58 protein-coding genes and 1 riboswitch (1 of these 59 cut by a window edge) are annotated in these 55,261 nt (G+C 63.1%); of the genes, 19 read left to right on the top strand and 39 right to left on the bottom strand.

What is annotated here, in order from left to right:
- The 10 genes from BM413_RS13155 to coxB form a co-directional block, all read right to left on the bottom strand.
- Positions 1 to 642 carry the 5' portion of a homoserine kinase gene (locus tag BM413_RS13155; protein WP_091913795.1) on the bottom strand. It extends 321 nt beyond the left edge of the window, so only the first 642 of its 963 coding nucleotides appear in the window; its start codon is at positions 640 to 642; the stop codon falls past the left edge of the window.
- Positions 642 to 1,652 (bottom strand): 4-hydroxy-3-methylbut-2-enyl diphosphate reductase, encoded by a 1,011-nt coding sequence (gene ispH, locus BM413_RS13150; protein ID WP_091913794.1) that lies wholly within the window; start codon positions 1,650 to 1,652, stop codon positions 642 to 644. Before ispH ends, BM413_RS13155 begins: the two co-directional genes overlap by 1 nt.
- A 69-nt stretch (positions 1,653 to 1,721) precedes the next feature.
- Positions 1,722 to 2,474, bottom strand: coding sequence for an SURF1 family protein (locus BM413_RS13145; protein WP_091913793.1), 753 nt, complete (start codon positions 2,472 to 2,474; stop codon positions 1,722 to 1,724).
- A complete protein-coding gene (locus BM413_RS13140) occupies positions 2,471 to 2,857 on the bottom strand; it encodes a DUF983 domain-containing protein (protein ID WP_091914056.1) in 387 nt (128 codons plus the stop codon). Before BM413_RS13140 ends, BM413_RS13145 begins: the two co-directional genes overlap by 4 nt.
- Positions 2,858 to 2,995: 138 nt before the next feature.
- Positions 2,996 to 3,886: a cytochrome c oxidase subunit 3 gene (locus BM413_RS13135; RefSeq protein ID WP_091913792.1), complete on the bottom strand. Its 891-nt coding sequence runs from the start codon at positions 3,884 to 3,886 to the stop codon at positions 2,996 to 2,998.
- 1 nt (position 3,887) lies between these two features.
- Positions 3,888 to 4,517, bottom strand: coding sequence for a cytochrome c oxidase assembly protein (locus tag BM413_RS13130; RefSeq protein ID WP_091913791.1), 630 nt, complete (start codon positions 4,515 to 4,517; stop codon positions 3,888 to 3,890).
- Between the two features lie 7 nt (positions 4,518 to 4,524).
- Entirely contained in the window at positions 4,525 to 4,683 is a 159-nt protein-coding gene (locus BM413_RS33110) for a hypothetical protein (protein ID WP_091913790.1), read from the bottom strand.
- The gene (locus tag BM413_RS13120; RefSeq protein WP_091913789.1) at positions 4,680 to 5,627 is read right to left on the bottom strand and encodes a heme o synthase; all 948 of its coding nucleotides are present in this window, start codon (positions 5,625 to 5,627) and stop codon (positions 4,680 to 4,682) included. Before BM413_RS13120 ends, BM413_RS33110 begins: the two co-directional genes overlap by 4 nt.
- Before the next feature lie 74 nt (positions 5,628 to 5,701).
- Positions 5,702 to 7,351: a cytochrome c oxidase subunit I gene (gene ctaD / locus BM413_RS13115; RefSeq protein ID WP_091913788.1), complete on the bottom strand. Its 1,650-nt coding sequence runs from the start codon at positions 7,349 to 7,351 to the stop codon at positions 5,702 to 5,704.
- 38 nt (positions 7,352 to 7,389) lie between these two features.
- Positions 7,390 to 8,256 carry a cytochrome c oxidase subunit II gene (coxB, locus tag BM413_RS13110; protein WP_091913787.1) on the bottom strand — a complete coding sequence of 289 codons (867 nt, stop codon included), beginning with the start codon at positions 8,254 to 8,256 and terminating at the stop codon, positions 7,390 to 7,392.
- Between the two features lie 385 nt (positions 8,257 to 8,641).
- Here coxB and BM413_RS13105 point away from each other — a divergent pair, with 385 nt between their 5' ends.
- The 3 genes from BM413_RS13105 to BM413_RS13095 all read left to right on the top strand — a co-directional run bounded on the left by BM413_RS13105 (position 8,642) and on the right by BM413_RS13095 (position 11,449).
- Entirely contained in the window at positions 8,642 to 9,250 is a 609-nt protein-coding gene (locus BM413_RS13105) for an invasion associated locus B family protein (RefSeq protein ID WP_091913786.1), read from the top strand.
- An 84-nt stretch (positions 9,251 to 9,334) separates the two neighbouring features.
- Positions 9,335 to 10,747: a metalloprotease TldD gene (tldD, locus tag BM413_RS13100; protein WP_091913785.1), complete on the top strand. Its 1,413-nt coding sequence runs from the start codon at positions 9,335 to 9,337 to the stop codon at positions 10,745 to 10,747.
- A gap of 3 nt (positions 10,748 to 10,750) precedes the next feature.
- Positions 10,751 to 11,449 (top strand): NAD-dependent deacylase, encoded by a 699-nt coding sequence (locus BM413_RS13095; protein WP_091913784.1) that lies wholly within the window; start codon positions 10,751 to 10,753, stop codon positions 11,447 to 11,449.
- A gap of 61 nt (positions 11,450 to 11,510) precedes the next feature.
- On the opposite strand, the gene BM413_RS13090 is transcribed toward BM413_RS13095, so the two are convergent.
- The 9 genes from BM413_RS13090 to BM413_RS13050 form a co-directional block, all read right to left on the bottom strand.
- Entirely contained in the window at positions 11,511 to 12,752 is a 1,242-nt protein-coding gene (locus BM413_RS13090; protein ID WP_091913783.1) for a class I SAM-dependent RNA methyltransferase, read from the bottom strand.
- Positions 12,749 to 13,510 carry a TlyA family RNA methyltransferase gene (locus tag BM413_RS13085; RefSeq protein WP_091913782.1) on the bottom strand — a complete coding sequence of 254 codons (762 nt, stop codon included), beginning with the start codon at positions 13,508 to 13,510 and terminating at the stop codon, positions 12,749 to 12,751. The genes BM413_RS13090 and BM413_RS13085 overlap by 4 nt, the downstream gene beginning before the upstream one ends.
- 38 nt (positions 13,511 to 13,548) lie before the next feature.
- Positions 13,549 to 13,845 (bottom strand): hypothetical protein, encoded by a 297-nt coding sequence (locus BM413_RS13080; RefSeq protein ID WP_091913781.1) that lies wholly within the window; start codon positions 13,843 to 13,845, stop codon positions 13,549 to 13,551.
- Positions 13,846 to 13,944: 99 nt separating this feature from the next.
- The gene (locus BM413_RS13075) at positions 13,945 to 14,400 is read right to left on the bottom strand and encodes a GNAT family N-acetyltransferase (RefSeq protein ID WP_244537857.1); all 456 of its coding nucleotides are present in this window, start codon (positions 14,398 to 14,400) and stop codon (positions 13,945 to 13,947) included.
- Positions 14,401 to 14,474: 74 nt separating this feature from the next.
- A complete protein-coding gene (gene dxs / locus BM413_RS13070) occupies positions 14,475 to 16,388 on the bottom strand; it encodes a 1-deoxy-D-xylulose-5-phosphate synthase (protein ID WP_091913779.1) in 1,914 nt (637 codons plus the stop codon).
- Between the two features lie 106 nt (positions 16,389 to 16,494).
- Positions 16,495 to 17,415, bottom strand: coding sequence for a pirin family protein (locus BM413_RS13065; RefSeq protein ID WP_091913778.1), 921 nt, complete (start codon positions 17,413 to 17,415; stop codon positions 16,495 to 16,497).
- Positions 17,416 to 17,544: 129 nt separating this feature from the next.
- On the bottom strand, positions 17,545 to 17,817 hold the full coding sequence (locus tag BM413_RS13060) for a DUF2277 domain-containing protein (RefSeq protein ID WP_091913777.1): 273 nt from the start codon (positions 17,815 to 17,817) through the stop codon (positions 17,545 to 17,547).
- A 71-nt stretch (positions 17,818 to 17,888) separates the two neighbouring features.
- Positions 17,889 to 18,140, bottom strand: coding sequence for an exodeoxyribonuclease VII small subunit (locus BM413_RS13055; protein WP_091913776.1), 252 nt, complete (start codon positions 18,138 to 18,140; stop codon positions 17,889 to 17,891).
- Positions 18,141 to 18,143: 3 nt separating this feature from the next.
- Positions 18,144 to 19,070, bottom strand: a complete 927-nt coding sequence (locus tag BM413_RS13050) for a histone deacetylase family protein (RefSeq protein ID WP_091913775.1) — start codon at positions 19,068 to 19,070, stop codon at positions 18,144 to 18,146.
- Positions 19,071 to 19,192: 122 nt separating this feature from the next.
- Positions 19,193 to 19,377: riboswitch (cobalamin riboswitch) on the top strand.
- A 47-nt stretch (positions 19,378 to 19,424) separates the two neighbouring features.
- On the opposite strand from BM413_RS13050, the gene bluB reads away from it, so the two are divergent.
- The gene (gene bluB / locus BM413_RS13045; protein ID WP_091913774.1) at positions 19,425 to 20,147 is read left to right on the top strand and encodes a 5,6-dimethylbenzimidazole synthase; all 723 of its coding nucleotides are present in this window, start codon (positions 19,425 to 19,427) and stop codon (positions 20,145 to 20,147) included.
- A 9-nt stretch (positions 20,148 to 20,156) separates the two neighbouring features.
- On the opposite strand, the gene BM413_RS13040 is transcribed toward bluB, so the two are convergent.
- Positions 20,157 to 20,756 (bottom strand): TetR/AcrR family transcriptional regulator, encoded by a 600-nt coding sequence (locus BM413_RS13040; protein ID WP_091913773.1) that lies wholly within the window; start codon positions 20,754 to 20,756, stop codon positions 20,157 to 20,159.
- 116 nt (positions 20,757 to 20,872) lie between these two features.
- Here BM413_RS13040 and BM413_RS13035 point away from each other — a divergent pair, with 116 nt between their 5' ends.
- Positions 20,873 to 22,087: an MFS transporter gene (locus BM413_RS13035; RefSeq protein WP_091913772.1), complete on the top strand. Its 1,215-nt coding sequence runs from the start codon at positions 20,873 to 20,875 to the stop codon at positions 22,085 to 22,087.
- Between the two features lie 67 nt (positions 22,088 to 22,154).
- On the opposite strand, the gene ribB is transcribed toward BM413_RS13035, so the two are convergent.
- Positions 22,155 to 23,252, bottom strand: a complete 1,098-nt coding sequence (gene ribB / locus BM413_RS13030) for a 3,4-dihydroxy-2-butanone-4-phosphate synthase (protein WP_091913771.1) — start codon at positions 23,250 to 23,252, stop codon at positions 22,155 to 22,157.
- A 106-nt stretch (positions 23,253 to 23,358) separates the two neighbouring features.
- On the bottom strand, positions 23,359 to 24,462 hold the full coding sequence (gene aroC, locus BM413_RS13025) for a chorismate synthase (protein ID WP_091913770.1): 1,104 nt from the start codon (positions 24,460 to 24,462) through the stop codon (positions 23,359 to 23,361).
- A 186-nt stretch (positions 24,463 to 24,648) separates the two neighbouring features.
- On the opposite strand from aroC, the gene BM413_RS13020 reads away from it, so the two are divergent.
- Positions 24,649 to 24,897: a DUF1344 domain-containing protein gene (locus tag BM413_RS13020; RefSeq protein WP_091913769.1), complete on the top strand. Its 249-nt coding sequence runs from the start codon at positions 24,649 to 24,651 to the stop codon at positions 24,895 to 24,897.
- Positions 24,898 to 24,978: 81 nt separating this feature from the next.
- On the opposite strand, the gene BM413_RS13015 is transcribed toward BM413_RS13020, so the two are convergent.
- The 4 genes from BM413_RS13015 to BM413_RS13000 form a co-directional block, all read right to left on the bottom strand.
- Positions 24,979 to 25,566 carry a histidine phosphatase family protein gene (locus BM413_RS13015; RefSeq protein WP_091913768.1) on the bottom strand — a complete coding sequence of 196 codons (588 nt, stop codon included), beginning with the start codon at positions 25,564 to 25,566 and terminating at the stop codon, positions 24,979 to 24,981.
- Positions 25,567 to 25,599: 33 nt separating this feature from the next.
- On the bottom strand, positions 25,600 to 26,418 hold the full coding sequence (gene fabI, locus BM413_RS13010) for an enoyl-ACP reductase FabI (protein ID WP_091913767.1): 819 nt from the start codon (positions 26,416 to 26,418) through the stop codon (positions 25,600 to 25,602).
- Positions 26,419 to 26,528: 110 nt separating this feature from the next.
- Entirely contained in the window at positions 26,529 to 27,455 is a 927-nt protein-coding gene (locus BM413_RS13005) for a DnaJ C-terminal domain-containing protein (protein WP_091913766.1), read from the bottom strand.
- 238 nt (positions 27,456 to 27,693) lie between these two features.
- Entirely contained in the window at positions 27,694 to 28,131 is a 438-nt protein-coding gene (locus BM413_RS13000) for an RT0821/Lpp0805 family surface protein (protein WP_348272903.1), read from the bottom strand.
- A gap of 76 nt (positions 28,132 to 28,207) precedes the next feature.
- Between BM413_RS13000 and pdxH the strand changes: the two genes are divergently transcribed.
- Positions 28,208 to 28,825 (top strand): pyridoxamine 5'-phosphate oxidase, encoded by a 618-nt coding sequence (pdxH, locus tag BM413_RS12995; protein ID WP_091913765.1) that lies wholly within the window; start codon positions 28,208 to 28,210, stop codon positions 28,823 to 28,825.
- Between the two features lie 4 nt (positions 28,826 to 28,829).
- On the opposite strand, the gene BM413_RS12990 is transcribed toward pdxH, so the two are convergent.
- Positions 28,830 to 29,771, bottom strand: coding sequence for an adenylate/guanylate cyclase domain-containing protein (locus BM413_RS12990; protein ID WP_091913764.1), 942 nt, complete (start codon positions 29,769 to 29,771; stop codon positions 28,830 to 28,832).
- Positions 29,772 to 29,978: 207 nt separating this feature from the next.
- On the opposite strand from BM413_RS12990, the gene BM413_RS12985 reads away from it, so the two are divergent.
- Complete coding sequence (locus tag BM413_RS12985; RefSeq protein ID WP_091913763.1) at positions 29,979 to 30,431, top strand: BA14K family protein; 453 nt, start codon at positions 29,979 to 29,981, stop codon at positions 30,429 to 30,431.
- Between the two features lie 56 nt (positions 30,432 to 30,487).
- On the opposite strand, the gene BM413_RS12980 is transcribed toward BM413_RS12985, so the two are convergent.
- Both BM413_RS12980 and BM413_RS12975 read right to left on the bottom strand, forming a co-directional pair.
- Entirely contained in the window at positions 30,488 to 31,237 is a 750-nt protein-coding gene (locus BM413_RS12980) for a crotonase/enoyl-CoA hydratase family protein (RefSeq protein ID WP_091914052.1), read from the bottom strand.
- A 26-nt stretch (positions 31,238 to 31,263) separates the two neighbouring features.
- Entirely contained in the window at positions 31,264 to 33,042 is a 1,779-nt protein-coding gene (locus BM413_RS12975; RefSeq protein WP_091913762.1) for an acyl-CoA dehydrogenase family protein, read from the bottom strand.
- A 233-nt stretch (positions 33,043 to 33,275) separates the two neighbouring features.
- Between BM413_RS12975 and BM413_RS12970 the strand changes: the two genes are divergently transcribed.
- A complete protein-coding gene (locus tag BM413_RS12970) occupies positions 33,276 to 34,400 on the top strand; it encodes a glycoside hydrolase family 25 protein (protein ID WP_091913761.1) in 1,125 nt (374 codons plus the stop codon).
- Between the two features lie 87 nt (positions 34,401 to 34,487).
- Here the strand turns inward: BM413_RS12970 and arsC are convergent, their stop codons facing one another.
- Together arsC and purD are read right to left on the bottom strand one after the other, a co-directional pair.
- Complete coding sequence (gene arsC / locus BM413_RS12965; protein WP_091913760.1) at positions 34,488 to 34,895, bottom strand: arsenate reductase (glutaredoxin); 408 nt, start codon at positions 34,893 to 34,895, stop codon at positions 34,488 to 34,490.
- Positions 34,892 to 36,166 (bottom strand): phosphoribosylamine--glycine ligase, encoded by a 1,275-nt coding sequence (purD, locus tag BM413_RS12960; RefSeq protein ID WP_091914050.1) that lies wholly within the window; start codon positions 36,164 to 36,166, stop codon positions 34,892 to 34,894. Before purD ends, arsC begins: the two co-directional genes overlap by 4 nt.
- A gap of 137 nt (positions 36,167 to 36,303) precedes the next feature.
- Here purD and ubiA point away from each other — a divergent pair, with 137 nt between their 5' ends.
- Positions 36,304 to 37,287, top strand: coding sequence for a 4-hydroxybenzoate octaprenyltransferase (gene ubiA, locus BM413_RS12955; protein ID WP_091913759.1), 984 nt, complete (start codon positions 36,304 to 36,306; stop codon positions 37,285 to 37,287).
- Positions 37,288 to 37,396: 109 nt separating this feature from the next.
- Here the strand turns inward: ubiA and BM413_RS12950 are convergent, their stop codons facing one another.
- The 3 genes from BM413_RS12950 to BM413_RS12940 form a co-directional block, all read right to left on the bottom strand.
- Complete coding sequence (locus tag BM413_RS12950) at positions 37,397 to 37,963, bottom strand: DUF6101 family protein (protein ID WP_091913758.1); 567 nt, start codon at positions 37,961 to 37,963, stop codon at positions 37,397 to 37,399.
- Between the two features lie 392 nt (positions 37,964 to 38,355).
- Complete coding sequence (locus tag BM413_RS12945; RefSeq protein ID WP_091914048.1) at positions 38,356 to 39,786, bottom strand: FAD-binding oxidoreductase; 1,431 nt, start codon at positions 39,784 to 39,786, stop codon at positions 38,356 to 38,358.
- A 9-nt stretch (positions 39,787 to 39,795) separates the two neighbouring features.
- Positions 39,796 to 40,740, bottom strand: a complete 945-nt coding sequence (locus BM413_RS12940) for an L-threonylcarbamoyladenylate synthase (RefSeq protein WP_091913757.1) — start codon at positions 40,738 to 40,740, stop codon at positions 39,796 to 39,798.
- A 187-nt stretch (positions 40,741 to 40,927) separates the two neighbouring features.
- Here BM413_RS12940 and BM413_RS12935 point away from each other — a divergent pair, with 187 nt between their 5' ends.
- The gene (locus BM413_RS12935) at positions 40,928 to 41,347 is read left to right on the top strand and encodes a hypothetical protein (RefSeq protein ID WP_091913756.1); all 420 of its coding nucleotides are present in this window, start codon (positions 40,928 to 40,930) and stop codon (positions 41,345 to 41,347) included.
- A 26-nt stretch (positions 41,348 to 41,373) separates the two neighbouring features.
- Here the strand turns inward: BM413_RS12935 and glyS are convergent, their stop codons facing one another.
- The 4 genes from glyS to BM413_RS12915 form a co-directional block, all read right to left on the bottom strand.
- Positions 41,374 to 43,716, bottom strand: coding sequence for a glycine--tRNA ligase subunit beta (gene glyS / locus BM413_RS12930; RefSeq protein WP_091913755.1), 2,343 nt, complete (start codon positions 43,714 to 43,716; stop codon positions 41,374 to 41,376).
- A 1-nt stretch (position 43,717) separates the two neighbouring features.
- On the bottom strand, positions 43,718 to 44,677 hold the full coding sequence (locus BM413_RS12925; protein WP_091913754.1) for a glycine--tRNA ligase subunit alpha: 960 nt from the start codon (positions 44,675 to 44,677) through the stop codon (positions 43,718 to 43,720).
- An 82-nt stretch (positions 44,678 to 44,759) separates the two neighbouring features.
- Positions 44,760 to 46,784 (bottom strand): tetratricopeptide repeat protein, encoded by a 2,025-nt coding sequence (locus tag BM413_RS12920; protein ID WP_091913753.1) that lies wholly within the window; start codon positions 46,782 to 46,784, stop codon positions 44,760 to 44,762.
- Positions 46,785 to 46,919: 135 nt separating this feature from the next.
- A complete protein-coding gene (locus BM413_RS12915; RefSeq protein WP_091913752.1) occupies positions 46,920 to 47,936 on the bottom strand; it encodes a polyprenyl synthetase family protein in 1,017 nt (338 codons plus the stop codon).
- A gap of 226 nt (positions 47,937 to 48,162) precedes the next feature.
- Here BM413_RS12915 and BM413_RS12910 point away from each other — a divergent pair, with 226 nt between their 5' ends.
- The 7 genes from BM413_RS12910 to moaB all read left to right on the top strand — a co-directional run bounded on the left by BM413_RS12910 (position 48,163) and on the right by moaB (position 53,714).
- Complete coding sequence (locus BM413_RS12910; protein WP_091913751.1) at positions 48,163 to 49,815, top strand: alpha/beta hydrolase; 1,653 nt, start codon at positions 48,163 to 48,165, stop codon at positions 49,813 to 49,815.
- Between the two features lie 246 nt (positions 49,816 to 50,061).
- Entirely contained in the window at positions 50,062 to 50,286 is a 225-nt protein-coding gene (locus BM413_RS12905) for a putative signal transducing protein (RefSeq protein ID WP_091913750.1), read from the top strand.
- Positions 50,287 to 50,294: 8 nt separating this feature from the next.
- Complete coding sequence (locus tag BM413_RS12900; RefSeq protein ID WP_091913749.1) at positions 50,295 to 51,074, top strand: tRNA1(Val) (adenine(37)-N6)-methyltransferase; 780 nt, start codon at positions 50,295 to 50,297, stop codon at positions 51,072 to 51,074.
- A 73-nt stretch (positions 51,075 to 51,147) separates the two neighbouring features.
- Entirely contained in the window at positions 51,148 to 52,017 is an 870-nt protein-coding gene (locus BM413_RS12895) for a S49 family peptidase (RefSeq protein ID WP_091913748.1), read from the top strand.
- A 72-nt stretch (positions 52,018 to 52,089) separates the two neighbouring features.
- Positions 52,090 to 52,275 (top strand): hypothetical protein, encoded by a 186-nt coding sequence (locus BM413_RS12890; RefSeq protein WP_091913747.1) that lies wholly within the window; start codon positions 52,090 to 52,092, stop codon positions 52,273 to 52,275.
- Between the two features lie 20 nt (positions 52,276 to 52,295).
- Positions 52,296 to 53,162, top strand: a complete 867-nt coding sequence (locus tag BM413_RS12885) for a 4-(cytidine 5'-diphospho)-2-C-methyl-D-erythritol kinase (protein WP_091913746.1) — start codon at positions 52,296 to 52,298, stop codon at positions 53,160 to 53,162.
- Positions 53,163 to 53,165: 3 nt separating this feature from the next.
- On the top strand, positions 53,166 to 53,714 hold the full coding sequence (gene moaB, locus BM413_RS12880) for a molybdenum cofactor biosynthesis protein B (RefSeq protein ID WP_091913745.1): 549 nt from the start codon (positions 53,166 to 53,168) through the stop codon (positions 53,712 to 53,714).
- 21 nt (positions 53,715 to 53,735) lie between these two features.
- On the opposite strand, the gene BM413_RS12875 is transcribed toward moaB, so the two are convergent.
- Positions 53,736 to 54,242 (bottom strand): glycosyltransferase, encoded by a 507-nt coding sequence (locus BM413_RS12875; protein ID WP_091913744.1) that lies wholly within the window; start codon positions 54,240 to 54,242, stop codon positions 53,736 to 53,738.
- Positions 54,243 to 54,775: 533 nt separating this feature from the next.
- Here BM413_RS12875 and BM413_RS33400 point away from each other — a divergent pair.
- A partial coding sequence (locus tag BM413_RS33400) for a hypothetical protein (protein ID WP_210188933.1) occupies positions 54,776 to 55,261 on the top strand: 486 nt, incomplete at its 3' end.

Raw genomic sequence — 55,261 nt, 5'->3', positions numbered from 1 at the left:
GAAATAGAAGTCGATCAGCCCCGAGAGCCGTTCGCCGAGAAAGAAGACATTGTCGGGGAACAGGTCGGCATGAATGACGCCTGCGGGCAGGTCCTTCGGCCAGTTGCACTCGAACGTGGCGAAGTCCGCGTCAACTTCAGCCGCCAGCCCTTTTTCAACTTCATCAGCGCGGTCGTGCGATCCTTCCCACAGCTTGCGCCAGCCGGCGATATCCAGCGCGTTGGGCCGGCTGAGCGGGAAATCCGCGCCGGCGACATGCAGGCTTGCCAGTGCGGTGCCCACTTCGCGGCAATGCGCCACCGTCGGGCGGCGCATCCACATGCCTTCGAGAAAGGTGATCACTGCTGCCGTGCGGCCGGCCAGCGTGCCGGTGACGCTGCCGTCGCGGCGATGCACCGGCAACGGGCAGGAAATGCCCTTCTTGGCCAGATGCTCCATCAGCCCGAGGAAGAACGGCAGGTCGTCCTTGTCCACGCGCTTCTCATAAAGCGTCAGGATGTAGGAGCCACTTGTCGTGTGCAGCAGGAAATTCGAGTTCTCGGAGCCCTCCGCAATGCCCTTGTAGGACAGAAGGTCGCCGATCGAATATTCCTTCAGAAACGCGCCGAGCTCGTTTTCGGAAACGTCCGTATAGACTGCCATCATACGGTTCCGTTGACGAAGGCCATATCCGACGGGGTCAGCTTCATGTCGCGCAGCACGCTCATTACCGGGAAATTCTCCGTTTCCGTCGCCGTTATCGCCAGGTCCACCTGCACGTCGAAACGGGCGCGGAAGGCGTCGATGATCTCGTCGACGATGATCTCCGGCGCGGACGCTCCCGCCGAAAGGCCCAAAGTCGAAATGCCGGCGATGTCATCCCATGGAATTTCGGAGGCGCGCTGCACGAGAAGCGACATTTTCGCGCCGGCCCGTTCCGCAACCTCGACAAGGCGCTTGGAGTTCGAGGAATTCGGCGCGCCGACCACGAGGAAGAGATCGGCGCCGGAGGCAGTTTCCTTCACCGCCTCCTGGCGGTTGGTGGTGGCATAGCAGATCGATTCGGCCGAAGGCGCCATCATCGCCGGGAACCGCTCCTGAAGCGCGCGGATAAGGCCGGCAGTGTCTTCGACGGACAGCGTCGTCTGGGTGACGAAGCCGAGCGCATCGGCATCAGTGGGGACAAAAGCCGCGACATCGGCCTCGGTCTCGATCAGCGTCACCGAACCCTCGGGCAGTTGCCCCATCGTGCCGATCACTTCCGGATGACCGCCATGGCCGATCAGCAGCACGTGGCGGCCAAGGCGCTGGTGGCGCATGGCCTGCTTGTGGACTTTCGACACCAGCGGGCATGTCGCGTCGAGATAGAAGAGGTTGCGCGCCTGCGCGTCTTCCGGCACGGATTTCGGCACGCCATGGGCCGAAAACACCACCGGGCATTCGCGATGCTCGGCGGGAATTTCGTTCAACTCCTCGATGAAGACCGCGCCGAGATTCTGCAGGCCTTCGACGACGTAGCGATTGTGCACGATCTCGTGGCGCACATAGACCGGCGCGCCGTATTTCTTCAGCGCCAGCACCACGATCTGGATGGCACGGTCGACCCCGGCGCAGAATCCGCGCGGCTGGCAGAGCCGGATGGTGAGTGGCGGCTTGGATGAGATTTCAGGCATGGCGTCCGGTCTTTTTGATAGTGCCGAAATGATGTCTGCACCCACCTTATGTCAAGGCCGGCTGTGCTATTAGCCGCGCCGCGAGCGAAACAACCACATGCCGAGCACGCCGGCGAGTGCTGCCGCCAGCCCGTACCAGGTGACGGCATATTGCAGATGGCTGTTGGGCAGGTCGATCATCGTCACGCCCCCGACCGGCAGACCGCCGGGGTTGGGCGTCTTGTCGGCATCGATGAAGAAGGGCACGAGTGCCGCGCCAGTAGGCAGGCCAGCGCTCGCAGCCATGACGTCGCGGTCTTTCCAGTAGAAGACGTTCTTGGCCGTATCATTGTCCGGGACCATCGAGGATGGTTTTCCCGGCAGCGGATTGCGGGCAAGTCCGGTGACTGTCACCTCGCCGGTGATCTGACCAGCAGGCCGCTTCGTCGCATCCTTCAGGTCGTAGGGCACGAAGCCGCGATTGACGAAGACGGCGCGGCCGTCGGCAAGCTTCAGCGGCGTATAGACGTAAAAGCCGGAATCGCCCTCATAGGTGGCGAAGAAATGCCGCTCGCTTTCGTGCATGAACTGGCCGCTGACCGTCACCGGCCAGTAATCGACGTCGCCGCCCTCGGCGAACTTCTTCTCGATATCGGCAAGCGGCAGCGGTGCCGAATGGATGCGCTGGTCAATCGTCGCCAGCAGCGCCTCCTTCCAGTGCAGCCGCTGAACCTGCCATGTGCCGAGCCCGATCAGCACGGCGAAAGCCGCCAAGCCAAGGACCAATGCAAGCACTCGTGCCGGCCTGCTCACACGGAAGCCGGATACAGCAGAACCACTCATTCCGGCTGATCCATGCGCCCCTCGGCGGCCTTGTTGCGGTATTGCAGCGTGATCAGCACGCCCTTGATCAGCCGCAGCGCCGTCAGGCTGAGTATCACCGTCAGCGGTATCCACAGCAGGAAATGCAGCCACAGCGGTGGATTGTAGGTAACTTCCATCCACAGCGCGGAGCCGACGACGATGAAGCCGATTATCAGGATGACGAAGACCGCCGGGCCATCGCCGGCATCGGCAAAGGAATAATCGAGCCGGCAGGTGCCGCAACGCGGCGCGACCGTCAGAAAGCTCGAGAATAGCCTTCCCTCGCCGCAGCGCGGGCAGCGTCCCTTGAGACCCGCCGCGATCGGCTCAACCGGCGGCCAGAGCGCCTGATCTTCATGCATGGGCTGGGTCATGGTTCTGTCTCTATCGAGGAAAGCGGGCCGGCGAAGTCCGAACCGATCTTTGCCCCGTCATTGCGCCAGAAAAGCGGAAGGCGGCCGTGCTGCCACGACCGCCTTCCAATAACACGATATGTTGCCTCAGTGGCCGTGAGCGATCGTCGCGCCTACGGACGCCCAGACATAGATCGAGGCGAACAGGAACAGCCAGACGACGTCGACGAAGTGCCAGTACCAGGCGGCAGCCTCGAAGCCGAAATGCTGCTTCGGCGTGAAGTCGCCCTTCATCGCACGGATCAGGCAGACGAGCAGGAAGATCGTGCCGATGATGACGTGGAAGCCGTGGAAGCCGGTCGCCATGAAGAAGGTCGCGCCGTAGATCGAGTCGTGGAAGGTGAACGGAGCGTGGATGTACTCGTAAGCCTGCACGAAGGAGAACAGCACGCCGAGGCCGACCGTAAGCGCCAGGCCGTTGATCAGGCCCTTGCGGTCGCCATGGATCAGCGCGTGGTGCGCCCAGGTGACCGTCGTGCCCGACAGCAGCAGGATGATAGTGTTGTAGAGCGGCAGGTGGAACGGGTCGAGGACCTCGATGCCCTTGGGCGGCCAGACGCCGCCGGTGAACTCCGCGCGAGCAACCTGATGGACCTCATTGGGGAACAGGCTGGCATCGAAGAACGCCCAGAACCATGCCACGAAGAACATCACCTCCGAGGCGATGAACATGATCATGCCGTAGCGCAGGTGCAGCGACACGACGCGGGTGTGGTGGCCCTCATGCGCTTCCTTGATGGTGTCGCCCCACCAGCCGTACATGGTGTAGAGGACGATCGCGAGGCCGATGGCGAAAATGTACCAGTGGCTGGCAGCCAGGTTGAAACCGAAGAACGGGAAGTTCCCCTGCTTCAGAAACTGCATCCAGGCGACACCGCCGATCGCCATGACGAGCGCGCCGAGCGAACCCAGGAACGGCCACGGGCTCGGGTCGATGATGTGATAGTCGTGATTCGGTTTTGCGTGCGCGTCAGCCATGTCAGCCCCCGAGGTTTCCGTCGGTATTGTCGTTAGTCTTGATTGGTCCAGCTTGCGGCGCTGCCGCAACCGGCTTTACCCCCTCTATGGGGAAAAAGGTATAGGAAAGCGTGATCGTCTTCACGTCCTTCAGTTCCGGCACGTTGACGATGTCGGGATCGACATAGAAAACAACCGGCATATCGAGCGTCTCGCCTGGCTTCAGCGTCGTATCGGTGAAGCAGAAGCACTCGACCTTGTTGAAATAGGCGCCCGCCAGCTCCGGCGTGACGTTGAAGGTCGCACGGCCATAGGTCGGCTTGTCGAACATGTTCGCGGCCGTGTAATGGGCCTGCGCCGTCTCGCCGATCTTGATCGTCATGTCACGCGCCACCGGCTGGAACTTCCACGGCAGGCCGCCGGTCGTGTTGGCGTCGAAGCGGATCGTCACCTTCTGATCAAGAATGCGGTCGGAATATTGGTCGACGCGCTGCGTCGTGCCGCCATAGCCGGTCACCTTGCAGAACATGGCGTAGAGCGGCACCGCCGCATAGGCCATGCCGATCATGCCGGCGAAAAAGGCCGCGCAGACGGCTGCGACCACCTTGTTGGATTTCTGCGTCTTCGGATCGACGAGTGTTTCGCGATTCATTCGGTCCTCACAGCGCGCGGTCGAGGATTGCGGGGCCGAACTTGATGATCGTCGAGACGTAGAAAATGATCACAAGTACGGCGAGCCCGAGGCCGATGGCGATCGAGCGGCTGCGGCGCGCCTTCTTCTGCTTGTCGGTCAGCGTTACCAGTTCATTCTCGATCATGCCCACACTCCCGAAGCCAGCGTGCGTTCGACGACGCTGTCAGCCAGGTAGGCAGCGAAGATGACGAAGAGATAGAGCAGCGAATAGGCAAACAGCGCCTTGGCCGGCTTCATGACGCGATCGCTGTCGGGCATGACCAGAACCTTCCAGGCATACCAGATGAAGCCGATGCCGAGCGCGGTGGCGACGACGCCATAACCGGCTGTCGTGAAACCGAAGGCCCAGGGCAGCATGCCGACAGGCGCCAGAAGCAGCGAATAGGCGAATATCTGCTTGCGGGTCGAAGCCTCGCCGGCAACGTTCGGCATCATCGGGATGCCGGCGCGGCCGTAATCCTGCGACTTAAACAGCGCCAGCGCCCAGAAATGCGGCGGCGTCCACAGGAAGATGATCAGGAACAGGATGACGCTTTCGAGGCTAACCGAACCGGTCGCAGCAGCCCAGCCGATCATCGGCGGGAACGCGCCGGCTGCACCGCCGATGACGATGTTCTGCGGCGTCGAGCGTTTCAGCCACATCGTATAGATGACGGCGTAGAAGAAGATGGTGAAGGCAAGCAGTGCAGCCGACAGCCAGTTGACCAGCACGCCGAGCGTCATCACCGAAAGCGCCGACAGGATCAGGCCGAAGACCAGAGCCTCGCCCGGCAGCACGCGGCCCGACGGCACGGGCCGGCTGGCGGTGCGGGTCATGACCGCGTCGATATCGGCGTCGTACCACATGTTCAAAGCGCCGGAAGCGCCCGCACCGATGGCAATCGCCAGGATGGCGACGACGGCGATGAAAGGATTGATCGACACCGGAGCGGCGACGAGGCCGACGAATGCCGTGAACACGACAAGCGACATCACGCGCGGCTTGAGCAGCTCGATGAAGTCGCGGGCGGTCGCTTCCGACATGCGAAAGCCTCCGTCATCCAGCGTGTTCTTGTCAACCAGGGCCATGCCTACGCAGTCCACTCTTTCGGTTTGGCAGAGACCGCCGGCAAGCGGCGGTCTCGTATCTTGTCAGCCGCGCGTTACTTGATGCGCGGAAGCTGTTCCCACTGGTGGAACGGCGGCGGCGAAGGCAGCTGCCATTCCAGCGTCGTCGCACCCTCACCCCACGGATTGGCGCCGGCAACGCGCTTCTTGGCGAATGCCTCGAAGACGCCGAACAAGAACACCAGCACGCCGAAGGCCGAGATGTAGGAACCGATCGAGGAGACGTGGTTCCAGCCGGCGAAGGCGTCCGGATAGTCGATGTAGCGGCGCGGCATGCCGGCGAGGCCGAGGAAATGCTGCGGGAAGAACACCAGGTTCACGCCGACGAAGGTGATCCAGAAGTGGCTGTTGGCGATGAACGGCGAGTACATGTAGCCGGTCATCTTCGGGAACCAGTAGTACCAGGCGGCGAAGATCGCAAACACGGCACCCAGCGACAGCACGTAGTGGAAGTGAGCCACGACGTAATAGGTGTCGTGCATCGAACGGTCGAGGCCGGCATTGGCGAGCTGAACGCCGGTGACGCCACCGACGGTGAACAGGAAGATGAAGCCGATCGCCCAGATCATAGGCGTCTTCATCGAGATCGAGCCACCCCACATCGTTGCGATCCAGGAGAAGATCTTCACGCCTGTCGGAACCGCGATGACCATCGTTGCGAACACGAAGTAACGCTGCGTGTCGAGCGACAGGCCGGTCGTGTACATGTGGTGCGCCCAGACGATGAAGCCGACGGCGCCGATCGCGACCATGGCGTAGGCCATGCCGAGATAACCGAATACCGGCTTCTTCGAGAAGGTCGAGACGATGTGGCTGACGATGCCGAAGCCCGGCAGGATCAGGATGTAGACTTCCGGGTGACCGAAGAACCAAAACAGATGCTGGAACAGGATCGGGTCGCCGCCGCCTTCCGGCGCGAAGAAGGTCGTGCCGAAGTTGCGGTCGGTCAGAAGCATGGTGATGCCGCCTGCCAGAACCGGCAGCGAAAGCAGCAGCAGGAAAGCGGTAATCAGCACCGACCAGGCAAACAGCGGCATCTTGTGCAGCGTCATGCCCGGAGCGCGCATGTTGAAGATGGTGGTGATGAAGTTGATCGCACCGAGGATCGACGACGCACCCGCGATATGCAGCGACAGGATCGCCAGATCCATTGCCGGGCCGGGCTGGCCGGAGGTCGAGAGCGGCGGATAGATCGTCCAGCCGCCGCCGACGCCGTGGGCACCGGGAGCGCTCGGCATGAAGGCCGAGAGAATGAGCAGGATGAACGCCGGCGGAAGCAGCCAGAACGAGATGTTGTTCATGCGCGGGAACGCCATGTCCGGCGCGCCGATCATGATCGGCACCATCCAGTTGGCGAAGCCGCCGATCAGCGCCGGCATGACCATGAAGAAGATCATGACCAGGCCGTGAGCGGTGGTGAAGGCATTGTACATGCTCTTGCCAGCATCGATCGCGGCGTCACCCTCGACGCCGTAGACCATGGATGCAAGACCATGGAAAACCTGAATGCCCGGTTCGGCCAGCTCCCAGCGCATCATCACCGACAGGAAGCCGCCGACGATGCCCGCCATGATCGCGAAGATCAGGTAGAGCGTTCCGATATCCTTGTGGTTGGTCGAGAAAACCCAACGAACAAAACCCGAAGGTCTGTGATCATGATGATCGTGAGCTGCAGCGCCTGCCATATTCCGCTCCGTTCCCTAATGTCTGTCCAGCCGCGGCATCAATTGCCGGCGGCTGCCACCTTGCTGGTGCTGTCGATTTCGGCCATCAACGCCTTGTTGGCGCCATTCAGGTCGGTTTTGGCCGCAGCCAGCCACGTCGTATACTGCGCATCCGAGACGACCCGGATGGCGATCGGCATATAGGCGTGATCCTTGCCGCAAAGCTCGGAGCACTGGCCGTAATAGAGGCCTTCCTTTTCCGCCTTGAACCAGATCTCGTTGATACGGCCCGGCACCGCGTCCGTCTTGACGCCGAAGGCCGGCATCGCGAAGGCGTGGATCACGTCGCTGGCGGTAACCAGAACGCGCACTGTCGTGCTGATCGGAACGACAACCTCGTTGTCAACGGCCAGCAGGCGCGGATAAGCACCGCGATCTTCCTTGCCGGCGGCTGCGCGGTCACCATCGGCCAGAAGAGCCGAGTTGAACGAGAGCGGCTCGTCATTCTGGTATTCGTAATCCCAGTTCCACTGGTTGGCGGTCGCCTTCAGCGTGATCTTGGCCTCTTCCGGCGGCGTATACTGCGACGTCAGGAGCTGGAAGGAGGGCACTGCGATGAAGAGCAGGATGACGACCGGTCCGACCGTCCAGATCACTTCGATCAGCGTGTTGTGGCTGGTGCGCGAAGGCGTCGGGTTCGCGCTGGCGCGGAACTTGATGATGCAATAGGCGAGCAGGAAGAGCACGAAGAGCGTGATCGGCACGATGAACCACAGCGTGTAGTGCTCGAACCAGGTGATCTGCTCCATCATGCCGGTGGCTGCCGGCTGAAATGCCGTCTGCCACGGCGTCGGCTGCGCCGCATAGGCTGCAGCGGTGGCGAAAAAGGCTGCCGCAGCTCCGGCACTTGCAAGGATTTTTCTCATCGCCCTCAATGTCTCCCAATTCCATGCGTCCGGGCCGCACGAATATGCTACCGCACCGGAAAGGGAATCCCGGTGGTCCTAGCGGTGGTTCAAACCATACTCTCTTTCCGACCGCAAGAAAGGAGCACGAGAACCCATGCGGCATTTTTGCGCGCAAGCCTCGGTTGGACAAAGTATTTTCGGATTTGGGGTGGAGGATCGCTATAGAGGATGAGAAATCCTTATTACGGCCACACCACTTCAAACATGTCGGCCCAGTCGCAATTCGGGCGAATTTCGCTTGGAAAAACGGGCAAACTGCCGCTATTGGCTGGTTCGGTCACTGTCTTGCCCTATAATTTCTGTCGTCACGGTATGGTTTTCCGTGATTCGCAATGGAGCCATCATGAAATCTCGGCTTTCGAGAACCTTGGCGAAGGTCGTCCTTTTCGCCGCTCTGTCCGGAACGGTCGTCCCGGCGGGCGCGCAGCAACAGCCTGCGCCGACGCCAAGGCCCGCCACGCCGGCACCGCAGGCCGCGCCTGCGCCGGCCAATCCGGCTCCACAGGCACCGCAGCCGCAGAGCGGTTCGGTTCGCTCGACGCATGGCGCCTGGTCGATCATCTGCGACACGCCGGCTGGTGCTACCGCCGAGCAGTGCGTGATGATGCAGAACGTTATCGCCGAGGACCGGCCGGAGATGGGCCTGTCGGTGGTCGTGCTGCGCACGGCCGACAACAAGGCTGAAATCCTCCGCGTCCTGGCGCCGCTCGGCGTTCTCCTGCCCAACGGCCTTGGCCTCAATGTCGACGGCAAGGATATCGGCCGCGCCTATTTCGTGCGCTGCTTCGGCGACGGCTGCTATGCCGAGGTCATCCTCGAAAAGCCGCTGCTCGACACCTTGAAGACCGGCACGTCGGCAACCTTCATCGTCTTCCAGACGCCTGAAGAAGGCATCGGCATTCCCGTCGACCTCAAGGGTTTCGCCGAAGGCTTTGCCGCCCTGCCCCAGTAAGATAGGCGCGAGCGCATTGCCGAAACGGGCCGGCGCGCCTACATCGTGGGTCGATTGATTTCTCGAAAACAAGGCGGACCCGCCATGAACAGCCTTCTCGGCCAATTCGACATTTCCGAAGACCAGATCCGCCGGATCGTCAGCGACACGATCAACGGCAGCGACGACGGCGAACTCTATCTTGAATACAGCGAGAGCGAATCGCTGATGTTCGACAATGGCCGGCTGAAGACCGCCAATTTCAACACCGACCAGGGTTTCGGGCTGCGCGCCATCGCCGGCGAGGCGAGCGGCTATGCCCATTCGAGCGAGCTTTCCGAAGCAGCGCTCCTGCGCGCCTCCGATGCGGTCTCGGCGGTAAAGGGCGGCTATTCCGGCACGCTTGCGGCAGCGCCAGCCCGCACCAACCGTCATCTCTACAGCGACGAGAACCCGATCCCGTCGCCCTCTTTCGAAGCCAAGTCCAAGCTGCTTCAGGAAATCGATGCGTGGCTGCGCGCCAAGGACCCCCGCGTGCGCCAGGTGACGGCATCGCTCGCCTCGTCATGGCAGCATGTCGAGATCCTGCGCGCCGACGGCCAGATCGTCCGCGACGTGCGCCCGCTGGTGCGCATGAATGTTTCCGTCGTCGTCGGCGAAGGCGACCGCCAGGAATCAGGTTCTTATGGCATGGGCGGACGCAAGGGCTTTGGCGAATTCCTCATCGAGGACAGCTGGCAGCATGCCGCCGACGAGGCGCTGCGCCAGGCGCTGGTCAATCTCCAGGCCATTCCCGCACCCGCCGGCACGTTCGACATCGTGCTTTCCAGCGGCTGGCCGGGCGTCATGCTGCATGAGGCTGTCGGTCACGGGCTGGAAGGCGATTTCAACCGCAAGAAGACCTCGGCCTTCGCCGGCCTGCTTGGCCAGCAGGTCGCGGCCAAGGGTGTCACGGTCGTGGACGACGGCACCATCGCCGAGCGCCGCGGCTCGCTGACCGTCGACGACGAAGGCACGCCGACCAACCGCAATGTACTGATCGAGGACGGCAAGCTGGTCGGCTACATGCAGGACCGGCAGAATGCGCGCCTGATGGGCATGAACGCCACCGGCAACGGCCGCCGCGAATCCTACGCGCACCAGCCGATGCCACGCATGACCAACACCTATATGACCGCCGGCGACATGGCGCCTGAGGAGATCATCGCCTCGGTGAAGAACGGCGTCTACGCCGTCTCCTTCGGCGGCGGCCAGGTCGACATAACCAGCGGAAAATTCGTGTTCGGCTGCACCGAGGCCTACATGATCGAGAACGGCAAGGTGACCCAGCCGATCAAGGGCGCGATGCTGATCGGCAACGGCCCGGATGCCATGCACCGCGTGACCATGGTCGGCAACGACATGAAACTCGACACCGGCATCGGCATGTGCGGCAAGGCCGGCCAGGGCGTCCCCGTCGGCGTCGGCCAGCCGCATCTCAGAATGAACCAGATGACGCTCGGCGGCACGCGGGTCTAACCCTTGGCCTTCGAGCGTATCGTCGTCCTCACCGGCGCAGGCATTTCCGCCGAATCCGGCGTCGACACTTTTCGCGACAAGAATGGCATCTGGTCCAAGGTCGATTACCGCGACGTCGCGACGCCGGAAGGCTTTGCGCGCAATCCTGGCCGCGTTCATGATTTCTACAACGAGCGCCGCCGCCGCATGCTCGGCATCAAGCCGAATGCTGCGCATGAGGCACTCGCGCGGCTTGAGCCTGCCTTCAAGGGTTCATTCCTGTTGGTCACGCAGAACATTGACGACCTGCACGAAAGCGCCGGATCGAAAAAGCTTGTCCACATGCATGGCGAGCTCAATTCGGCGCTTTGCGAGGCTTGCGGCATGCGCCGGCCCTGGTCGGGCGACATGTCCATCGATACGCAATGCCCCTGGTGCAAGGCAAGGGGGCGGATGCGCGTCGATGTCGTCTGGTTCGGCGAGATGCCCTACCACATGGAACAGATCGAAAAGGCGCTCGATGCCTGCGACCTGTTCGTCTCGATCGGCACCAGCGGCAATGTCTATCCTGCCGCCGGCTTCGTCGAGCAGGCCAGGGCTGCCGGGGCGCATACGGTCGAGCTCAACCTTGAGCGCTCCGAAGGCTATTCGAACTTCGATGAAGCGGAATACGGTCCCGCGACGAAGATCGTGCCCGCCTTCGTCGATCGGCTTCTTATCTGACCATGATCCGTTCCGAAAACCGGCATCCACTTTTCGGGATCATGGCCTGGGCGGATAAGACTCACCGCCGCTTCTTCGGCTTCTCCAGCAGCGCGACCGCCTCGACATGCGCCGACCACAGGAACTGGTCGACCGGTGTCACGCTTTTCAGCCTGTAGCCGCCGTCGATCAGTATGCGCAAATCGCGCGCCAGCGTCGTCGGGTTGCATGAAACCGCAGCCACCAATGGCACCTCGGATTTCGCGATCTGCTTGCACTGGTCTTCGGCGCCGGCGCGCGGCGGGTCGAACACCAGACCATCGAAGGCTGCAAGTTCCTTGTAGGTGACCGGCCGGCGAAACAGGTCGCGCTTTTCCACCGTCACGCGCTTAAGGCCGGAGGCGAATCGAAAGCCGCGATCGAGCGCTGCAAGAGCTGCCGCATCGCCTTCCACGGCGTGGATTTCGGAGTTTGCCGCAAGGCGCAGGGCAAATGCGCCGGCGCCGGCAAACAGGTCGAGCACCTTCTTCGACTTCTTCAGATGTTCGCCGACCAGCCCGGCCATGACCTCTTCAGCCGATGCGACAGCCTGGAGGAAGCCGCCCGAAGGCGGCGCGACCGACACATTGCCGAATGTCACGACCGGCTTCTTCGGTTCGACGATGATCTCGCCATCAGCCGCCACCCGCGCCAGCCCTTCGCGAATCGCAAAGGCGGAAACCAACATGCGGGCCTTGTCCTCGAGCTTGCCGCCGTCCTGAGCCGCTACATCCAGCCCCGAAGCAGAATGCGTGACGGTCATGTGGAATGGCTGGGCGGTCTTGCAGAGGAGTGCCGCCAGTTGCCGCAGCATCGGCAGCGCGCGCTCGATCTCCGGCTCGATGATCGGGCATTCCTCGATGTCGATGATCTGGTGCGATAGCGCCCGATTGTAGCCGAGCAGCATGCCGCTTTCCGTGCGGCGCACCGAGAAAATGGCGCGGCGACGCGAATGCGACGCGCAGGGAACCGTGGCTGCAACATCCGTCTCGATGCCGCGGCTCTTCAGCGCCTGCACCACCTTGTCGCGTTTCCAGTCGAGATAGGCCTGCGCCTCCAGATGCTGCAAAGCGCAACCGCCGCAATCGGTGAAATGGCGGCATACCGGGTGGATGCGGAGTGGCGATTCTTCCAGCACCGCGATCAGCATCGCACGATCCTTCTCGCGCGCGGCGGTCACCGTCTCGCCCGCCAGCGCGAAGGGAATGAACACCGGGCCGCTCGGCGTGTCCGCCACGCCGTCGCCCTGCGCACCGAGGCGTGCGATCTGAAACTGAGTGCTCATGCCTTTACCCCGGCCAACAGAAATTCGCGATTGCCGTCACTGCCTTCGATGGGCGAAGGGCAGATCCCAATGGCGCGCCAGCCCGGCACCGCGTCGAGCCAATCTTTCAGCGCTTCGGCGATCAGCGGTGCGTCGGCCGGGTTCTTGAGCAACCCGCCCTTGCCGATCGCCTCGCGTCCGGCCTCGAACTGCGGCTTGACCAGAAAGATGCCGTGCGCCCCGGATTGCGCCAGCGCAAGTGCGGGCGGCAGAGCGAGTTTCAGCGAAATGAAGCTGACGTCGGAGACGATCAGGTCGGGCGCATGCCCATCGAGATCACCGGCGGAAAGCTCCCGCGCATTCAGCCCCTCGATGCAAAGTACACGCTTGTCGGTTCTCAGGCTTGGATGCATCTGGCCATGGCCAACGTCGATCGCGACGACATGCGCCGCACCCCGCTCCAGCAGAACCTGCGTGAAGCCGCCGGTCGACGCGCCGATATCGAGCGCCGTACGGCCGGAAGGATCGATGGCGAAACGGTCGAGCCCGGCAATCAGTTTGAGCGCGGCGCGCGAGACATAGGCCTGTGCCGGGTCGTCCACGGCGATCACAGCCTCGGACGAAACGCCCTGCCCGGCCTTGGCCGCAACGGTGCCGTCAACCGTCACCGTGCCGCGCTCGATGGCATCGCGCGCCCGAGAGCGGCTGGCAAACAGGCCGCGCCCGACGAGCAATTCGTCGAGCCTCTGGCGTGTTTCGATTTTGGAATTGGCGTTCATCCGCCTTCATTGGCGAATGCATGCAGGGAACGCAAGCTTCAGAAGACGATGATCCGGGAAACCGTGCGCTCGGTGATCGGCAGCAGGCCTTCGTCAAAGCGCCGGATCAGCTCCGCCCGCGCGCTTTCCAGAAAGGTCGGCGCATAGGAATAGGAGTCGTGGAGGACCACGAATTCCGGCTTGCGCTCATAGGAAAATCCGCCGCGAATGTCGCCGATCTTGCGCGCGACGATTTCCATGACGGCCTGCTCGAGTTTCACATCGTAGCGCATCTGCGCATTTGCCGGTGCGCTCAGCACGGCCAGACATGCCGCGCTCCCCAAAAGCATTTTCATCGTGCTCTCCCTGCCCGGAGAGTTTTCTAGCGGCAACGCGCTAAAAATGGCCCAAGAGACAAGGTAAGCAAATACTCAAGGTTGAAAGTAAATGGATTCTCAACCTCGCGGCCCGCCCTGTTTTCGGGCCACCCATTCCGGGCGCAGCAGGGCCATGACAAGTTCGTCGCGATGCTCGCCACCGAAATATGCACTGCCGCGCGCGACACCTTCGGCAATGAACCCGCAGGCTTCATAGGCCCTGCGGGCACGAAGATTCTCTGGAAAAACACCCAGCCAAAGGCGATAGACGTTCGTCTGTTCGAAAACCAAATCGGCCAAGGCGGCAAGCAAGGCTCTGCCGATGCCTTTTCCAGGCTGCCGCACCGCAACGCGCTTTATCGTTGCAATGCCTTCAGGCGAGGCCCAGTCCCGCACGATGGCGAAGCCCAGGCGTTCGTCCGATGCGTGCGCGACAAAATATGCGTGCCGACCGTCGTTCAACGCCGCCACGTGGCGCGCTTCATCCCAACGTCCGACAAGCCGGTCGTACTCTTCGAGCCGCTCGGTCTCCATGATGAAGGGAATGTCTGCTTCCGTTGCCCGCACGAGTTGGAATGGCGCGGCTGCCTGCATCGAACGACGGCCGATCAGGCCGTGGCCGAGCGCACCGACTGCCCGAGCGCTGCAAACACCGTGCGCACGATGCCGGTCGAATCGAGCCCGGCGTCGACATACATCTTTTCCGGCTTGGCGTGGTCGGTGAATTCGTCCGGCAGCACCAGCGGACGCACCTTCAGGCCCGTGTCAAGCAGGCCTTCCTTGGCCAGGAAATGCAGCACGTGGCTGGCGAAACCGCCGATGGAGCCTTCTTCCACCGTCAACAGCACCTCATGCGAACGCGCAAGCCGGCGAACCAGATCTTCGTCCAGCGGCTTGGCGAAGCGGGCGTCGGCAACCGTGGTGGAAAGTCCGGCGGCGTCGAGCTCCTCGGCGGCAAGCAGGCAATCCTGCAGGCGCGTGCCGAAGGACAGAAGTGCCACCTTGGTGCCTTCCTTGACGATGCGGCCCTTGCCGATTTCGAGAATCGAGCCACGCTCGGGCATGTCGACGCCGACGCCGTTGCCGCGCGGATAGCGGAAGGCGATCGGGCCTTCGTCGAAGCTTGCGGCAGTGCGCACCATGTGGCGCAGTTCCGCCTCGTCGGCGGCTGCCATCACGACAAAACCCGGCAGCGAGGCGAGATAGGTCGTGTCGAAGGCGCCGCAATGGGTCGGCCCGTCGGCGCCGACGAAGCCTGCGCGGTCGATCGGGAAGCGCACCGGCAATTTCTGGATCGCCACGTCATGCACGACCTGGTCGTAGGCGCGCTGCAGGAAGGTCGAATAGATCGCCGCGAAAGGCCTCAACCCTTCCGTCGCCAGACCGGCAGCGAAAGTCACGGCATGCTGCTCGGCGATGCCGACATCGAAAGTGCGGCTCGGGAATACTTCTCCGAAGAGATCGAGCCCGGTGCCGGAAGGCATCGCGGCGGTGATGGCGACGATGCGGTCGTCCTCGCGCGCTTCCTGGATCAGGCTTTCGGCAAAAACCTTGGTGTAGCTCGGCGCATTGGCCGGGGCCTTGGCCTGCGCGCCGGTGATGACGTCGAACTTGTTGACGCCGTGATATTTGTCGGCGGCGGCTTCGGCAGGGGCATAACCCTTGCCCTTCTGCGTCACGACGTGGATCAGGATCGGGCCGGTGCCATTGTCGCGAACATTCTTCAGCACCGGAACGAGGTGTTCCAGATTGTGCCCGTCGATCGGGCCGATGTGGTAAAAACCCATCTCCTCGAAAAGCGTGCCGCCGGTGACATAGCCACGCGCATGTTCTACCGCTCGGGTGATGGCGCGGTCGGCGCGTGCGCCGAGATAGGAGGTCAGCTTCTTGCCGAGATCGCGGATGCCGGCATAGGTCTTGCCCGACGCCAGCCGCGCCAGATAGGCGCTCATCGCGCCCGATGGCGGCGCGATCGACATGTCGTTGTCGTTGAGGATGACGATCAGCCGCGCATTCAGCGCGCCGGCATTGTTCATCGCCTCATAGGCCATGCCCGCCGACATCGCGCCGTCGCCGATGACGGCGATGACGTTGTTGGTGCCGCCATTGAGGTCGCGCGCCACCGCCATGCCGAGGCCGGCCGAAATGGAGGTCGAGGAATGTGCGGCGCCGAAGGGATCGTATTCGCTCTCGGTGCGCTTGGTGAAGCCGGACAGCCCGTCTTCCATGCGCAGCGTGCGGATGCGGTCGCGGCGGCCGGTGAGAATCTTGTGCGGATAGGCCTGGTGGCCGACATCCCAGATGATGCGATCGTCCGGCGTGTCGAAGACGTAGTGCAGCGCCACCGTCAGTTCGACCACGCCGAGGCCCGCGCCAAGATGTCCGCCAGTGTGCGAAACGGCGTCGATCAATTCGGCGCGCAACTCCGAAGCGAGCTGTGGCAGGTCGCTTTCGGGCAGCAGCTTGAGGTCCGCGGGAATGCGGACCTTGTCCAGCAGCGGCGTCTTAGGTGGCAAAGTCACGAGGTCGAAGCCTGTCTGTAATCCATTTAGTCTACAGATTGGAGATAGAGCGTCGGCTCCGGAAAGTAAATGTGCGGTGATGACGCGTATCCCAGCGTCATAAGCATCAACTTTCAGGCAAAGGTATGAATTCCTTGTCGTCGCCTGGCACGATGTCGAAGCGGCCGGTCTTCCATTCCTGCTTGGCCTGCTCGATTCGTTCCTTGGAGGACGAGACGAAATTCCACCAGATATGGCGCGGCGAACCGAGCGAAGCACCGCCGAACAGCATGAAATGGGCGCCATTTTCCGCCGAAACCACGATCTCGTCGCCCGGCTTCAGCACCAGCAGCCGGTTTTCGGGAAAACGGTCGCCGGAAATCACAATGCTGCCGTCAAGCACATAGATGGCGCGTTCCTCGGCGTCGGCGGGAATGCTGTAGCTGGCGCCGGGGGCGAGGCGGATATCGGCGTAGAGCGTGTCGTGATAGGTCGTCACCGGCGCGCGCATGCCTTCAAGCTCGCCGATCACCACCCGCCCGGTCACGCCCTCGGCGCTGAATTCGGGCAGCGTGGCGCTTGCGGTATTCTCGAAGACGGGCGCGATTTCCTCCTTGTGGTCGGGCAGCGCGATCCAGGTCTGCAGGCCCGAAACCGACATCGGCGCACCGCGCATTTCCTCGGGCGTGCGCTCGGAGTGGACGATGCCGCGCCCGGCGGTCATCAGGTTCACGTCACCGGGCGAGATCACCATTTCCGTGCCGAGCGAATCGCGGTGCCTGATCTTGCCATCGAACAGATAGGTGACGGTCGAAAGACCGATATGCGGATGCGGGCGCACGTCGAGCGCCTTGCCTGCGCGCAGGATGGCCGGCCCCATGCGGTCGAAGAAGATGAACGGTCCGACCAGCCTGCGCTTTGCCGTCGGTAGTGCGCGCCGCACCTCGAAGCCACCGATGTCCTTGGCGTTGGGAATGACCATCAGCTCGATGGCATCGCAGGAGAAGGCGTCGCCCGGTTCGGGATCGCGTGCGGGAAAAAAGCTCATGGGACACTCCGGTCTGCGGTTGCGTTCAACCTTATGCAGAGAGGCTACGCCCCAAGCGCGACAATCGAAAGTCCCATACCGGAGACGGTATGTTCAATCGCTGAGCCTAGAACAGGCGCACGACAAGCGTCATGCGTTTGCAAAACGCAGCGCCGAACGGGCCTTCGCCTTGGCGGCTTCTTCCTCGCGGTTGCGCGGATGCTGGTGCGTTTCCATCGAATGCAGCAGTTCGTGCGCCGCCTCCGCTATCTGATCGACGGCGCGGTTGAAGGCTTCCTCGTTCTTCTTGGAAGGTTTCGTCGTACCGCTCAGCTTGCGGACGAACTGAAGTGCTGCGTCGCGGATCTCGTCATGCGTCGCCGGTGGCTCGAAATTGAACAACGTCTTGATATTGCGGCACATCGTCAGCTCCCGGATTTTCCATCGACCCTTTGTCTGCTTCATAACTGGGCGCGAGGTGCCGCGACGTCAAGTCATTCGCCGTCGAGCGGCTCCGTGCCCACCGGCTTGCCGTCGCGCGACAGGCGGATCTTCTCGACCTTGTCTTCGGCGGCCTTGAGCAGCCGGTCGCAATGGGTCTTCAGCGCTTCGCCGCGCTCATAGATCTTGATCGACTGGTCGAGCGGCACGTCGCCGCGCTCCAGATCGTCGACGATCTTTTCCAGCGCCTCCAGCGCCTGCTCGAAGCTCATCGCCTTGATTTCTTCACTCGGCTCGGTAGCCATTCCTTATCCTTTCATCAGGCGCTTTACATGCGCCGCGACCGAGAACGACAGGCCCTCGAGGTCGTATCCGCCTTCCAGCAGGCTGACGAGCCGGTTGCTCGCATGGCGCGTGGCGCGGTCCATGAGTTCGCCGGTCGCCCAGTCGAAATCGTCTTCGGTCAGGTTGATCTCGGCCAGCGGGTCGCGGTGATGCGCATCGAAACCGGCCGAAATGATGATCAGGTCCGGCGCGAAATCGTCGATCGCCGAAAACACGCGCGAACGCATCGCTTCGCGAAAAATGTCGCTGCCGGTCTGCGGTGCCAGCGGCGCGTTGACGATGTTGCCGGCGCCCGTCTCGTTCTTCGCGCCGGTGCCGGGGTAAAGCGGCATCTGGTGCGTCGAGCAGTAGAGCACCGACGGGTCGTCCCAGAAAATGTCCTGCGTGCCGTTGCCGTGGTGCACGTCCCAGTCGACGATGGCGACGCGCTCGGCGCCGTGCTTCTTCTGTGCATAGCGCGCGGCGATCGCGGCATTGTTGAACAGGCAGAAGCCCATCGCCGTGGTCTTTTCGGCATGGTGCCCCGGCGGGCGGCTGGCGACGAAGACATTGTCGGCCTTGCCGGAAAACACGTCGTCCACAGCCGCGTTCGCCGCACCTATCGCCGTCAGCGCCGCGATCCAGCTTTTGGGGCTGGCGGAGGTGTCGGCATCGATGGAACGGATACCCTCTTGCGGGATAGCCGCGCGCACTTTTTCGACATGGCTTTCCGGGTGGGCGTAAAGAATCGTCGCCTCGTCGCCCTCCGGTGCCTCGACTCGGTCGAGTGCGGCAAAGGCCTCGTCTTCCAGCACGCGCGCGATTGCACGCAGGCGGTCCGGGCGCTCCGGGTGGCCGGGCGGCGTCAGATGCTCGAGATAGATCGGATGTGAATAGAGACGCGTCGTCATGCAAACATCCTATCAGGAAAGACCGTGCCGCCGCCATGCGTCGGCGCCGGAAGCCTGGGGAAAATCCTCTTTGCGAAATCATAGGTCGGCATCGGGGGATGTTTTTGCAAGCGTTGCGCGCTAAGTCTTCGGCACTGTCAGGTGCCTGCCGCAAGGTGGGAGAATCGGGAACACGGTGAAAATCCGTGGCGTGCCCAACGCTGTAAGGGGAACCGCACCGGCAAATGCCACTGTTCGTTTGAACGGGAAGGCGCCGGACGCGGGATGAACCCAAGCCAGAAGACCGGCCCGGCAGAAATAGTCATCCGCGTGGACAGGCGGAGCGACATTTTTTCGATCGCAAGGGGAAATGCGATGAATGCTGTCCGCAACCGCGCCTGCCGTGAAAATGCCTTCGAAGAAGCCGAGCGCGATGCCGTCTACCGCGCCATCTTCACCCGCCGCGACGTGCGCAGCCATTTTCGTCCCGACCCGATAGACGATACGGTGCTGGCCCGGCTGCTGCTCGCCGCCCACCACGCGCCCTCCGTCGGCTTCATGCAGCCCTGGAACTTCATCGTCGTCCGCGACATGCAGCGCCGGCAGGCCGTGCGCGACCTTTTCCTCGCCGCCCGCGAGCAGGAACTGCCTAATATCGCCGAGGAGCGGCAGGCGCTCTACCGCAAGCTGAAACTAGAAGGCATATGCGAAAGCGCGTTGAACCTCTGCATCACCTGCGACCGCTCTCGCTCGAAGGGTTCGCCGCTCGGCCGCTGGCACAATCCCGAGATGGACATCTACAGCACGGTTTGCGCCGTGCAGAATTTCTGGCTGGCGGCGCGCACTGAGGGCATCGGCGTCGGGTGGGTCAGCATCATCGACGTGGACGCTTTGAAACGCGTGCTGAACATTCCCGGCCACGTCGTCCCGATCGCCTATCTCTGCGTCGGCCATGTCTCGGAATTCGCGCCGCGACCCGACCTCGAGCGAAACGGCTGGGGCAGCCGCCTGCCGCTTTCCGATCTGATCATGAGCGAGATCTTCGGCGGCGAAGGCGAAGACGCGCTGAAGGACATCGCCAACGACGTGCCCCGTTAACGCGCCCTCTCAGCCCTTGTCGACCAGCAGCCCGTTAAGCAAGGTCTTGAAGGCCGAGACGGCTTTGCGTGAGGTTTCCTCGGGATCATCGGAATTCGCGATCCTCTGCGATGCCTGGCTGCTCGCGCCATTGATCAGCCGCGCCGCGGTGCCCGGGTCGAGATCGGGAACGACAATCCCCTCTTCCTGCAGCTGGGTCAGATTTTCCGTCATCGAGGCTTCGCAGGCGCTGGCGTTCGGCCATTGCGACGGATCACCCAGCACGGCAGGGGCGTCGCGGAACAGGATGCGCTGGATTTCCGGATCGAGTGCCAGTTCGATGTAGCTGGTGCATTCGTCGACGAAATGCTGCCAGCGCGTCGGCGCCTTTTCCGCGATTTCGCGCACCCGCACCGCCATCTCGCCGTCGATCTCGGCAATAACGGCCTGGAGCAGGCCCTTCTTGTCGCCGAAGTGATGATAGAGCGCGCCGCGGGTCAGGCCGGCTGCGGCGGTGAAATCGTCCATCGAGGCTTCCGCATAGCCGACCGTGCCGAAAGCATGACGCGCAGCCTCCACCAACTTGGCGCGCGTTTCGGCGATCATCTCCTTGCGTGGTTTATGCGCCATCAAATCTCCTTCGCATACGATGCGTATATTATTTGACATACGCGACGTATGCAACTATCTAGATTGCATACGCCACGTATGTAAGTGGTGCCCCTCTGGAAATCCAGGAGCATTCGATGTCCAACCCCTATAGCGAGATATTCAAGGCGCCGGGAGCCAAAGGCTTCGCTGCCGCCGGTTTTATTGCGCGGCTGCCAATCGCCATGGCGCCGATCGGCATCGTCGCCATGCTGTCGCAGACCCATGGCGAATACTGGCTGGCGGGTGCCGTCTCTGCAACCTATGCGCTGACCAATGCCGTCTTCGCCCCTCAGATCTCGCGGCTGGTCGATCGCTTCGGCCAGACAAGGGTACTCGTTCCAACAACGATCATCTCGGTGATCGCTTTCGCAGCACTGCTTGTCGCCACCAACCAGAACTGGCCGATCTGGACGCTGTTCGTGTCGGCGTTTGTGGCCGCGGCAATGCCCAGCATGCCGGCAATGGTGCGGGCGCGCTGGTCCGAGATTTTCCACGACCGTCCTGAACTCAACACCGCCTTCGCCTTCGAATCGGCGGCGGACGAACTCGTCTATATCGCCGGCGCGTCGCTGTCGGTGGGCCTCAGCGTGGCCCTGTTCCCGGAAGCGGGCATGCTGGCGAGCACGCTGTTCCTCGCATTCGGATCGGCGGCCTTCATCCTGCAACATTCGACGGAACCCGGAATCAGGCCGCTGGACCATGGTGGCGGCGGCTCGGCGATCCGGCAGCGGCCGGTTCAGATCATCACCTTTGCCCTGATCTTCATCGGCGCGATCTTCGCGACCGCTGAAGTCAGCGCGGTGGCGATCACCAAGGAACTCGGCCAGCCGAGCGCTGCAAGCCTTGTCATCGGCGTCTATGCCGTCGGCTCCTTCGTGGTCGGCCTGATCATCGGCGCGCTGAACCTGAAAATGCCGTTGCAACGCCAGTTGGCCATCGCGGTCGCCATCATTGCGCTGACGACACTGCCGCTGCTGGTCGTGAATACCGTGCCGTTGCTGGCGCTGGCCATCTTCGTCAGCGGCGTGGCTATCTCGCCCACCTTCATCACCGCTTTCGGCCTGATCGAGCGCCGCGTGCCGGCAGCAATGCTGACCGAAGGGGTCACCTGGGTGATGACCGGCATCGGCATCGGCATGGCGCTCGGCTCATTCGCAACCGGATGGGTGGTGGATAATTACGGCGCCCACAACGGCTTCTGGGTATCGGTAGCAGCCGGCACGATTGCTCTACTGACCGTGCTTCTGGGCCAGAGGTCGCTCGGCGGCGAGAGACGCATGGTTTCGCCATTGCCGCAGCCGGCAGAATAAGCCGGCTGCAAAGAAGAAGGGCTCCGGTCGGTCGACCGGAGCCCTTCGTTTTTTCAGGTTTTCCGTTTTACAGGATTTCGGTCTTTGCGATCTTGATGCCGAAACCTTCCAGACCGATGTAGTGGCGCTCGCGCGAAGCGATCAGGTTGATCGAGGAAATGCCGAGATCCTTCAGGATCTGCGCGCCAAGACCGATCTGGCGCCATTCGTCCTCGCGCCGCCGCGCTTCCTCATGGTCCTCGCGGTCGTGCGTGGGTCGATTGCGCCCCTGATCGGCAACGCCGACCGAGCCTTCGCGCAGATAGACGATGACGCCGCGTTCGCGCTCGCCGAGCGCCTTCACGATCTGGTCGAGACGGCATCCGGTGCCGAAGACATCGGCGACGACATCCTCGGTCTGGAGCCGCACGGGCACTTCGACGCCGTCGCGGATATCGCCGAAGACGATGGCAAGATGGTGCATCACATCCCATGGCAGCGTGTAGGTATAGGCCTTGGCCGTGCCGCCGGGCGTGTCGATGTCGAAAGTATCGACGCGCTGGATCAGCGTTTCCTGGCGCTGGCGATAGGCGATCAGGTCTGCGACCGAAACCTGCTTCAACCCGTTCTTTTCGGCAAAGGCCGCCACCTGCGGCCCGCGCATCACCGTGCCGTCGTCATTGACCAGCTCGGAAATGACGCCGACCGGCGGCAGGCCGGCAAGCTTGCACAGATCGACCGCCGCCTCGGTGTGGCCCGAGCGCATGAGCACGCCGCCCTCGCGTGCGATCAGCGGGAAGATGTGGCCCGGGCGCACGAAATCATTCGCGCCGACATTGCCGTTGGCAAGGTTGCGCACAGTCAGCGTGCGGTCGTCAGCGGAAATACCAGTCGTCGTGCCGTGCTTGAAGTCGACGCTCACGGTGAAGGCCGTTGTATGCGCCGAATCATTGTCGGCGACCATCGGCGCCAGGTTGAGACGCCGTGCATCCTCGCGCGTCATCGGCGTGCAGACGATGCCGGAAGTGTGGCGCACGATGAAGGCCATCTTCTCGGCCGTGCAGTGCACGGCCGCGACGATCAGGTCGCCCTCGTTCTCGCGCCCGTCATCGTCCATGACAACGACGATCTCGCCACGCTCGAAGGCCCGCAGCGCCTCGACGACTTGTTTCTGGTCATAGGACATTTTGTTGCTCAGCGAATAGAGAATAGGGAGTAGTGAATAGGGGAATGGGAAGAACTGCGCCAAGCGGCGTAAAGGGTAATTTTTCTACTCACTACTCACTACTCCCCTATTCTACTCTTCCCGTTTGCCCGCGATGGCGCAGATAATGATCGGCGATGGCACAGGCAACCATGGCCTCGCCGATCGGCACGGCGCGGATGCCGACGCAGGGATCGTGACGGCCCTTGGTACGCACCTCGACATCGTTGCCGTCGACATCGATCGACTGGCGTGGCGTCAGGATCGATGAGGTCGGCTTGACCGCGAAGCGCGCGACGATCGCCTGCCCGGTGGAGATGCCGCCGAGAATGCCACCGGCATGGTTGGACAGGAACACCGGCTTGCCGTCATTGCCTATGCGCATTTCGTCGGCGTTTTCCTCGCCTGTGATGCGCGCTGCCTCGAAGCCGTTGCCGATCTCGACACCCTTGACCGCGTTGATCGACATCAGGTTCGAGCAGATATCCTGATCGAGCTTGGCGTAGATCGGCGCGCCCAACCCTGCCGGCACGCCATCGGCCACGATCTCGATGACCGCGCCGACCGAGGAACCGGCCTTGCGGATGCCGTCGAGATAATCGGCGAAAACCTGAACCGAGCCGGGATCGGGCGTGAAGAACGGGTTTTCCGGGTCGTCGATGAAGTTCCAGTTCCAGCGGCTGCGATCGATCTCCTTGACGCCCATGGAGATCAGCGCGCCGCGCACGGTCATGCCCGGCACGACCTTGCGAGCGAGCGCGCCGGCAGCAACCCGTGCCGCCGTCTCGCGCGCCGAGGAGCGGCCGCCGCCGCGATGGTCGCGGATGCCGTATTTGACGTCATAGGTGTAATCGGCGTGGCCGGGACGGTACTGCCGGGCGATCTCGCCATAGTCCTTGGAGCGCTGATCGACATTCTCGATCATCATCGACACCGGCGTACCGGTGGTGATCATCGTCTCGCCATCCTCGTCCATGACGAAGCCGGACAGGATCTTCACCTCGTCCGGCTCGCGGCGCTGCGTGACGAAGCGCGACTGGCCCGGCCGGCGCTTGTCGAGTTCGCTCTGGATCTCGGCCTGCGTGAAGCGGATGCCCGGAGGGCAGCCGTCGACGACGCAGCCCAGGGCCGTGCCGTGGCTTTCGCCCCAGGTGGTGACGCGGAACAGATGCCCGAAAGTATTGTGCGACATAAGAAACAGCCCTGCCCGGCCGCTAGCCGGTTTCGTGCTGCGTTCTATTGGCGTTTTCGGCGGTGGTCAAACCGTCATCCGAAAGGATTAAGTTTTGACACATTCACGATGTTAGTAGTCCCTTCATTTGGCCATCTTTGGTCAGCTGCCGCCTGCCGGCGCGCAAGGAATTTTGAGAGGAAACCCATGCGTACCCTGATCGGCGCCGTTGCCGCTGTTTTGATGATTTCGAGTGCCGCGTATGCCGCCGAGGCCGAAGGCCACATCAAGAAGATCAACCGCGATGCTTTGACCATCACCCTCGAAGACGGCAAATCCTACAAGCTGCCTGATGAATTCGACGTGGCTGCGCTGAAGGAGGGCATGGACATCGTGCTCGCCTATGACGAGGTCGGCGGCGTCAACCAGATCACCGACATGCAGTTGCCGGAATAGGCGTTCGCTCGTTTCTCAGAGACTGTTTGATAACTCGCCCTGCTGTCAGATGGCCGGCAGGGTAGAGCTAGCAACGGTCTCTTACTGCCATTCCAGATAATCGTCCTGCAGCCGCAGCACCATGTCCTGCGGCACTTCCAGCGCTGCGGCCTGACGCCCCGGCATGTTTTCGACCAGCCGGAAGATGGTGCGGATGACGCCGCCATGCGTCACGCAGACCGTCGGCCTTCTCAGCGCCTCGAACCATGGCTGCACGCGCTCAAGCAGCATCTGATAGCTTTCGCCGGCATCGCCCGGCGGAACGAATTCCCATTTGTTGGTCTTGCGCGCCCGCGTGCAACCCGGCTCGCGCTCTTCCAGCTCGGCAAAGGTGGACCCCTGCCAGTCGCCGAAATGCACCTCCATCAGGCGCGCGTCTGTGCTGTAGCCGGTCGGGTCGAGCCCCATGACGGTACGAACCCGCTCCATCGTCTCGCGGGTGCGCCGCATCGGGCTGGCGACGAAGTCGAAGCGTAGCGGGTTTTCGATCAGTTCTGCGAGCCGAGCACCGTTGCGGTCAGCCTGGGCACGGCCGATATCGGTGATATCGGTGTCGGCCTGTCCTTGCAGGCGGCCTTCGGCGTTCCATTCGGTCAGGCCGTGGCGCACGAAATAGACAAGCGGGGGCATGGCGTGTCCAAAAATTGCGGAATGCCGGACTATTCAGTCCCTGACGGTCGAGATGTCCGGCGCGTCGACGGCCTTCATGCCGACGACGTGATAACCCGAATCAACGTGATGCACTTCGCCGGTCACGCCGCGCGACAGGTCCGACAGGAAATAGAGACCGGAATCGCCGACTTCCTCCGGGGTCACCGTGCGCTTCAGCGGCGAATTGTATTCATTCCATTTGAGGATGTAGCGGAAATCGCCGATGCCTGATGCCGCCAGCGTCTTGATCGGACCGGCCGAAATAGCATTGACGCGGATGTTCTTGCCGCCGAGATCGACCGCAAGATAGCGCACGCTGGCCTCGAGTGCGGCCTTGGCCACGCCCATCACGTTGTAATGCGGCATCACCTTTTCAGCGCCGTAATAGGTCAGCGTCAGAAGCGACCCGCCGTCCGGCATCAGCGCTTCGGCGCGCTTGGCGATGGTGGTGAAGGAATAAACCGAAATGTCCATGGTGCGCAGGAAGTTGTCGCGCGTCGTCTCGACATAACGGCCGTCCAGCTCCTCCTTATCGGAGAAGGCGATGGCGTGGACGAGGAAATCGATCTTGCCCCACTTCTTGGCAACGTAGTCGAAAACCGCATCCAGGCTGGCCGGATCGGTCACGTCGCAATGGCCTGCAAGATGGGCGCCGAGTTCGGCAGCCAGCGGCTCGACACGCTTCTTGAAAGCGTCGCCCTGATAGGTCAGCGCCAGTTCAGCGCCGTGGTCGGCGCAGGCTTTGGCTATGCCCCAGGCAATCGACCGATTGTTGGCCACGCCAAGAACAAGACCGCGCTTGCCGGCCATCAGGCCCTGTCCAACCGCCATGTGATCATTCTCCGCGTTCTGAAATCAGGAGATGCCCCTATCGCATAGCAATCGGGCACCTTCAAGCTTTCAAAAATAGGGATAAGCGCTCTCGATAACCCGCGAAGTGGTTACTTGACCGACTTCTTCATCAGCATTTCGAGTTCCGGATCGCCGTGTTCCGGCAGCATGACGCGGACATGGGCGTAAAGATCGCCGTGCCCGCCGGCCTTTTCCGGGAGACCGCGACCTTTCAGCCGCAGCACCTTGTCGGAACTCGACCATGCCGGAACATTGACCGCCAGCCGGCCGGTGGGCGTTTCCACGGCCACCTTGGCGCCAAGCACGGCATCATTCAGCGGCACCGGAAGATCGGCATGCAGGTCGCGGCCCTCGACGCGGTAACGCGGATGCCTCCTGAAACGGATTTTCACCAGCGCATCGCCCGGCCCACCGAGACCCGGCTCGCCCTGCCCTTTGAGGCGAATCGTCTGGCCGTCCTCGACATAGGCCGGCAGCTTCACCGCGATCTTGCGGCCGCCGGGAAACATCGCCATGACCTTGGCGGCCGTGGCGGCGTCCTCGATGCTGATATCAAGCGTCGCGTTGAGATCGTTGCCGGCCGGCGCACGCTGCCCGCCACCGCCACCGCGCTGGTTGAAGGCGTGACCGAAGAGTTCGCTGAAGATGTCGCTGTTGGAGCCGAACGGATCGGGACCCGCGCCCTCGGTACGGAACTCGAAGCGCGAACCGCCCGGCCCCTGGCTCTGCTGGCGCCGGAAGCCCGCGAACGGGTCGCCGCCGCCCGGGTGACCTTCGAAACCCTGGAACTTCGGCTTGCCTTCGGCGTCGATCTCGCCGCGATCGAAAGCGCCCCGGCTCTTCTCGTCGCCGAGGATCTCATAGGCCTGGTTCGCGGCCGAAAACCGGTCCTTCGCCTTGGGATCGTCCGGATTCTGGTCCGGATGATGCTTCTTGGCGAGCTTGCGGTAAGCCGATTTTATCTCTTTGGCCGATGCGTTCTTGGCAACGCCCAGCACTTCATAGGGATCGCGCATGCTTGTGTGACTGCCTGCCGTAATCTTCTGGAATTCTTGCTCGTCCCCTATATGCGCCTGCGTAGGAAGAAATTCCAGCCTTTGGGGACGCTATCGAATCCTTTTCAGAATTCGCTCTGGCGGAAGCAGCTGCGGTGGATTTCGAGAACCGGAGCGGAGTGGACATTCAGGTCCCATCAGCACCGGAAGCGCAGAAAGCTGCCGCAGATGTCCGCCGGAGTAGAATTATCAAAAGGGTTCAAGACACCGGCTGGAAGGCCAGCATCCGCCACGCCCCGGCATCGGCCAGGCAGGCTTCGCCCTGATAGAGGCTGACGCCGTCGAAGCTTTCGCGCGAGGCGGTGAACTTGCGGCACAGCGCCCCGTTTTCTTTGTGCTCGATCATATTGCTGATGGCGCCGCGCGAGCCGGTGTTGGCGTTGGCCCATGGCAGCGGGCTGGTGCCGAGGCCGCTGATGTCGGCGGCAGAAACGGCATTGCGAATGGTCGATTCGTCGGAAAGCCGGTCGGCATCGACCGGAGCCTGCGGATTGGAGGCCACCGTCCCCGTCAGCAGCGAGCGGTCGACCTCAGCCTTTTGGAGGCTGAAACCGCCGGCCGCACAGGCAGAAAGTGATAGGCCAGCGGCCATCACGGCCGCCAGTTTCAGGCAGTTCGACCGCAAAAGGCGCGACAATCCATCTCTCCACGCTTGCGCAAGGCGCGACAATCGGCAATCTCCCGGGCCAGCAACATCACATCGAGCGGAAACTATGGCTGAGACAGACTTAACAGAAGGTGACTTCACCGACAGTCGTGAACCGTTTCGGCTTTTTGCGCAATGGCTGAACGATGCTTCCAAGAGCGAAATCAACGATGCGAACGGCGTTGCGCTCGCAACGGTCGATACGGACGGCATGCCGGATGTGCGCATGGTGCTGCTGAAAGGCTTCGACGAGCAGGGTTTCGTCTTCTACACGAATTTCGAAAGCGCCAAGGGCCGCGAGATTCTCGCGACGATGAAAGCAGCCATGTGCTTTCACTGGAAATCGCTGCGCCGGCAGGTGCGCGTGCGCGGGCCAGTAGAGATCGTCAGCGACGCCGAGGCCGACGCTTACTACGCCACTCGACCGCGCGGCAGCCGAATCGGCGCATGGGCATCGAAGCAGTCGCGCCCGCTGGAAAGCCGCTTTGCGCTCGAGAAAGCGGTCGCCGAATACACGGCGCGCCATGCGATCGGCGAGATTCCGCGCCCAAAACACTGGTCCGGCTTCCGCATCGTGCCGCAGCAGATCGAATTCTGGCACGACCGCCCCTTCCGCCTGCACGACCGCATCGTTTTCACGCGGACCAGCGACGGCGGCTGGGACAAGACGCGGCTTTATCCGTAAAGGATCAAGTACGCTTCCGGCTCATGGCCCGGCTCAGCCCGGCGGCGATCGCTATGGCCAGCAGCGGCCACTTCGCCCAGAAAGTGCCGCTCCAGGTCAGGAAGTTGATCGCGACGATCATGGCGCCGATGACGCCGAGCGAAGCCACCTTGCGGTCGACAAGGCTGGTGGTTCCGGCCCATGACAGCCCGGCGAGAACGCAATAGGCGAGAATCGGCCAGACGGCCCAGAATGTGCCCTGCCAGGTGAACAGATTGATCGCCACCAGGCCCAGGGCGACCAGCCCCATGACCGAAAAGCTCCGGGAAACGGTTTTCTTCGACGCAACCTGCGTCCAACCGGTTGTCCGCCCCCACTCGGCCGCTGCAGCCTGCGGCCTCGCCTCTTCCTCCGCGCGCGCCGCATATGCCCGGGCATTTTTCAGGTCGCCGACCTGGACGGCATAGCTTGGCACGGCCTCACTGATGTTCTTGACCGACAACTGGCCGAGGAACTCGAAGCCGACCGTCATCTTGTTGCGGACCTGGTCGTGCACCGTGTTCGAGATCACGATGCCGCCTGGTGCGGCCGAACTCTGAAGGCGCGCGGCGATGTTGACGCCGTCGCCGTAAATGTCCTCGCCATCGGCGATGACATCGCCGAGATTTATGCCGATCCGGAATTCCATCCGGGCTTCGCTGGGCTGGCCGGCATTTCGCCCTGCCAGTTCGTTCTGGACATCGATGGCCGCGCGCACCGATTCGACCACGCTGGGGAACTCGGCAATGAGCCCGTCACCCCAGGTGTTGATGACACGGCCGCCATGCGCCTTGATCAGCCGCACCATGGCGTCGCGATACTGCTTCAGCGTGGCAAGCGTGCGCTCCTCGTCGGCCTCCATGAGGCGCGAATAGCCCTGAACATCCGCCGAGAAGATGGTGGTCAATTTGCGATGTGTGGTTGCCATCGACGTCCTGCAGTCGGTCGATTCCAGTCAAAGTGTTTCTAAACCAGCGTCGAAGGCGGCGCTAGGCGCAAAAGATCCTGCACATGGAAACGCCGGGTTTCAGCGCGCGCCAACGTTACAAAAAATTAATGATTTCATTCAGTTGGCGTTCATAGTCCGAGCACCAGATTACCGTGCATGGGCTTGGGTAAACGAAATGAGGAAACGATGAAAAAGATCATAACCACAGTATGCGCGGCTGCCATGGCACTGACCGCCGTCGCCTCGACGATGACGTCTGCGGGCGCCGTCACCATGCCGCTGCCGAAGCTGGAATCGGGCAACACCGACGTTCAGCAGGTCCGCGACGGACCCGACCGCTTCTACCGTCGCGGCGGCAACTATTACTACAACGGCCATCGCGGCTACCGGAACCACCGGCCCGGCTGGCGTCAGCACAATGGCTACTGGTTCCCGCCGGCAGCCTTCATCGCCGGCGCCATCATCGGCGGCGCGATCGCCAACCAGCCGACCTATCGCCCCGCGCCCGCCTACCGGCCGGCCGGCAATGCGCATGTGCGTTGGTGCTACAACCGCTACCGCTCCTATCGCGCGTCGGACAATACCTTCCAGCCGAACTACGGCCCGCGCCAGCAGTGCGCATCGCCCTATATGCGATAAGCCTCGGCAGTTGATGAAAAAGCCCCGCTTCGGCGGGGCTTTTTATTTCGGCTGGTTTATTTCTTCCGGCTCATGAAAGCGACGAAAGCGGCCTTGGCCTCGTCGGATTTCAGCCGCTCGCGGAAGTGCTCGCCTTCCTGCTTGATCCGGGCGATCAGTTCGTCACGCGGGGCACGCATCAGGTCGCGTGAAATCTTCAGTGCCTGCGGCGGCTTGGCCGCGATTGCCTCGGCAGCCGCCAGCGTTTCGGCCTCCAGCCTGTCTTCTTCGACCACCGCATAGATCATCCCGGCATCGCGCGCACGCTCGGCCGAAAAGCCCTCGCCAAGCCCCAGCAGCGCGAAAGCCTGCTGGCGGCCAAGAAGGGCCGGCGTAAGCAGGCTGGAGCCGGCTTCCGGCACGAGGCCGAGATCGACGAACGGCGTCTTGAACACCGTGCGCGGCGTGGCGAAGGTCAGGTCGCAATGCAGGTTCAGCGTCGTGCCGATGCCGACCGCAATGCCATCGACGCCCGAAACCAGCGGCTTTTCCGATTCGGCCAGCGCCAGCAGGAAATCCCAGACCTCCGTTCCGCCGTCACCGCCCATCGCGACCGCCATGAAATCGGCGAGGTCGTTGCCGGCGGAGAACGCGCCGGGCACGCCGAACACCACATTCACCCGGATTTCCGGATCGGCATCGGCTGCCCTGAGTGCTGCCGAAAAGGCTGCATACATGGCGCGGGTCAGCGCGTTCTTCTTGTCCGGGCGGTTCATCCGGATGATCTGCACGGCGCCCCGCCGCTCGATGAGAATATGCTCGGTCACGGTCAAATATCCTTGTTGGCTCAAGCTCAAGCTAAAATCAGGCTCTGGGCTGCCGCCGATAGGCTCGCCGCGCCACCGACGACGCGCTCTTTCAGCGCCCGCGTTTCGCCCAGCAGGTTTTCGGCGAAGAAGCGGCATAGCGATTGCCGCGCCTCATTCTGTTCGGCCAGCGCACCCCGCGCCAGATAGGCACCGCCGGAAGCCAGTGCGAACAGGCGCAGGTAAGGCGTGGCACCGGCCAGCGCCTCGTCCACCCTGCCTTCGCCGGCAAGCTTCTGCAGATGGCGCGTCGCGTTGGAAAGATCGTCCAGCGCATTGTCGATGGCATTGGCGGTCTGGCCGAAGCCATGCAGGTTGGACGTGCGCAGCGCGGTGACGATCTCGGCCAGTTCGGCAATATAGCCGAAGACATGCTCGCCACCGCCCTGCGGCAGCTTGCGCATCACGAGGTCGATCGCCTGGATGCCGTTGGTTCCCTCATAGATCGGCGCGATGCGGGCGTCGCGATAAAGCGCTGCCGCGCCCGTCTCCTCAATGAAGCCCATGCCGCCATGGATCTGCAGGCCGAGCGAGGCGACATCGACGCCGACATCGGTCGAGAACGCCTTGGCAATCGGCGTCAGCAGGTTGGCGCGCTCCTGCCAATGCTGCCTGCCGTCGCCTTCGGATGCGCGTGCCTTGTCGGTGGCGTAGGCGCAGGAATAGCTGATGGCGCGCGCGATCTGCGTCAGCGCCTTCATCGTCAGCAGATTGCGCTGCACGTCGGGGTGATGGACGATCGGGGCCATGCCCTCGCCCTGATAGGTCGAAGCCTTGCCCTGCCGGCGCTCATTGGCATAGGCCAGCGCCTTCTGGAACGCAGCTTCCGCCACCGCGACGCCCTGCATGCCGACGGCGAGACGGGCGTTGTTCATCATGGTGAACATGCAGGCGAGGCCCTTGTTCTCCTCGCCGATCAGCCAGCCGACCGCTCCCGCTTCACTGCCCTTCACGAAGCCGTCGCCATAGATCATCGTGCAGGTCGGCGAGCCGTGGATGCCGAGTTTTTCCTCCAGGCCCGAGCAGAACACGTCATTGCGGCCGCCGAGCGAGCCATCGTCGTTGACGAAGAATTTCGGCACCAGGAACAGCGAGATGCCACGCGTGCCGGCCGGCGCATCGGGCAGCCGCGCCAGCACCATGTGCACGATGTTGTCGGTGAAATCGTGCTCGCCATAGGTGATGAAAATCTTCTGGCCGAAGATGCGATAGGTGCCGTCGCCGGCGCGTTCGGCGCGGGCGCGCAGAGCAGCGAGGTCCGAACCGGCCTGCGGCTCGGTCAGGTTCATCGTGCCCATCCACTCGCCGGAAACGAGCTTTTCCAGGTATTTTTTCTTCAGCTCCTCGGTAGCGTGCTTTTCCATCGCCTCGACCGCGCCCATGGTCAGCGTCGGGCCGATGGCAAAAGCCATCGAGCCGGAATTCCACATTTCGAGCGCAGCAACCCCGAGCATCGCCGGCAGCGCCTGCCCGCCATATTCCTCCGGGCCCTGCAGGGCATTCCAGCCGCCATCGATCCAGCGGCGGTAGAGTTCCTTCCAGCCGGGCGGCGTGGTGACTGCGGCGTCCTTCAGCACAGCGCCCTTTTCGTCGCCGATCTTGCGCAGCGGCGCCACCTCGTCGGTGGCGAAGCGGCCGGCTTCCTCGAGGATCGCGTCGACAAGATCTTCGCTCAACTCGCCAAACGCGCCTTCGTCCAGCCCGGCTTTCAGCCCGGCCACGTGTTTCAGCGTGAAGGAAATCTCCTCGACAGGTGCGCGATACATGTTTGGCTGCTCCTCCTCAGGCACGTTTGACGCTCGCCCGGCACCCTATGCGGTGCGGGTGCTCACCGCTAGTTTCTTTTGACGTTTACGTCAAATTTCACGCAGATGTAGCGCACCCACATATTTCATTAACCATGATAGCCCAGGATACCTGCTTGATTTACAGGAACCGTCCTTTGCGCTTTTTCACCCATCGTCCTCGCCGAAAAGCGCTTCTGGCGCTCGGCGCGGCAATGGCTCTTCACCTTGCGCCCGCCATGGCCTCGGATTTTTCGGAGCCGTGGAAGAGTTCCGATCGCGCACTGGTGGTCGACGCCTACGAGTACAATGCCATCGACTGGCCGAAGCTCGCCACCGACAAGCGCATCGTCGGCTTCATCAACAAGGCTTCCGACGGGCTCTCGCCGCCTTATGCCTGCTCCGGCAACGAAACCGAGGTCAAGCTGTGCAAGGCGCTGTGGAAGCGCCACGCGGTTGCGCGCGAGCTCTACCAGACGCGCAAGTCGATGGCGAAGGCGCTCGGCTTGAAATGGGGCGCCTACCACCTCGCCCGGCCCGGCAATCCGATCGACCAGGCCAACAATTTCATCGATTTCGCTGCCCCCGACGCCGACGACCTGATGGCCATCGACATCGAGGAAAACGACCCGACGAAGTGGATGTCGCTGGAGGATGCCGAGGAATTCGTGCGCCACATCCAGCGCCGCACCGGGCGCTTCCCGATCCTCTACACCAATGGCACGACGGCGCAGCATATCGCCGACAACCGCGAAAAGTACCCGCTGCTGTCGCGCCTGCCGCTCTGGTATGCGCGCTACAAGCCGGAGATCGGCCTGCATTTCCCGAAGGGCAACTGGCAAAGCTACGCGCTGTGGCAGTTCTCCGCGCAGGCCAATTGCAGCGCGCGCAGCTGCCCCTACCGCATTCCCGGAACCGAGACCGACATCGACGTCAATGTCGCGCCGATGAATGCCGAGGATCTGCGCAGGGCCTGGCCCTTTGGCGGGTTGCTCGACGTGCCTATGGAGATGATCGCCAGTGTGCCATTGCCGATCGGCCGCGAAGTGGGGCTGGCCGGGGAAGTCACGCTGTCCTACGCCTCGGTCGAGCCGGCCAGTGCGATCGCAGCACTCGAAAACGCCTTCCAGGTGCGCGGCCAGCAGCATCCCGACCGTTTCGGCATAGCAGTCGCCGATGAGCCGGCAATCGCCTTGGCGAAGGCTGAGGTCGGCCTTTTCGGCAAAGTGGCCGCTTATTTCGCGTCGCTGACACAGCGGGTTGTATTGGCGTTCAGCGATACGCCAGGTGTTGATCCGATAACGACGGCGACGATTCCGGCAAGGACGGAGGTACCCTAAATCTGAGGGCCATGCTTAGCCCTGAGAGGTCGTGCGCCTCATACCCCCCGCTGGCCTGACGGCCATCTCCCCGCGATCTTACGGAATTTACCCGCGTCCCTTACCCACCACCTCGCCGTCTTCCTTGGTGAAACCGCCAACGGGATTAGCCAGAACCTCCAGCACCTTCTCCGAAGGCCGCGCCAGAACTGCACCCTTCTGCGTCACCACGATCGGACGGTTGATCAGGATCGGATGGGCCATCATGAAATCGATCAGCTCGTCGTCGCTCCATTTGGGATCGTTCAAGCCCAGCTCGGCATAGGGCGTGCCCTTCTCCCGCAGAAGCTCGCGCGGCGTCATCTTGAGGAGCCCGAGCAGTTCGACCAGCCGCTCCCGCAACAGTGGCGTCTTCAGATATTCGACGATCTCCGGCTCCTCACCGGAGGCGCGGATCATCGCCAGCGTGTTGCGCGAGGTGCCGCAGGCAGGGTTGTGATAGATCGTGACGGTCATTTTTTCCCCTCCCGCTCCACCGCGCGCCAGCCGATGTCGCGCCGGCAGAAGCCTTGCGGCCAGTCGATGCGGTCGACCGCCTCATAGGCATTCTTCTGCGCCTCGCTCACCGTCTTGCCCATCGCGGTGACGTTCAGCACGCGCCCGCCATTGGCGACGATCTCGCCGCCGCGCGAAGCCGTGCCGGCGTGGAAGATTTCAACGCCGTCAGCGGGATTGTCGAGCCCGCGTATGACAGACCCCTTTTCCGGCGTGCCGGGATAGCCGTTTGCGGCCATGACTACGGTAAGCGCGGCATCATCACGCCAGCGCGCCGACATATGCGCCAGCTGGCCGTCAGCAGCGGCGTTGAGCAGGACCAGGATATCGTCTTTGAGCCGCATCATCAGCACCTGGCATTCGGGATCGCCGAAGCGGGTGTTGTATTCGATCAGTTCCGGCCCCTTGTCCGTGAACATCAGGCCGGCAAACAGGACGCCGGAGAATGGCGCACCCATTTCGGCCATGCCGCGCATGGTCGGCTCGATAATCTCGCGCATGGTGCGCTCGATCATTTCCGGCGTCATCACCGGGGCTGGCGAATAGGCGCCCATGCCGCCGGTGTTCGGCCCGGTGTCGCCCTCGCCGACGCGCTTGTGGTCTTGCGCCGTGCCGAAGGGCAGCGCCGTCTTGCCGTCGCACAGGCAGAAGAAGCTCGCCTCCTCGCCGGTCAGGAATTCTTCCACGACCAGTTCGGCACCAGCGCCGCCGAATGCGCCGTCGAAACAGGCGTCGATGGCCTCGAACGCCTCGTCATTGGTCATCGCCACCGTCACGCCCTTGCCGGCGGCAAGCCCATCGGCCTTGATGACAATCGGCGCGCCGAGCTTTTCAACATAGGCTTTCGCCAAGCCAGCCTCGGTGAAGCGCTCGTAAGCGGCGGTCGGGATGCCGTATTTGCGGCAGAGATCCTTGGTGAAGCCCTTCGAGCCTTCCAGCTGTGCTGCCTTTGCCGAAGGTCCGAAGACGCGGATGCCGGCGGCGCGCAGATCGTCGCCAAGTCCGGCGACCAGCGGCGCTTCCGGTCCGACGACGACAAGATCGATCGCCTTGTCCTTGCAGAAGGCGGCGATTGCCTGATGGTCGTTCACGTCCAGCCCGACGAGTTCCGCCTCTTTCGCGATGCCGGGATTGCCGGGTGCTGCATAGAGTTTCGTCAGCATCGGCGAGGCCGCGATCTTCCAGGCCAGCGCGTGTTCGCGGCCACCTGAACCAATCAGAAGAACATTCATGCTGTCGCTCCGTGCCTTCATGCCAATCGGCGAGCTTTCCGGTATGGCGCAAGGGCGCGCGGGTCAACCTTGACCGTAGCTTATCAAGGACAATTCATCGTCTTGACGCCCGCTTCGGCTGCTGTCACGTCAGACGCATGGAAAATATTCAGACCAAAGAGGCGCAGGGCCGTGTTGCCGATGCGCCGAGCGGCCACTGGGTTTACCGCGTCCTGCCGCGTTGGCTATGGCCTTACGCGCAGCTTGCCCGCTGGGATCGGCCGATCGGCTGGATACTGCTGCTCTGGCCATGCTGGTGGTCGACGGCACTGGCTGCCAGCGCCTACTGGCTGCCGGGCGATTCGCTGAAGTCGCTGCTGCCCGACCCGTGGTATCTGGGCCTGTTCCTCGCCGGCGCCATCGCCATGCGCGGTGCCGGCTGTACGTTCAACGATATCGTCGACGAGAACATCGACGCCAAGGTCGAGCGCACGCGCTCGCGCCCGCTGCCCTCGGGCCAGGTCACCCGCCGCCAGGCGTGGACGTTCCTGGTGCTCCAGGCGCTCATCGGCTTCCTGGTGCTGTGGCAGTTCAACTATTTCGTCGTGCTCGTCGGCCTGTGCTCGCTCGGCATCGTCGTCATCTACCCGTTCATGAAGCGATTCACCGACTGGCCGCAACTCTTTCTCGGCCTTGCGTTTTCCTGGGGCGCGCTGATGGGCTGGGCAGCCGAATTCGCCGACATCGATGGCCCGGCCATCATGCTCTATATCGGCTCGATCCTGTGGGTGATCGGCTACGACACGATCTATGCCCATCAGGACAGGGAGGACGATGCGCTGGTCGGCGTTCGCTCGACGGCGCGCCTGTTCGGCGAGAACACCAAGATGTGGCTGATCGGCCTCTACAGTGGCGCGCTGTTCTGCTTTGCGCTGGCCTTCGCTTTCGCCGAAGCCCCGATGCCGGCACTTGCCGGTCTCGTCGCCGCCGGTGCGCATATGGCGCGTCAGATCCGGGTTCTCGATATCAATGACCCGGACCAGTGCCTGAAACTGTTCAAGTCGAACGGCACGGTCGGCTGGCTGATTTTTCTAGGGCTTCTCGGCGGTGCGGCGTGGGTGGCGCTGAAGCCGCTGGTTTGAGGCCGCGACCTCGGCGAGTGCCGGTTCCTCGCCCCCGCAAAGTGGGGGAGAGGTGGCTCGGCGAAGCCGGGACGGAGAGGGGGAACTTCAACCCCCGCCGATATTCACCCTACTGCCGGGCGATGATCTCTTCGCCGTCGATCACCAGGCGCATGCCGAGATCGCCGGACTTGCGGCGGGCGAGAAAGCGCGGACGGCGCATCGGGGTAGCGCGGCCCTTGCGGCGTTCGCGCGGCGGCGCGACCTTGATCGCGGCACCCAGCGATTCCTCCAGCGTGCGGGCAACACCGTCGGCCTCGATCAGAAGCATCGGCAGGCGGTAGGCATCGGCCCAGGCGCGCCAGTCGGCGGCCACGTCCTCCAGATTGTCGGCCACCAGCAGCGGCACCGACAGCATCGGGTCGTTGTGCAGGAGTTCGAGCGTCACCGTGACGTTGAACTGTTCGTCCTCCAGCGCCCGGGCGGCCACGCCGCGAAATGCGTTGGCGGGCAGCACCACGGTTGCCGGCAGGCCGCTATGCTGCAGGATGCGCCGGACGATCGCGCCGCGCTGGTCGATGGTGAAACTGACGTCGCCGTAGTCATCACGGGCGGCGTAGCTGGTCATCTGGGGCAAGCGGAAAGGGTCGAGGCGCATGTTGCGTCCCGCCCAGACTGGCTTCAGTCCGGTGCTCATTGATTATGCCTTCTTCCTGTTACTCCTGAGAGCCGGTGTTCCGGTCTCTCCGAACCGGTTTTCCCGGTCTCGTTATGGGAAGGAGCCTAGCGTGGGGTTCTTACCGCCGCGCTTAAGAAAGTCGGTTAAATTTTTCTGATCTATGGAATGGTTATCGGAATCCCACCGACCACAAGATGTTGTAAAGGTGTGTGAAGAGGTGGTGAATGGGACGCTACGTTCGTCATCCCGGGCGGAGCATGAGCGAAGCGAATGCGAAGACCCGGGACCCATGCCGGAATTTCACCGTTACGGAATGGGGTCCCGGATAGCCTTCGCTTCGCTGCGGCTTCCGGGATGACGCTCTATTCTGCAACGCCGCGACCTGTATCGAACGTCGAGCAGCCCGAGTCTTAAATCACCTTGCCCGGGTTCATGATCCCCGCCGGGTCGAATGCCGCCTTCACCCGGCGCATCAGGTCGATGCCGACCGGCGGCGCAGTGGCGATCAACTCGTCACGCTTGAGCTGGCCGATGCCATGCTCGGCCGAGATCGAGCCGTTAAGCGCGCGCACGATGTCGTGCACAGCCTTGTTCATCGGGCGATAGAGTTTCAGGAACGCCTCGCCGTCGGCACCCGCCGGCTGCGAGATGTTGTAGTGCAGGTTGCCGTCGCCCATATGGCCGAAGCAGGCGATGCGCGCCTGCGGACTGACCGAGGCAACCGCCGCCGCGCCCCGTTCGATGAATTCGGGAACCAAGGCCACCGGAACCGAGATATCGTGCTTGATCGATGCGCCTTCCGGTCGCTGCGCATCCGAAAGGCTTTCGCGCAGCCGCCAGAAGGCGCCCGCCTGCGACAGGTTTGAAGCAATGACGGCATCGCCGACGATGCCGGCCTCGAAACCAGCGGTCAGCACCTCCTCCATCAGCGCGCTCGCGTCCTCGGCAGAGCGGCCCGACGAAATCTCGATCAGCACATGCCACGGCCACTCGCTTTGCAGCGGCCGATGCGTGTCAGCAATGTGTTCCACCGCAAAGCCGAGCACCATCTCGGAGATCAACTCGAACGCCGTCAGGCCGCTGCCCGCCTGGTCCATTGCGCGGCCGAACAGGTCGAGCGCTGCCTCAGGCGAGGACAAGCCCACCCACGCAACCTCCCTGCCCTTCGGCTTGGGAAACAGCTTCAGCACCGCCGCCGTGATGACGCCGAGCGTACCCTCGGCACCGACGAACAGGTTCTTCAAATCGTAGCCGGTGTTGTCCTTCTTCAGCTTGCGCAAATCGTCGAACACCTCGCCCGTCGGCAGCACCACTTCGACGCCGAGGCAAAGCTCGCGCGCATTGCCATAGGCCAGCACGCCGGTGCCGCCGGCATTGGACGACAGATTGCCGCCGATCTCGCACGAACCCTGCGAGCCGAGCGACAGCGGATAGAGCCGTTCGACCTCGTCGACAGCCCCATGCAGCGTCTCCAGTATGACGCCGGCCTCCACCGTCACCGTGTTCGATCGCACATCGATCTCGCGGATGCGGTTGAGCCGCGACAGCGACAGCACGACCTGCCCATTGGTGCGGTCCGGCATCTGCCCGCCGACCAACCCGGTATTGCCACCCTGCGGCACGATCGGCGTTTTCGTTTCGGTGGCGAGCTTCATGATCGCGCTCACCTCCTCGACGCTGCCGGGCCGCAGCACCAACGGCGACAGGCCGGCAAAAAGCCCGCGGGGTTCGGTCAAATATGGCTCGATATCGGCCTCGTCGCGCACGGCATGGCGTTCGCCGACGAGTTCCACGAAGCGGTCGAGCAAGGCGGGGTCCAAAACAGTCGAATTCTGAGTCATCTCGGTCACTTATGAATCGATGCTGATGTTGTCACGCGGGGCGGCGGCGCGCGCCAGGCGGTCGTTGATCGCCTCGCCCAGCCCGTCATGCGGGATCGGCTCGACGGCGATAATTTTCGCGCCACTGCGGTCCAGCGCCTGAAGGTGCGAGAACAGGTTGCTCGCGGCCTCGCGCAGATCGCCGCGTTCGGAGAGGTTCAGCGTGGCCACGGCACCTTCAGCACCCGCCACCCGCGTCGGGCCGAATGCCAGCAGCGCCTCGTGCGGCTCGACATCGAAAACGTTCAGCCGCACCGCCGCCCCCGGGGCATAGTGCGAGGCCATCATGCCCGGCGCCTCGATGCCGGCCTTGGCGTTGCGCAGCAGTTTCGTGCCGGCCACCGCCTCGAGTTCTTCGGCAGGAACGCCGCCCGGCCGCAGCAGCCGCAAGCGGCCGTCCTCGACCTTGACGATGGTCGATTCCAGCCCGACAGGCGTTGCGCCGCCATCGACCACCAGTTTTATCCTGCTACCGAGATCGGCGGCGACTGCCTGCGCTGTCGTGCCGCTGATCTTGCCAGACGAATTGGCGCTGGGTGCCGCCAGCGGCCGGCCGAGTGCTGCGATGAGTTCCGCGCCAAGGCCTTTCGGCATGCGCAGCGCGATCGTGTCCAGGCCCGCCGTCACCAGCGGGTGAATGCCGCTTGCCGCGCGATGCGACAGCACCATGGTCAGCGGCCCCGGCCAGAATTTCTCGGCAAGCTTTCGCGACAGCGGATCGAAGTCGGCAATGGCCTCGGCCATGTCCATCGAGGCGACATGGGCGATGAGCGGGTTGAAGCGGGGCCGGCCCTTGGCCTCGAAAATGCGCGCCACCGCCTCGCCATTGGTGGCATCGCCGGCAAGGCCATAGACCGTCTCGGTGGGAATGGCGACGACATCGCCCGCCGCCAGCAGCGCCAGCGCCCGTTCCATTGCCCGCTCACCGTCGAGGATTTCCGCCACGCAACCGACCTTATTCAAGACAGCGCCTGCCTATCGCGGACGGCGCGCAGCGGCAAGGGCCACGCCGGAAATAGCGAAATCGCTAAAATGCCATGCTTCGCCGCAAGCGGGCATCAACGTCAAGCCGCTATGACAAGACAGCAACATGGGTGGGGCTATGCGTATTCAGAGTGTTTTTCTTCTCGCCGGCATCTTCCTGACCGGCGCGGCACAGGCCGGTTCGATCCAGCATATCGAGGCAATGACAGCGCCGCTCGGGCCGTCGATGGTTCTGGAGGGCGCGGCTTCCGTGTCGGCAAAGCCCGCGCAGGCGGGCGAAAAGATCAGCACCTCGGTGATCGCGCTTGGCGATGCCATGCCGAATGTCGATGATGCGAAGGTCGCGGCGATCCCCCCGGCAGACCCGGCGCCGAAGCCGCGTCATCAGCAAGCACCGATGGTCATGCGCGGCGGCATTGCCGGCGACACATTCGTCCGTGGCACCGGCATCAAAGCTCCGGCCCCGACCCAGGTCGCGGCCGATACGCCGGCGAAACCCTCAGGCCCGCCGCTTGCTCCGATGGCTCCGGCGAAATAGGCCGAAGACCGAGCCGGGTCTCCGGCTCAGCCCGCGATCTTCGAGAAATCGGCGACCTTGTCGGTCGCCGCGCGAATGCGCGACAGCAGCGCCAGACGGTTGGCGCGCACGGCCTCGTCCTCATCATTCACGAGAACGCCTTCAAAGAATGAATCAACCGGCTCACGCAGCACGCTAAGTGCGAGCATGGCGGCGGAAAAGTCTTCATTCTGAATCGCTTGCGCCGCTTGGCTCTCGGCATGATTCACCGCCGCGAACAGCTTGTGCTCGGCCTCCTCGCGGAACAGCGCGGGGTCGACGGCATCGGCAACGCGCGTACCCTTCTTCTCCTCGGCCGCCAGAATATTGGCCCCGCGCTTGGTGCCGGCCAGCAGGTTCTTGCCGTCCTCGGTATCGAGGAAGGAGCCGAGCGCTTCAACGCGGCGGACGATTTGGAGAAGGTCGTCGTTTTGCGCGGCGCCCCCCTCCCCCTTGAGGGGAGGGTCGATCCGCGAAGCGGATCGGGGTGGGGTCGCCGCGGCAGTGCTCGACGTTGGGGCGGTGCCTTCTGAGGCAACCCCCTCTGTCGCCTTCGGCGACATCTCCCCCTCAAGGGGGGAGATTGGGCGCTGCGCCAGCACCGCATCGATCAGATCATGCCGCGCACCCTGGTCGCGGAGATAGACTTTTAGGCGGTCGTGGAAGAAGGAGAGGAGATCACCAGAGAAGAAATCTTCCAGATCCGTTGGTTGATTGAACTCAGGCCGCTGCGCAATGCGCTCACTATTTGCGCTCGCAAACAGGCTATCCAAGTTCAGTCTCACCCCATTCTCAATCAATATCCGCACCACCCCCAGCGCCGCTCTGCGCAGCGCGTAAGGGTCCTTACTCCCCGTCGGCTTCTCATCGATCGCCCAGAACCCGACCAGCGTGTCGAGCTTGTCGGCGAGCGCCACGGCAACCGACACCGGGTCGGTCGGCACGCGGTCGGACGGGCCTTGCGGCTTGTAGTGTTCCTCAAGCGCTGCGGCGACCGAAGGATGCTCGCGTTGCAGCAATGCATATTTGCGGCCCATCGCGCCCTGAAGTTCCGGGAATTCGCCGACGACTTCAGTCTGCAGATCGGCCTTGGCGAGCACGGCGGCGCGTTCGGCAAGGGCCGGATCGGCGCCGACGATCGGCGCGATCTCGCGCGCCAGCCGCTTGATGCGCTCCACCCGTTCACCCTGCGTGCCGAGCTTGGCATGGAAGGTCACGCCGAGATGGTCGAGCCGGGCCATGCGCTGGTCGAGGGGCTTGGCCATATCGAGCCCGAACTTCTTGCCCGAATCCGACAACTGGTCGAGGTCGGGCAGGTCGTGCTGGTCGGTCGTCCAGAAATAGAGCGCATCCGACAGGCGTGCGCGCACGACCTTGCCGTTGCCGTGGGCGATTTCCTTGCCGCCGTCCTTGGCCTCGATATTGGCGGTAAGGATAAAACGGTTGGAGAGATTTTCCGTCTCGCCCTGCACGCGCGTCACGAAACACTTCTGGTTGGCGCGGATCGTCAGCCGGATGACCTCGGCCGGAATGGCAAGGAAATCCTGCTCGAACTCGCCCATCAGCACCACCGGCCATTCGACGAGGCCCGACACTTCCTCCAGCAGCAGGTCGTCCTCGACAAGCTCTAGCCCGTTGGCGAAGGCGAGGTTCCTGGCATCCGACAGGATGATCTGCTTGCGGCGGTCGGCATCGAGCACGACCTTGGCCGCTTCCAGCTTGGCGACGTAATCCGCGAACCGGCGCACGGTGATTGCTCCCGGCGCGTGGAAGCGGTGGCCATAGGTAACGTTGCCGGCGCGGATGCCGTCGATCTCGAAATCGACCACCACCGGCTCTTCCGTCTCGGGGCCGAAGGTGCAGACGATGGATTGCAGCGGGCGCACCCAGCGCAAAGAACCCGGCTTGGCCGAGGCCTTGCCCCAGCGCATCGATTTCGGCCACGGGAAGGTGCGGATGATCGTCGGGATCAGCTCGGCGATGATCTCTTCCGCCGCCCTCCCCGGCTTGGAAATATGGGCAACATAGAAATCGCCCTTCTTCGGGTCGGAATGCACATGAGCCTGGCTGATGTCGCTCAACCCGGCCGAGCGCAGGAAGCCGGCAATCGCCTGTTCCGGCGCCTTGGTGCTCGGGCCCTTCTTTTCCTCATGCACGTCCTTGGAGCGCGCGTTGAGGCCGCGGATGTCGAGCGTCAGCCGGCGCGGCGTCCAGTATTCGACAGCCGCCTCATAGGTCAGGCCGGCTTCCACCAGCCCGTCCGTCACCATCTTCTTCAGGTCGCCGGCAGCCTTGCGCTGCATGCGGGCGGGGATTTCTTCCGAGCGAAGTTCAAGAAGCAAATCGGGCATTTCAGGCAGCCTTGTCGTTTAGTTGGAACCCGCCTGCGTCCGTCTGCAGGAAGGCTTCGCCGCAGGCCTTGGCAAGGTTGCGCACGCGCAGGATGTAGCTCTGCCGCTCGGTCACCGAGATGACGCCGCGCGCGTCGAGCAGGTTGAAGACGTGGCTGGCCTTGATGCACTGGTCGTAGGCTGGAAACACCATCTTGTGCAGCGGCTGGTTGTCCTTGGAGGACGGCGCGCCGGCGTCCAGCAGCGCCTTGCACTCGGCTTCCGCATCCTCGAAATGGCGCAGCAGCACCGCCGTGTTGGCGTGCTCGAAATTGAAGCGCGAATATTCCTGCTCGGCCTGCAGGAAGACCTCGCCATAGGTGACCTTCTCGTCGCCCTCGCGGCCGTTGAAGTTCAGGTCGTAGACATTGTCGACGCCCTGCACATACATGGCCAGCCGCTCTAGCCCGTAGGTCAGTTCGCCGGCAACCGGCGCGCATTCGATGCCGCAGACCTGCTGAAAATAGGTGAACTGCGACACTTCCATGCCGTCGCACCAGCACTCCCAGCCAAGCCCCCAGGCGCCCAGCGTCGGGCTTTCCCAATCGTCCTCGACAAAGCGGATGTCGTGCAGCAGCGGGTCGATGCCGATCGCCTCGAGCGAGCCGAGATAGAGCTCCTGCAGGTTCGACGGGTTGGGCTTCAGGATGACCTGATACTGGTAATAATGCTGGAGCCGGTTCGGGTTCTCGCCGTAGCGCCCGTCCTTGGGGCGGCGCGACGGCTGGACATAGGCGGCATTCCACTTCTTCGGCCCCAGCGCGCGCAGCGTGGTGGCCGGGTGGAAGGTACCGGCGCCGACCTCCATGTCGTAGGGCTGCAGCACGACGCAACCGTATTCGGCCCAGTAATTGTGCAGCGTCAGGATCAGCCCCTGGAACGAGCGGCTGGGGTGCATATGGGCAGGCAGACTGGCGGTCACGGGATAAGCCTCAGAATATCGGGGCCAAAAGACGGCCCGTCCTATTCCGGCCTGCCGGAAGCGTCAAGAATTACTGGACAAATCAGTTCGGCTGGACCGGCAGGATCAATTGCTGGCCGGGAACGATGCGTCCGGGATCGCCGCGAAGCTCCGGGTTGAGGTTGAGAATCTCCTGATAGCGCCCGCCATTGCCGAGCACCTCGTTGGCGATCGACCATAGCGACTGCCCGCGCTGCACCTTGTAGGCGGCCGGCGTCGCGGAAATCTTCTCGACCGGCGAGGATTGCGGCGTGGCGGCCGGTGTGTCGCTCTTCTTCTCGGCCTCGGGCGCAGGCGCCGGTGCAACCGCAGGCGCCGCAGGCTTGACTGCCGGCGCTTCGGCCGCGGTCTTGCCTTCGAGCGGCGGCAGGCCTTCGGCGAGCTTCTTCTGCACGGTTGCCAGCACATCCGGCTCCGGCTTCATGTCGCGCGCATGGCTCCACTGGAAGGTGGCTTCCAGCTTGCGGCCGACGCGCCAGTAAGCGTCGCCGAGATGGTCGTTCAGCACGGGATCATCGGGCTTCAGCGACACTGCGCGTTCCAGCTCCGTCACCGCCTCGTCGAAGCGATTGAGGCGGTAATAGGCCCAGCCCAGCGAATCGACGATGTAGCCGTCGCTCGGACGAAGGTCGACCGCCTTGCGGATCATGTCGAGGCCTTCATCCAGGTTCATGTTCATGTCGACCCAGGAATAGCCGAGGTAGTTCAGAACCTGCGGCTGGTTCGGCATCAGCTTCAGCGCTTCGCGGAAATTCGGCTCGGCCTTCGGCCATTCCTTCAGCCGCTCATAGGCGATGCCGCGCTGGTAGTAGATGTTCCAGTTGCTGGCGTCCGGCGCCTTCAGCCGCTCGACGGCCTTGTCATAGATGTCGGCAGCGGAGCGGTAATCCTCCTTGGAGGAGTAGACGCCGCCCAGCGCCAGATAGGCGCGCATATCGTCGGGGCTCTCGTCGAGCAGCGCCTTGAGATGGGTGATCGCCTCGTCATGGCGCTTGAGGTCGGCAAGGTTCAGGCCGAGCTGCAATTCGGCGGCACGCTTGAGCGAGGAATCGGCCGGCACGCGGCGATAGAGCTCGATCGCCTCCTCGGCATTCTCCTGCTGCTCCGCAACCGCCGCAAGCTGCAGCAACACAGCGTCGCTATCGTGCTTCAGCGCCAGCGCGTATTGCAGGTAGAGCCGCACGAACGGCTCGCCGCCGCCACGGTTCAGCGCGCTCGCCAGATCGAGCAGGATCTCGCTCGCGCCGTCGGCGGGGCCTGCGACCAGCGGCGTGATCTTGTCGCCCTTGTTGATCTTCTCGCGCAGCGCCATCAGCGGCAGGCGGCCGGTTGCGAATTCGTCGGCCTTGTCGAGCACGGCCAGCGCCTTGTCCTTTTCGCCGCGACCGGCGAGGAAGCCGGCATAGGCTTCGGCCGCGCGCAGCCAGGTCTCGGGCGCGGCACCGCCGGCGGCGACGTTGTCGATGGTCTCGCTATAGATCTTCTCGGCTTCCTTGGCATTGCCGGCAGCCTCGGCGATCAGCGCGCGATGATAGGTCGTGAACAGCGTGAACCATTCGGGACCCTGCAGCTTTTCGAGATAGGCGAGCGCGTCCTTAGCATCGCCGGCACCGGCCTTGGCCCAGGCGGTCATGACGCCGGAAATCAGCTTGTCGAGATCGGATTCCTGCGCAAGTTTCAGGAAGGTCTCGGCCGAGCGGTATTCCTTCTTGCGGATGGCGTCGACTGCCAGCGCAAGCCGCGAGAAGCGCTCGATATCGGGCACCGACTTCAATTTTTCGGCATAGGGCAGCGATTCGTCGAAACGGCCTTGCGAAATCAGCGCCAGCATCAGGCTCTGCTGAAGCTGCTGGTTCTCGGTGTCGAAGGCCAGCGCCCGCTTGTAATAGGCGATTGCGCTGTCGAGATCATTGTCGACTTCCGCCACGCGTGCGGCGAGATAGGCGCCGGAAAACGAGTTGATCTGCACCGGTTCTTCGGACTGCTTCGCCAAAGCCGGCTGGCCGACCACCATAAGACCCGCCAGTGCTGAGACACCCGCAAGCCAGCCCAAGTTTTTACGCCGCATTATCGTCCTTCCCGCCGCGCCGTCCCTCTGACAGCATGACTCGCTCAAGCGATAGTTCGCAAAAGCATGGCCTTTTTGCGGTCGCGGTTCAATCGTTACTGTTTCACAATCCGGTCAAAGTGCGGGCAACGGCCCTCAAACGACGCGGCTGATGCAGAAATCGATGACATCGATGAGGGCTGCTTTCTGCGGCGTCGCCTCCAGCGGTGCCAGCGCATCTCGCGCGATTTCGCCGAAATGGCGGGCGCGGCCGATCGTGTCGGCGATCGAACCATGACGCGTCATCAGGCCGACCGCCTTTTCGAAAGCAGCGTCATCGGCATTGTTTTCCTCGATCGAGCGCTTCCAGAACTCACGCTCGGCAGCGGTGCCGCGCCGATAGCTCAGGATTACGGGCAGCGTCACCTTGCCCTCGCGGAAGTCGTCGCCGACATTCTTGCCGAGGTCTTTCGAATTGCCGCCATAGTCCAGCGCATCGTCGATGAGCTGGAAGGCAAGGCCGAGATTCATGCCGTAGGAGCGCAGCGCCGCACGTTCGGGCTTCGAGGCGCCGGCAATGACCGGGCCGACTTCTGCGGCTGCCGAAAACAGCGCTGCCGTCTTGGCCTTGATGACGGCGAAATGCTCGTCCTCGGTGGTTTCGAGGTTCTTGGCCGCAGCAAGCTGCATGACCTCGCCCTCGGCGATGATGGAAGCAGCGGTCGAGAGGATATCCAGCGCGTCGAGCGAGCCGACCTCGACCATCAGCCGGAACGCCTGGCCGAGCAGGAAGTCGCCGACCAGCACGCTGGCCTGGTTGCCCCAGATCATGCGCGCCGTCTTCTTGCCGCGCCGCATGCCGCTCTCATCGACCACGTCGTCGTGCAGCAGCGTTGCGGTGTGCATGAACTCGACGCTTGTGGCGAGCTTCACATGGCCCTCGCCCGAATAGCCGAACATCTGGGCGGCGGCGAGCGTCACCATCGGGCGCAGGCGCTTGCCGCCGGACGAGATGAGGTGATTGGCGATCTCGGGAATCATCTCGACATCGGAGCCGGCCTTGGACAGGATCAGCTTGTTGACGCGCCCCATGTCGGACGCCGTCAGGTCGATCAGCTCCTTGATGGAAGCGCCTTCACGCTTCCCGTTATCGATGTTGAGAACGACACCCACGACAAACTCTCCGTCCTTAGAGACGAGCCTTCAGCCCTGAGCATGATTTAGGTCGGCAAGGCCTAGCTGGGCAAGAGGCGAATTGGCGCGGCAATCGCAACTCACTGTTGCCCTGTGGCTAACATGGGGTAGTTTTACGGCAATAGAAGCTCTTCTCGTGAAGCCATTGGGTCCGTTCACTTTTCAGCGACCGGACCGAGTGACTTCAAAACAGATAGAGAGACCAATGGATGTGATTCAGCGCTGGATAATCAGATTTTGGCTGTCGTTCTCGACTGTCGGCCTTCTGGTCGGCACGCTGTTTTTCGCCGCGTCGCTCACACCCTCGCTCATCCCGCGCAGCTTTTTGATGCAGGGCATTCTCTCCGGATTCTCCTTCGCCGCCGGCTACGGCATCGGCGTGTTCGGGCTGTGGCTGTGGAGCTATCTGGAACTTCCGCAGCCGCGCGACCGCAACGCGCGCATCATCAAGCTTGCTGCGGCAATCATTTGCGCGGCGATCGCCCTCGTCTTCCTGTGGCGCGCCTCGGGCTGGCAGAATTCGATCCGGGTGCTGATGGACATGCAGCCGGTGGACAGCGCGCACCCGCTGCGCGTCGGCGCGATAGCCCTGCTGACCTTCATCGTGCTGCTCACATTTGCGCGGCTCTTTCAGCTCACCTTCCTGTTCCTGTCGGGAAGGCTTCGCCGCTACGTGCCGCGGCGCATCGCCTATGTCATCGGCATTGCGATTGCTGCCGTGCTGTTCGGCACGGTCGTCAACGGCGTCATCTTCCGATATGCGCTGCATGTTCTGGATGGCTCCTACCAGAAGCTCGACGAACTGGTGGAAGACGACACCATCCAGCCCACCGATCCCAACAAGACGGGAAGTGCCGCCTCGCTGCTTGGCTGGGAAGAACTCGGGCGCACTGGGCGCGACTTCATTTCGGCAGGCCCCAGCAAGCAGGATTTGCAGACTTTCCTGAAGCGCGATGCGCTCGACCCGATCCGCGTCTATGCCGGTTTGCGCTCGGCCGACACGCCGGCAGCCAGAGCAAAACTGGCACTTGAGGAGTTGAAGCGCGTCGGTGGTTTCGACCGCTCCGTCCTCGTCGTCATCACGCCGACCGGCACCGGCTGGATCGATCCAGCCGCCATGGACACGGTCGAATATCTACATGGCGGCGACATCGCCAGCGTGGCGATCCAGTATTCCTATCTCGCAAGCTGGTTGTCGCTGCTGGTCGAGCCGAGCTATGGCAGCGAGGCGTCTCGCGCGCTGTTTTCCGAGGTCTACGGCTACTGGACGACGCTGCCGAAGGACAAGCGGCCAAAGCTTTATCTCTACGGCCTGAGCCTCGGCACCAAGAACTCGGAACAATCCAGCGAATTGTTCGAGGTGCTTGGCGACCCGTATCAGGGCGCGCTGTGGGCCGGCCCGCCCTACTCCAGCCGCATCTGGCGCTCGATCACCACCGACCGCAACGCCGGCTCACCCGCCTGGCTGCCGCGCTTCCGCGACGGCTCCTATGTGCGCTTCACCAACCAGAAGAACGCACTCGCCATTCCCGGCGCGCATTGGGGGCCGATGCGCATCGTCTATCTTCAATATGCCAGCGACTCCGTCACCTTCTTCGACCCGCAATCCGTCTACCGGGCGCCAGCCTGGATGGCCGAGCCGCGCGGGCCCGATGTTTCGCCGCAACTGCGCTGGTATCCGATCGTGACGTTCCTGCAGCTGCTGGTCGACATGGCCGTCGCAACATCGACGCCGATGGGCCACGGCCACGTTTACGCGCCTGAACATTACATCGACGCCTGGATGGCGGTGACGGACGTGCAGGGCTGGTCGGGAGACGATGTCGCGCGGCTGAAGGAGCATTTCGCGCGGCGGTAGTGCCGAGTACCCCTCTCCGTCGCGCTTCGCGCGCCACCTCTCCCCATTTCATGGGGCGAGGAACCTGGGTTCTGCGAAGCCGCAATATTTCAGGACTTGGGTTCCTCGCCCCGCTTGCGGGGAGAGGTGGCTCGGCGAAGCCGAGACGGAGAGGGGGAACTCATTCGATCAACGGGCGAATGCATCTCAATCAACCCCATCGCCCCTACCCGTTTACTTCCCCGGGGCAACCTGCGAGTTTCAGGCATGATCGAGCTCATCCGCACCAACGATATCGTCCTCATTTCCTTCATCGAATCGCTGCTGCGCGATGCGGAGATCGAATTCCTCGTCGCCGACCAGAATATGAGCATTCTGGACGGCTCGATCGGCATCCTGCCGCGGCGGGTTCTGGTGTCTGACGACGACGCGATCGCTGCCCGGCGTCTCCTGACAGACGCCGGTTTCGCCAAGGAAATGCGCGAAGGCTGACGGCGCCTATGACATCCGAGCGCGAGCCCGCTGACCATACGATCGACGCCTTCCACCGTGGAAATTTCTGGCTGGTGCAGCCGCGCGGCGGGCACCGCTCCGGCATGGATGCGCTGATGCTGGCGGCTTGCGTGCCATCGGATTTCAATGGCGTGCTTTGCGATTTCGGCGCCGGCGCGGGTGCGGCCGGTCTTGCCGTCGCCGCGCGATGCCCCAAGGCGACGATCAACCTCATCGAGCAATCGCCCGAAATGGCGGGCTTTGCGCAAAAGTCCCTCGCCCATGAAGGCAACGCGCACCTGCGCGACCGTATCTCGGTTCTGGTCGCGGATGTCGCGCTTACCGGCAAGGCGCGCGTGAAAGCCGGCCTTGCCGACAAGTCCTGTGATTTCGTCATTATGAACCCGCCCTTCAACGAGGCGCGCGACCGGGCGACGCCGGACGCCCTGAGAAAGCAGGCGCATGTGATGGAGGACGGGCTGTTCGAAAGCTGGCTGCGCAGTGCGGCCGCCATGGTCAGGCCGCGCGGCGGGCTCGCTTTGATCGCACGGCCGCAATCGCTTAGCGACATCCTTGCGGCCATCGAAGGCCGCTTCGGCTCGGCCGAGATCGTGCCGGTCCACCCCCGCGCCGACAAGGCGGCGATCCGCATCGTGCTCCGGGCACGGCTCGGCGCGCGCGGCGCGCTTTCGCTCATGCCACCGCTCATCCTTCATGACGAGGGCAACGCGCTTTCACCCCGCGCAGACGCGATCAGCAATGGCCGTGCTTCACTTTTCGGCGATTGAGCGACGTGCGCGGGATTGTGGTTTGCGCTCAGATACCTACATGCGAAGCATCAAGGACCGGAGAAACAACTAAGTGAGACGACTGCTCAGCCGCCTTCTGCCGAAATCGATGCGCTCGGGGGCAGTCACGATCCCGGTCATCCGGCTCCATGGAACCATCATGTCGGGCGGCGGCCAGTTCCGGCCGAGCCTGTCGCTGGCCTCGACCGCCAGCCTGATCGAAAAGGCATTCGCCTTCACCGACGCGCCCGCCGTCGCCATCTCCATCAATTCGCCCGGCGGCTCGCCGGTGCAGTCGCGGCTGATCTACAAGCGCATCCGCGATCTCGCGACCGAGAAGAACAAGCGCGTGCTGATCTTCGTCGAGGATGTCGCGGCCTCCGGCGGCTACATGATCGCGGTGGCGGGTGACGAGATCATCGCCGACCCCTCCTCCATCGTCGGCTCGATCGGCGTGGTCTCGGCCTCCTTCGGATTCACCGAGCTGATGAAGAAGATCGGCGTCGAGCGCCGTGTCTACACCGCCGGCAAGAACAAGGCCGTGCTCGACCCGTTCAAGCCGGAGAACAAGGCAGACATCGAGCGCCTGAAGGCGCTGCAGCTCGAAGTGCATGATACCTTCATCGATCTGGTCAAGGAGCGGCGCGGCTCCAAGCTGAAGGACGATCCCGATCTTTTCACCGGCCTGTTCTGGACCGGCAAGAAGGGCCTCGAGCTCGGCCTGGTCGACGCGCTGGGCGACATGCGCACCGTGCTGAAGCAGCGTTTCGGGCCCAAGACGCGGCTGCAGCTGATCACGCCGCCGCGCGGCTTCTTCGGCCGTCGGCTTGGCGTTTTCGGCTCAGCCGCCGGCTTCTCCGCGCCTGACATCGCGGGTGCCGCAGCCGGTGGCCTAATCGATGCGGCGGAAGAGCGCGCGCTCTGGTCCCGCTTTGGACTTTAAAAAGGCGGCCCATTGTGCCTATGATGGGCTCACCCTGACCGGCAGCCCGAACCTCCAGGAGGACAAGGACAGATGCCACAGATTATCTTTTTCGCCCTCGTCGGCCTGGCCGCCTATTACGGCTATCGCTCCTTCGTCAAGGAAGCCGAGCGCGTGACAGCGAAAGTCCGCCGCGCCGAGCGGCAGTCCGCCAATGGCACGATGGGCACGCTGGTCAAGGATCCCAAGACCGGCGAATACCGTCTGGCCAAGGACTGATCAGGGCACCTCAGAGCATCATGGATTCCGGCTTCGTGTCGTCCGCCGAACACGCGCCGGCGAAAATCAACCTCGCGCTCCACGTCACCGGGCAGCGCGCTGACGGCTTTCATCTGCTGGAAAGCCTCGTCGTCTTCACCGAATTCGGCGACCACGTCACGGTTGCCGCCGCCGAGGAAGACAGCTTCGTCGTCATGGGCCATTTCGCCGCCCAGGTGCCGCTCGACGGCGGCAATCTCGTCATCCGCGCCCGCGACGTGCTGCGCGAGGCCTACCCGGAAGACGCTGCCGCGCCCGTTGCCATCACGCTGGAAAAGAACCTGCCCATCGCCTCAGGCATAGGCGGCGGCTCCAGCGATGCGGCAGCTGCCCTGCGCGCGCTGGCGCGCCACTGGAACCTCGATGCCGACCTGTCGGTGCTGGCCCTGCGGCTCGGCGCCGACGTGCCGATGTGCCTGCTCGCCCGTCCGCTGCTGGCGCGCGGCATCGGCGAGATCGTCGATCCCTTGGCCAACTATCCTTCCCTGCCGCTGGTGCTGGTCAATCCCGGCATCGGCGTCGCGACGCCGGATGTGTTTCGCGCGCTCGAAAGCCGCGAAAACCCTTCCTTTTCACCGCCGCCCGCCGACCCGGAGCCGGCGCATGTGATCGAATGGCTGCGCGCCACGCGCAACGATCTCGAAACGCCGGCAAAGGCGCTTGCCCCGGCCATCACCGAGGCGCTCGACGCGCTGCGCAGCACGGGTGCCGCCTTCGTCCGCATGTCAGGTTCGGGCGCCACCTGTTTCGGCGTCTTCGAAACCACGGCTGCTGCCGAAAACGCTGCAAATGCGATCGAACAGGCCAAGCCCGGCTGGTTCTCGGTCGCGACCTCGAGCATGAGATAGCCAATGGCAAACGAGACGCGCCCCTTCATTCCTGTCCGCATCGCGGTGCTGACCGTCTCCGACACCCGCACGCTGGCCGATGACAAATCCGGCCAGACGCTTGCCGACCGCATCACCGAGGCCGGCCACATGCTTGCCGCACGTGACATCGTCACCGACGACAAGGACAAGATACGCGCGCAGGTTCTGGAATGGTCGCGCAACGACGCCATCGACGTCGTCATCACCACCGGCGGCACCGGCTTCACCGGCCGCGACGTGACGCCCGAAGCGCTGGAACCCATCTTCGAAAAGCGCATGGATGGCTTTTCCGAGGTTTTCCACCGCATTTCCTACGACAAGATCGGCACCTCGACGATCCAGTCGCGGGCGACCGGCGGCGTCGTCAACGCCACCTTCGTCTTCGTCCTGCCCGGCTCGCCCGGCGCCTGCAAGGACGCCTGGGACGGCATCATCAAGGCGCAGCTCGATTACCGTCACATGCCCTGCAATTTCGTGGAAATCATGCCGCGGCTCGACGAGCATCTCAAGCGCGGCGACAAGACGGCCTGATCTTGGCCGCTCTGCTATGGGTTATTTGCGCAGCGGCGCCACACGAATTTCGGCCGAAATCCGCTTCGTCGCCAGTCCGCGCGCAACCGCTTCGGCGTCTGCCGCATGACGCGACAGGGGAAGCGCCTGCGACTTCCTGATGACCAGCCCCTCGCTAAGTGCTGTTCTCGAGGTCAGCACGCGCGAGAAGAAGGGCTGCCTGTCCAGCCGCGAGCGGGAAAAGCGGGCAGGCATGGCCATCATCTCCATGTGGTCCTGCACGGCCTCGGTCCAGCCATCCACCAGCCGCGCGCCGGGTTCCAGCAGCAGCAGCCAGTCGCTCTTGGCCTGCGCCACGCCGGCACCTATGCCGCCGGTGATGTAGTGACAGCCGGCCTGATCGGCGACCTTGTGCGTCTGGTCCGACGAGCCGAGATCGCACACGATAACCTCGCGCACCGTGCCCTCCACAGCAGCACCCACCAGCGACGCCAGCGTGCGAGCCAGCGCTTCCTCGTTGTTCCGGGTTTCGATTACAACCGACAGCATAATATTCGCGTAGCCTAAACTTTTACCGAGCGCCACTTCGTAATTAGCCGGTTAGGCTTCAGCGGGCTGAATCTGCACTGCTGCGCCGGGCGTTGACGTTTAGCGAAGGCAGAACATGCCGTTCGTCATCCCGGAAACCGGAGCGAAGCGCAGGTTATCCGGGACCCATTCCGAGCATCCGCAGGCACGGCCCGGTCCTGACGGTGAGACCTCTGCACCGTTGCGTTCTTCTTTGAGGTTTTGGCATGGATCCGTCGCAAGAGCGACCCCCGCATTCGCTCCGCTCATGCTGCGCCCGGGATGACGAAGGGAGGGGCGGCACTTCAAACGTCAACCCTGGCGATTGGCGGCGCCAACCATGAAGTCGTCATCCCGGAAACCGGAGCGAAGCGCAGGTTATCCGGGACCCATTCCGAGCATCCGCAGGCACGGCCCGGTCTTGACGTCGACGCATTCTGCACCGCTGAAGCTCTTCTCCGTTCCGGCATGGATTCCCGACACTCTCCGCTCGTTCCTCGCTCACGAGGTCGAGAATGACGAATTGCATTTGGGGCTTGTCGCTAATCTTCGGCCTTGGTGAGTTGCCGGCACGGCAGCTAAGAATCGCTGCCGATTTCGGACTATTTGCGGGCGTGGCAACCAACGAGCTCCGCCCATCTCCAACGTCGGCGGCTTGCCGCCGGGCAACCAACAAGCTCGGCGCATCTCCAACGTTGGCGGCTTGCCGCTGGGCAACCAGTAAGCTCGTCATTCTCGACCTCGTGAGCGAGGAACGAGCGGAGAGTGTCGGGAATCCATGCCGGAACATCTATGACGGCTACAGCGGTGCAGAACCATCGAAGGTGAAGCTTGCGAAGGTGTGGAAAGATTCTCACCCGATTTCCACTCAACCCATTGTTTCCACTCACCCCACACATTTTTTCTCGCCCAATCTTTCCACACCCCAAGACACCGCCCGCATAATCCCCTCATCGCTCTTGCGGGACCGGGTTCTGGAACCGGGATCGGGGAGAGCGGCG

Origin of the sequence: Mesorhizobium sp. YR577 (assembly GCF_900116595.1) — a bacterium.
GTDB lineage: Bacteria > Pseudomonadota > Alphaproteobacteria > Rhizobiales > Rhizobiaceae > Mesorhizobium_M.
The sequence above is the reverse complement of the archived record's forward strand: the minus strand, read 5'-3'. Positions and strand labels throughout refer to the sequence as shown.

Bases quoted from the DNA above. Each gene is read 5' to 3' on its own strand.
- ispH (WP_091913794.1), bottom strand. From the start codon at position 1,652: ATGCCTGAAATCTCATCCAAGCCGCCACTCACCATCCGGCTCTGCCAG.
- BM413_RS13145 (WP_091913793.1), bottom strand. From the start codon at position 2,474: ATGAGTGGTTCTGCTGTATCCGGCTTCCGTGTGAGCAGGCCGGCACGA.
- BM413_RS13140 (WP_091914056.1), bottom strand. From the start codon at position 2,857: ATGCATGAAGATCAGGCGCTCTGGCCGCCGGTTGAGCCGATCGCGGCG.
- BM413_RS13135 (WP_091913792.1), bottom strand. From the start codon at position 3,886: ATGGCTGACGCGCACGCAAAACCGAATCACGACTATCACATCATCGAC.
- BM413_RS13130 (WP_091913791.1), bottom strand. From the start codon at position 4,517: ATGAATCGCGAAACACTCGTCGATCCGAAGACGCAGAAATCCAACAAG.
- BM413_RS33110 (WP_091913790.1), bottom strand. From the start codon at position 4,683: ATGATCGAGAATGAACTGGTAACGCTGACCGACAAGCAGAAGAAGGCG.
- BM413_RS13120 (WP_091913789.1), bottom strand. From the start codon at position 5,627: ATGGCCCTGGTTGACAAGAACACGCTGGATGACGGAGGCTTTCGCATG.
- ctaD (WP_091913788.1), bottom strand. From the start codon at position 7,351: ATGGCAGGCGCTGCAGCTCACGATCATCATGATCACAGACCTTCGGGT.
- coxB (WP_091913787.1), bottom strand. From the start codon at position 8,256: ATGAGAAAAATCCTTGCAAGTGCCGGAGCTGCGGCAGCCTTTTTCGCC.
- BM413_RS13105 (WP_091913786.1), top strand. From the start codon at position 8,642: ATGAAATCTCGGCTTTCGAGAACCTTGGCGAAGGTCGTCCTTTTCGCC.
- tldD (WP_091913785.1), top strand. From the start codon at position 9,335: ATGAACAGCCTTCTCGGCCAATTCGACATTTCCGAAGACCAGATCCGC.
- BM413_RS13090 (WP_091913783.1), bottom strand. From the start codon at position 12,752: ATGAGCACTCAGTTTCAGATCGCACGCCTCGGTGCGCAGGGCGACGGC.
- BM413_RS13085 (WP_091913782.1), bottom strand. From the start codon at position 13,510: ATGAACGCCAATTCCAAAATCGAAACACGCCAGAGGCTCGACGAATTG.
- BM413_RS13080 (WP_091913781.1), bottom strand. From the start codon at position 13,845: ATGAAAATGCTTTTGGGGAGCGCGGCATGTCTGGCCGTGCTGAGCGCA.
- BM413_RS13075 (WP_244537857.1), bottom strand. From the start codon at position 14,400: ATGGAGACCGAGCGGCTCGAAGAGTACGACCGGCTTGTCGGACGTTGG.
- BM413_RS13065 (WP_091913778.1), bottom strand. From the start codon at position 17,415: ATGAGCTTTTTTCCCGCACGCGATCCCGAACCGGGCGACGCCTTCTCC.
- BM413_RS13060 (WP_091913777.1), bottom strand. From the start codon at position 17,817: ATGTGCCGCAATATCAAGACGTTGTTCAATTTCGAGCCACCGGCGACG.
- BM413_RS13055 (WP_091913776.1), bottom strand. From the start codon at position 18,140: ATGGCTACCGAGCCGAGTGAAGAAATCAAGGCGATGAGCTTCGAGCAG.
- BM413_RS13050 (WP_091913775.1), bottom strand. From the start codon at position 19,070: ATGACGACGCGTCTCTATTCACATCCGATCTATCTCGAGCATCTGACG.
- bluB (WP_091913774.1), top strand. From the start codon at position 19,425: ATGAATGCTGTCCGCAACCGCGCCTGCCGTGAAAATGCCTTCGAAGAA.
- BM413_RS13040 (WP_091913773.1), bottom strand. From the start codon at position 20,756: ATGGCGCATAAACCACGCAAGGAGATGATCGCCGAAACGCGCGCCAAG.
- BM413_RS13035 (WP_091913772.1), top strand. From the start codon at position 20,873: ATGTCCAACCCCTATAGCGAGATATTCAAGGCGCCGGGAGCCAAAGGC.
- ribB (WP_091913771.1), bottom strand. From the start codon at position 23,252: ATGTCCTATGACCAGAAACAAGTCGTCGAGGCGCTGCGGGCCTTCGAG.
- aroC (WP_091913770.1), bottom strand. From the start codon at position 24,462: ATGTCGCACAATACTTTCGGGCATCTGTTCCGCGTCACCACCTGGGGC.
- BM413_RS13020 (WP_091913769.1), top strand. From the start codon at position 24,649: ATGCGTACCCTGATCGGCGCCGTTGCCGCTGTTTTGATGATTTCGAGT.
- BM413_RS13015 (WP_091913768.1), bottom strand. From the start codon at position 25,566: ATGCCCCCGCTTGTCTATTTCGTGCGCCACGGCCTGACCGAATGGAAC.
- fabI (WP_091913767.1), bottom strand. From the start codon at position 26,418: ATGGCGGTTGGACAGGGCCTGATGGCCGGCAAGCGCGGTCTTGTTCTT.
- BM413_RS13005 (WP_091913766.1), bottom strand. From the start codon at position 27,455: ATGCGCGATCCCTATGAAGTGCTGGGCGTTGCCAAGAACGCATCGGCC.
- pdxH (WP_091913765.1), top strand. From the start codon at position 28,208: ATGGCTGAGACAGACTTAACAGAAGGTGACTTCACCGACAGTCGTGAA.
- BM413_RS12990 (WP_091913764.1), bottom strand. From the start codon at position 29,771: ATGGCAACCACACATCGCAAATTGACCACCATCTTCTCGGCGGATGTT.
- BM413_RS12985 (WP_091913763.1), top strand. From the start codon at position 29,979: ATGAAAAAGATCATAACCACAGTATGCGCGGCTGCCATGGCACTGACC.
- BM413_RS12975 (WP_091913762.1), bottom strand. From the start codon at position 33,042: ATGTATCGCGCACCTGTCGAGGAGATTTCCTTCACGCTGAAACACGTG.
- BM413_RS12970 (WP_091913761.1), top strand. From the start codon at position 33,276: ATGGCTCTTCACCTTGCGCCCGCCATGGCCTCGGATTTTTCGGAGCCG.
- arsC (WP_091913760.1), bottom strand. From the start codon at position 34,895: ATGACCGTCACGATCTATCACAACCCTGCCTGCGGCACCTCGCGCAAC.
- purD (WP_091914050.1), bottom strand. From the start codon at position 36,166: ATGAATGTTCTTCTGATTGGTTCAGGTGGCCGCGAACACGCGCTGGCC.
- ubiA (WP_091913759.1), top strand. From the start codon at position 36,304: ATGGAAAATATTCAGACCAAAGAGGCGCAGGGCCGTGTTGCCGATGCG.
- BM413_RS12950 (WP_091913758.1), bottom strand. From the start codon at position 37,963: ATGAGCACCGGACTGAAGCCAGTCTGGGCGGGACGCAACATGCGCCTC.
- BM413_RS12945 (WP_091914048.1), bottom strand. From the start codon at position 39,786: ATGACTCAGAATTCGACTGTTTTGGACCCCGCCTTGCTCGACCGCTTC.
- BM413_RS12940 (WP_091913757.1), bottom strand. From the start codon at position 40,740: ATGGAACGGGCGCTGGCGCTGCTGGCGGCGGGCGATGTCGTCGCCATT.
- BM413_RS12935 (WP_091913756.1), top strand. From the start codon at position 40,928: ATGCGTATTCAGAGTGTTTTTCTTCTCGCCGGCATCTTCCTGACCGGC.
- glyS (WP_091913755.1), bottom strand. From the start codon at position 43,716: ATGCCCGATTTGCTTCTTGAACTTCGCTCGGAAGAAATCCCCGCCCGC.
- BM413_RS12920 (WP_091913753.1), bottom strand. From the start codon at position 46,784: ATGCGGCGTAAAAACTTGGGCTGGCTTGCGGGTGTCTCAGCACTGGCG.
- BM413_RS12910 (WP_091913751.1), top strand. From the start codon at position 48,163: ATGGATGTGATTCAGCGCTGGATAATCAGATTTTGGCTGTCGTTCTCG.
- BM413_RS12905 (WP_091913750.1), top strand. From the start codon at position 50,062: ATGATCGAGCTCATCCGCACCAACGATATCGTCCTCATTTCCTTCATC.
- BM413_RS12900 (WP_091913749.1), top strand. From the start codon at position 50,295: ATGACATCCGAGCGCGAGCCCGCTGACCATACGATCGACGCCTTCCAC.
- BM413_RS12890 (WP_091913747.1), top strand. From the start codon at position 52,090: ATGCCACAGATTATCTTTTTCGCCCTCGTCGGCCTGGCCGCCTATTAC.
- BM413_RS12885 (WP_091913746.1), top strand. From the start codon at position 52,296: ATGGATTCCGGCTTCGTGTCGTCCGCCGAACACGCGCCGGCGAAAATC.
- moaB (WP_091913745.1), top strand. From the start codon at position 53,166: ATGGCAAACGAGACGCGCCCCTTCATTCCTGTCCGCATCGCGGTGCTG.
- BM413_RS12875 (WP_091913744.1), bottom strand. From the start codon at position 54,242: ATGCTGTCGGTTGTAATCGAAACCCGGAACAACGAGGAAGCGCTGGCT.